Annotated in this window: 55 protein-coding genes, 1 other RNA gene and 1 pseudogene (2 of these 57 only partly in view); 38 read left to right on the forward strand and 19 right to left on the reverse strand. The window is 29.6% G+C overall.

From position 1 onward, the window contains the following. The 4 genes from rny to PG912_RS08605 form a co-directional block, all read right to left on the reverse strand. Positions 1 to 612, reverse strand: the beginning of a protein-coding gene (rny, locus tag PG912_RS08590) for a ribonuclease Y (protein WP_275687209.1). The gene continues 954 nt to the left of window position 1, outside the view; the window shows 612 of its 1,566 coding nt (coding positions 1-612); its start codon is at positions 610 to 612; its stop codon lies off the left edge, out of view. 49 nt (positions 613 to 661) lie between these two features. Then, positions 662 to 770, reverse strand: a non-coding RNA gene (gene ssrS / locus PG912_RS08595) — 6S RNA. Between the two features lie 55 nt (positions 771 to 825). Continuing rightward, positions 826 to 1,113, reverse strand: a complete 288-nt coding sequence (locus tag PG912_RS08600) for a cell division protein ZapA (protein ID WP_260585380.1) — start codon at positions 1,111 to 1,113, stop codon at positions 826 to 828. A gap of 12 nt (positions 1,114 to 1,125) precedes the next feature. After that, positions 1,126 to 1,416: a hypothetical protein gene (locus tag PG912_RS08605; RefSeq protein ID WP_275687210.1), complete on the reverse strand. Its 291-nt coding sequence runs from the start codon at positions 1,414 to 1,416 to the stop codon at positions 1,126 to 1,128. A 340-nt stretch (positions 1,417 to 1,756) separates the two neighbouring features. Here PG912_RS08605 and PG912_RS08610 point away from each other — a divergent pair, with 340 nt between their 5' ends. The 20 genes from PG912_RS08610 to PG912_RS08700 all read left to right on the forward strand — a co-directional run bounded on the left by PG912_RS08610 (position 1,757) and on the right by PG912_RS08700 (position 21,171). Further along, positions 1,757 to 1,975, forward strand: coding sequence for a M23 family metallopeptidase (locus PG912_RS08610; RefSeq protein WP_275689032.1), 219 nt, complete (start codon positions 1,757 to 1,759; stop codon positions 1,973 to 1,975). 350 nt (positions 1,976 to 2,325) lie between these two features. Next, entirely contained in the window at positions 2,326 to 3,264 is a 939-nt protein-coding gene (locus PG912_RS08615) for a hypothetical protein (protein WP_275687211.1), read from the forward strand. Between the two features lie 3 nt (positions 3,265 to 3,267). Continuing rightward, positions 3,268 to 3,651: a carboxypeptidase-like regulatory domain-containing protein gene (locus tag PG912_RS13695; protein WP_333780645.1), complete on the forward strand. Its 384-nt coding sequence runs from the start codon at positions 3,268 to 3,270 to the stop codon at positions 3,649 to 3,651. After that, positions 3,645 to 5,711 carry a TonB-dependent receptor plug domain-containing protein gene (locus tag PG912_RS08620; RefSeq protein WP_333780704.1) on the forward strand — a complete coding sequence of 689 codons (2,067 nt, stop codon included), beginning with the start codon at positions 3,645 to 3,647 and terminating at the stop codon, positions 5,709 to 5,711. Before PG912_RS13695 ends, PG912_RS08620 begins: the two co-directional genes overlap by 7 nt. A 462-nt stretch (positions 5,712 to 6,173) precedes the next feature. After that, a complete protein-coding gene (locus PG912_RS08625; protein ID WP_408648387.1) occupies positions 6,174 to 7,001 on the forward strand; it encodes a tyrosine-type recombinase/integrase in 828 nt (275 codons plus the stop codon). A 168-nt stretch (positions 7,002 to 7,169) separates the two neighbouring features. Further along, entirely contained in the window at positions 7,170 to 7,649 is a 480-nt protein-coding gene (locus PG912_RS08630) for a hypothetical protein (RefSeq protein WP_275687213.1), read from the forward strand. A 12-nt stretch (positions 7,650 to 7,661) separates the two neighbouring features. Continuing rightward, the gene (locus PG912_RS08635) at positions 7,662 to 8,090 is read left to right on the forward strand and encodes an FEKKY domain-containing protein (RefSeq protein ID WP_275687214.1); all 429 of its coding nucleotides are present in this window, start codon (positions 7,662 to 7,664) and stop codon (positions 8,088 to 8,090) included. Between the two features lie 223 nt (positions 8,091 to 8,313). Continuing rightward, complete coding sequence (locus PG912_RS08640; protein WP_275687215.1) at positions 8,314 to 8,742, forward strand: hypothetical protein; 429 nt, start codon at positions 8,314 to 8,316, stop codon at positions 8,740 to 8,742. 1,306 nt (positions 8,743 to 10,048) lie between these two features. Continuing rightward, positions 10,049 to 10,618: a hypothetical protein gene (locus PG912_RS08645; protein ID WP_275687216.1), complete on the forward strand. Its 570-nt coding sequence runs from the start codon at positions 10,049 to 10,051 to the stop codon at positions 10,616 to 10,618. Positions 10,619 to 10,777: 159 nt separating this feature from the next. After that, complete coding sequence (locus PG912_RS08650) at positions 10,778 to 11,317, forward strand: hypothetical protein (protein WP_275687217.1); 540 nt, start codon at positions 10,778 to 10,780, stop codon at positions 11,315 to 11,317. 206 nt (positions 11,318 to 11,523) lie between these two features. Beyond that, the gene (locus PG912_RS08655) at positions 11,524 to 12,528 is read left to right on the forward strand and encodes an IS30 family transposase (RefSeq protein WP_275687218.1); all 1,005 of its coding nucleotides are present in this window, start codon (positions 11,524 to 11,526) and stop codon (positions 12,526 to 12,528) included. A 52-nt stretch (positions 12,529 to 12,580) separates the two neighbouring features. Next, on the forward strand, positions 12,581 to 13,078 hold the full coding sequence (locus PG912_RS08660) for a hypothetical protein (RefSeq protein WP_275687219.1): 498 nt from the start codon (positions 12,581 to 12,583) through the stop codon (positions 13,076 to 13,078). Between the two features lie 252 nt (positions 13,079 to 13,330). Next, entirely contained in the window at positions 13,331 to 14,281 is a 951-nt protein-coding gene (locus tag PG912_RS08665) for an Abi family protein (RefSeq protein WP_275687220.1), read from the forward strand. Positions 14,282 to 14,552: 271 nt separating this feature from the next. Further along, complete coding sequence (locus PG912_RS08670; RefSeq protein WP_275687221.1) at positions 14,553 to 14,945, forward strand: transposase; 393 nt, start codon at positions 14,553 to 14,555, stop codon at positions 14,943 to 14,945. Positions 14,946 to 14,959: 14 nt separating this feature from the next. Continuing rightward, positions 14,960 to 15,808: an IS3 family transposase gene (locus PG912_RS08675; RefSeq protein ID WP_275689033.1), complete on the forward strand. Its 849-nt coding sequence runs from the start codon at positions 14,960 to 14,962 to the stop codon at positions 15,806 to 15,808. A gap of 223 nt (positions 15,809 to 16,031) precedes the next feature. Then, on the forward strand, positions 16,032 to 16,280 hold the full coding sequence (locus PG912_RS08680; RefSeq protein ID WP_275687222.1) for a hypothetical protein: 249 nt from the start codon (positions 16,032 to 16,034) through the stop codon (positions 16,278 to 16,280). A 654-nt stretch (positions 16,281 to 16,934) separates the two neighbouring features. Then, positions 16,935 to 17,582 (forward strand): hypothetical protein, encoded by a 648-nt coding sequence (locus tag PG912_RS08685; protein WP_275687223.1) that lies wholly within the window; start codon positions 16,935 to 16,937, stop codon positions 17,580 to 17,582. 147 nt (positions 17,583 to 17,729) lie between these two features. Further along, the gene (locus PG912_RS08690) at positions 17,730 to 18,548 is read left to right on the forward strand and encodes a GIY-YIG nuclease family protein (RefSeq protein ID WP_275687224.1); all 819 of its coding nucleotides are present in this window, start codon (positions 17,730 to 17,732) and stop codon (positions 18,546 to 18,548) included. Between the two features lie 158 nt (positions 18,549 to 18,706). After that, on the forward strand, positions 18,707 to 19,390 hold the full coding sequence (locus PG912_RS08695; protein WP_275687225.1) for a hypothetical protein: 684 nt from the start codon (positions 18,707 to 18,709) through the stop codon (positions 19,388 to 19,390). 1,064 nt (positions 19,391 to 20,454) lie between these two features. After that, positions 20,455 to 21,171: a GNAT family N-acetyltransferase gene (locus tag PG912_RS08700; protein ID WP_275687226.1), complete on the forward strand. Its 717-nt coding sequence runs from the start codon at positions 20,455 to 20,457 to the stop codon at positions 21,169 to 21,171. A gap of 142 nt (positions 21,172 to 21,313) precedes the next feature. Here the strand turns inward: PG912_RS08700 and PG912_RS08705 are convergent, their stop codons facing one another. Then, positions 21,314 to 21,712: a hypothetical protein gene (locus tag PG912_RS08705; RefSeq protein ID WP_275687227.1), complete on the reverse strand. Its 399-nt coding sequence runs from the start codon at positions 21,710 to 21,712 to the stop codon at positions 21,314 to 21,316. Continuing rightward, positions 21,705 to 22,202 carry a hypothetical protein gene (locus PG912_RS08710; protein WP_275687228.1) on the reverse strand — a complete coding sequence of 166 codons (498 nt, stop codon included), beginning with the start codon at positions 22,200 to 22,202 and terminating at the stop codon, positions 21,705 to 21,707. Before PG912_RS08710 ends, PG912_RS08705 begins: the two co-directional genes overlap by 8 nt. Before the next feature lie 766 nt (positions 22,203 to 22,968). On the opposite strand from PG912_RS08710, the gene PG912_RS08715 reads away from it, so the two are divergent. The 9 genes from PG912_RS08715 to PG912_RS08755 all read left to right on the forward strand — a co-directional run bounded on the left by PG912_RS08715 (position 22,969) and on the right by PG912_RS08755 (position 30,780). Continuing rightward, a complete protein-coding gene (locus PG912_RS08715; protein ID WP_232125688.1) occupies positions 22,969 to 23,976 on the forward strand; it encodes a hypothetical protein in 1,008 nt (335 codons plus the stop codon). Between the two features lie 440 nt (positions 23,977 to 24,416). After that, complete coding sequence (locus tag PG912_RS08720; RefSeq protein WP_275687229.1) at positions 24,417 to 24,923, forward strand: hypothetical protein; 507 nt, start codon at positions 24,417 to 24,419, stop codon at positions 24,921 to 24,923. A 267-nt stretch (positions 24,924 to 25,190) separates the two neighbouring features. Next, the gene (locus PG912_RS08725; RefSeq protein WP_275687230.1) at positions 25,191 to 25,613 is read left to right on the forward strand and encodes a hypothetical protein; all 423 of its coding nucleotides are present in this window, start codon (positions 25,191 to 25,193) and stop codon (positions 25,611 to 25,613) included. 162 nt (positions 25,614 to 25,775) lie between these two features. Next, on the forward strand, positions 25,776 to 26,435 hold the full coding sequence (locus tag PG912_RS08730; RefSeq protein ID WP_275687231.1) for a hypothetical protein: 660 nt from the start codon (positions 25,776 to 25,778) through the stop codon (positions 26,433 to 26,435). A 181-nt stretch (positions 26,436 to 26,616) separates the two neighbouring features. Next, positions 26,617 to 27,027, forward strand: coding sequence for a hypothetical protein (locus PG912_RS08735; protein WP_275687232.1), 411 nt, complete (start codon positions 26,617 to 26,619; stop codon positions 27,025 to 27,027). A 141-nt stretch (positions 27,028 to 27,168) separates the two neighbouring features. Further along, on the forward strand, positions 27,169 to 27,414 hold the full coding sequence (locus PG912_RS08740; RefSeq protein ID WP_275687233.1) for a hypothetical protein: 246 nt from the start codon (positions 27,169 to 27,171) through the stop codon (positions 27,412 to 27,414). 295 nt (positions 27,415 to 27,709) lie between these two features. Beyond that, positions 27,710 to 28,162 (forward strand): hypothetical protein, encoded by a 453-nt coding sequence (locus PG912_RS08745; protein ID WP_275687234.1) that lies wholly within the window; start codon positions 27,710 to 27,712, stop codon positions 28,160 to 28,162. A gap of 629 nt (positions 28,163 to 28,791) precedes the next feature. Next, positions 28,792 to 29,562, forward strand: a complete 771-nt coding sequence (locus PG912_RS08750) for a nucleotidyltransferase domain-containing protein (protein ID WP_275687235.1) — start codon at positions 28,792 to 28,794, stop codon at positions 29,560 to 29,562. Positions 29,563 to 29,811: 249 nt separating this feature from the next. Beyond that, positions 29,812 to 30,780: a ligand-binding sensor domain-containing protein gene (locus tag PG912_RS08755; protein WP_275687236.1), complete on the forward strand. Its 969-nt coding sequence runs from the start codon at positions 29,812 to 29,814 to the stop codon at positions 30,778 to 30,780. Between the two features lie 214 nt (positions 30,781 to 30,994). On the opposite strand, the gene PG912_RS08760 is transcribed toward PG912_RS08755, so the two are convergent. The 12 genes from PG912_RS08760 to PG912_RS08815 all read right to left on the reverse strand — a co-directional run bounded on the left by PG912_RS08760 (position 30,995) and on the right by PG912_RS08815 (position 44,979). Continuing rightward, on the reverse strand, positions 30,995 to 31,636 hold the full coding sequence (locus PG912_RS08760) for a DUF6266 family protein (RefSeq protein ID WP_275687237.1): 642 nt from the start codon (positions 31,634 to 31,636) through the stop codon (positions 30,995 to 30,997). A gap of 137 nt (positions 31,637 to 31,773) precedes the next feature. Continuing rightward, positions 31,774 to 32,319, reverse strand: a complete 546-nt coding sequence (locus PG912_RS08765; RefSeq protein WP_275687238.1) for a DUF6943 family protein — start codon at positions 32,317 to 32,319, stop codon at positions 31,774 to 31,776. Between the two features lie 968 nt (positions 32,320 to 33,287). Beyond that, a complete protein-coding gene (locus PG912_RS08770) occupies positions 33,288 to 33,470 on the reverse strand; it encodes a hypothetical protein (RefSeq protein WP_275687239.1) in 183 nt (60 codons plus the stop codon). Between the two features lie 17 nt (positions 33,471 to 33,487). Next, positions 33,488 to 34,561 (reverse strand): serine/threonine-protein kinase, encoded by a 1,074-nt coding sequence (locus PG912_RS08775; protein ID WP_275687240.1) that lies wholly within the window; start codon positions 34,559 to 34,561, stop codon positions 33,488 to 33,490. Between the two features lie 9 nt (positions 34,562 to 34,570). Further along, positions 34,571 to 35,038 carry a hypothetical protein gene (locus tag PG912_RS08780; RefSeq protein WP_275687241.1) on the reverse strand — a complete coding sequence of 156 codons (468 nt, stop codon included), beginning with the start codon at positions 35,036 to 35,038 and terminating at the stop codon, positions 34,571 to 34,573. Positions 35,039 to 35,094: 56 nt separating this feature from the next. Beyond that, the gene (locus tag PG912_RS08785) at positions 35,095 to 36,378 is read right to left on the reverse strand and encodes a restriction endonuclease subunit S (protein ID WP_275687242.1); all 1,284 of its coding nucleotides are present in this window, start codon (positions 36,376 to 36,378) and stop codon (positions 35,095 to 35,097) included. Beyond that, a complete protein-coding gene (locus PG912_RS08790; protein WP_275687243.1) occupies positions 36,371 to 37,999 on the reverse strand; it encodes an HsdM family class I SAM-dependent methyltransferase in 1,629 nt (542 codons plus the stop codon). Before PG912_RS08790 ends, PG912_RS08785 begins: the two co-directional genes overlap by 8 nt. A 9-nt stretch (positions 38,000 to 38,008) precedes the next feature. Continuing rightward, positions 38,009 to 41,077, reverse strand: coding sequence for a type I restriction endonuclease subunit R (locus tag PG912_RS08795; RefSeq protein ID WP_275687244.1), 3,069 nt, complete (start codon positions 41,075 to 41,077; stop codon positions 38,009 to 38,011). A gap of 117 nt (positions 41,078 to 41,194) precedes the next feature. After that, entirely contained in the window at positions 41,195 to 42,088 is an 894-nt protein-coding gene (locus PG912_RS08800) for a hypothetical protein (protein WP_275687245.1), read from the reverse strand. Between the two features lie 5 nt (positions 42,089 to 42,093). Continuing rightward, positions 42,094 to 42,378, reverse strand: coding sequence for a helix-turn-helix domain-containing protein (locus PG912_RS08805; protein ID WP_275687246.1), 285 nt, complete (start codon positions 42,376 to 42,378; stop codon positions 42,094 to 42,096). A 132-nt stretch (positions 42,379 to 42,510) separates the two neighbouring features. Continuing rightward, positions 42,511 to 43,758 carry a hypothetical protein gene (locus PG912_RS08810; protein WP_275687247.1) on the reverse strand — a complete coding sequence of 416 codons (1,248 nt, stop codon included), beginning with the start codon at positions 43,756 to 43,758 and terminating at the stop codon, positions 42,511 to 42,513. Positions 43,759 to 43,761: 3 nt separating this feature from the next. Beyond that, positions 43,762 to 44,979: a site-specific integrase gene (locus tag PG912_RS08815; RefSeq protein ID WP_275687248.1), complete on the reverse strand. Its 1,218-nt coding sequence runs from the start codon at positions 44,977 to 44,979 to the stop codon at positions 43,762 to 43,764. 1,587 nt (positions 44,980 to 46,566) lie between these two features. On the opposite strand from PG912_RS08815, the gene PG912_RS08820 reads away from it, so the two are divergent. The 8 genes and pseudogenes from PG912_RS08820 (at position 46,567) to PG912_RS08855 (ending at position 53,236) form a co-directional block, all read left to right on the forward strand. After that, positions 46,567 to 47,076, forward strand: coding sequence for an RNA polymerase sigma factor (locus PG912_RS08820; protein WP_275687249.1), 510 nt, complete (start codon positions 46,567 to 46,569; stop codon positions 47,074 to 47,076). Position 47,077: 1 nt separating this feature from the next. Further along, positions 47,078 to 47,710, forward strand: a complete 633-nt coding sequence (locus tag PG912_RS08825; protein WP_275687250.1) for a hypothetical protein — start codon at positions 47,078 to 47,080, stop codon at positions 47,708 to 47,710. Between the two features lie 5 nt (positions 47,711 to 47,715). Beyond that, the gene (locus PG912_RS08830; protein WP_275687251.1) at positions 47,716 to 48,684 is read left to right on the forward strand and encodes a peptidoglycan DD-metalloendopeptidase family protein; all 969 of its coding nucleotides are present in this window, start codon (positions 47,716 to 47,718) and stop codon (positions 48,682 to 48,684) included. Positions 48,685 to 48,860: 176 nt separating this feature from the next. Beyond that, positions 48,861 to 49,232 carry a hypothetical protein gene (locus tag PG912_RS08835; protein ID WP_275687252.1) on the forward strand — a complete coding sequence of 124 codons (372 nt, stop codon included), beginning with the start codon at positions 48,861 to 48,863 and terminating at the stop codon, positions 49,230 to 49,232. A gap of 209 nt (positions 49,233 to 49,441) precedes the next feature. Continuing rightward, a pseudogene (locus PG912_RS08840) lies at positions 49,442 to 50,445 on the forward strand (IS30 family transposase). A gap of 26 nt (positions 50,446 to 50,471) precedes the next feature. Beyond that, entirely contained in the window at positions 50,472 to 51,530 is a 1,059-nt protein-coding gene (locus PG912_RS08845) for a PQQ-binding-like beta-propeller repeat protein (protein WP_275687253.1), read from the forward strand. Between the two features lie 762 nt (positions 51,531 to 52,292). Continuing rightward, positions 52,293 to 52,505: a helix-turn-helix domain-containing protein gene (locus tag PG912_RS08850; RefSeq protein WP_275687254.1), complete on the forward strand. Its 213-nt coding sequence runs from the start codon at positions 52,293 to 52,295 to the stop codon at positions 52,503 to 52,505. Beyond that, positions 52,502 to 53,236, forward strand: coding sequence for a hypothetical protein (locus PG912_RS08855; RefSeq protein ID WP_275687255.1), 735 nt, complete (start codon positions 52,502 to 52,504; stop codon positions 53,234 to 53,236). The genes PG912_RS08850 and PG912_RS08855 overlap by 4 nt, the downstream gene beginning before the upstream one ends. Here PG912_RS08855 and PG912_RS08860 read toward each other — a convergent pair. Next, the gene (locus tag PG912_RS08860) at positions 53,223 to 54,686 is read right to left on the reverse strand and encodes an HsdM family class I SAM-dependent methyltransferase (RefSeq protein WP_275687256.1); all 1,464 of its coding nucleotides are present in this window, start codon (positions 54,684 to 54,686) and stop codon (positions 53,223 to 53,225) included. The two genes, PG912_RS08855 and PG912_RS08860, sit on opposite strands and share 14 nt — an antisense overlap. Before the next feature lie 923 nt (positions 54,687 to 55,609). On the opposite strand from PG912_RS08860, the gene PG912_RS08865 reads away from it, so the two are divergent. Then, positions 55,610 to 57,671, forward strand: the 5' portion of a protein-coding gene (locus tag PG912_RS08865; protein WP_275687257.1) for a TolC family protein. 275 nt of this gene lie beyond the right edge of the window; 2,062 of the gene's 2,337 nt are visible here — the first part of the coding sequence; it begins with the start codon at positions 55,610 to 55,612; its stop codon lies off the right edge, out of view.

The raw sequence follows: 57,671 nt of genomic DNA on the forward strand, positions 1-57,671 counted from the left end.
AACCCCTACTCTTTGTATCGTATTTAATACAATTTTACGAGCATCTTGTTGCGCTGTCATTTTAGCTTCTTCAACAGCGTTTTGTACAAACGACATTGCATCTGCTTTTGCTTCATCTTTTAACGACGAAACTAATTCTGTTTTCGCATCTTCTGCTGATAAGCCAGAAATTTGCTCTAACATATCTACTTGACGTTTGTGTTGTTTTTCTAAATCTGATTCTTTTTTATCTAAAAAATCTAATTTATAATCAAAATCTGCTTCTTTCTTCTCTACAGATTTGTTTAATTTTTTATTTTTATCTAACTCAGAAGAAACCTGGCTCTCTTTATCTCTTATTCTCTTTTCAACATCAGACATCTTTTTTTCTCTCGAAAAAATAACTTTTTCATGCTCAGATTTTAGTTCGATAAACTTTTCTTTCGCTTGTAATATTTTATCTTTTTTTATTGCATCCGCTTCTACTTTCGCTTCTTTTACAATATTTCTGGCTTGCTTTTTTGTTTCTTGTATTAACTTATTTGCATTAGATTTCTCTAATATTTTAGCAATAATAAATCCTATTACTAATCCTATAATTCCTGCTAATACAGGAAATAATATTCCATCCATAATTTTAATTTGATTGTATAAAAAAAGCCTACATTAATATGGGTTTTATAAACTCCGAAAAAACAGGTTTAGGACTAACTGGCTTATCAAGGATCCGATCTAAAATCGGCTTGCTTTACGAACCAAGACTCATCCTTTCTAAATAAATAGTGTTGAGTTTAACAAACAATGTACTAATGTAGGCAGTATATTAATAATTTATTTTAAAGAACGTTATAAATGTTTATCTAACAAGTTAGCTAATTCATTTATTTTATTTATTACTTCAGTATTTTCTTTAGCACTTTCTAAAGATACTATTTCTGATTTCGATGCAAATTGCAATGCACACATTGCTAATACATCTTGTTTATCAGAAACTGCATAACTTTGTTCAAACTTAGCAATTAAATCATTAATATTTTTTGCTGCACTACGCATCCCTTGCTCTTCATTTGTGTCTTTAACACTCAACGGGTACGTTCTTCCTGCAATTACAACATTAACTTTAATATTTGCCATGTAAAGAACTTTTTATGAATTCAAAAGACTAATGCATTTATCAATCTCTCGAACTAAAGTATTTATTTTGAGCTTTGTTTCTCTTGTATTTTCGTTACTGCCTGCTATAGTTTTAGCAATTTTAAGCAATTTATATTCTTCTTGCCTAGTGATTAATTCTTGCGATTTCTCTTGCAATAAATGTTGTAATTTCCCATTATTTTGAAGCAATATCTGGTTTTCTTCTTTTAAAAATTCATACCTCGAAAGTATGTTTTTTAACTTATCTTCCAGTAAATGAATTGCTTCTAAAGGGGTACTCATTTATTTCTTGAGAATAAAACTATATCTACAAAGTTATTAATATAGATTTTAAATAGCAACTCTTTTTTCGTTTTTTACTAAAACTACTGATTTTAAGCCTTCTAACTATTTGGCTTATTTTTAGTATTTTTGTTTAAAACCGCTATGATTTGAAATATTTTTTTCTCTTATTTTTCTATTCTTTTTTTACACCGGAAATGCTCAAAAGCAATATCCTAAAAACTACTTTTCATCACCTTTAAAAATACCGATTATATTATCGGGTACTTTTGGTGAATTACGAAGCAATCATTTTCATTCTGGAATTGATATAAAAACTCAAGGAAAACAAGGTATCCCTATTTACGCACCTGCAAACGGATATGTTTCTCGTATAAAAGTATCGCAATATGGATTCGGAAAAGCCATGTACATTAAACATCCTAACGGATATACAACTGTATATGCACACCTTAAAGAGTTTGAAGCAAGTATTCAGAAATATGTAAAAAAATTCAATACAAAAAAAAGAACTATCATACAGGTAACGTATTTCCTAAGCAAGAAGAGTTTCCTGTAAAAAAAGGACAAATTATTGGTTACACTGGTGATACTGGTGGATCTGGCGGTGCACATTTACATTATGAAATTAGAAATACCAAAACCGAACATATTATAAATCCGCTACTTTTTGGCATAAACCCTAAAGATGCAACCTCGCCTACACTTCAAAAACTAATTGCGTATCCTTTAAATGAACAGTCAAGAATAAATAATTCGAGTTTAAAATCAATTATTTCATTTAAAAAAACAGGTGTAAATAAGTTTGTAAGTGAACGCATTACCGCTAGTGGTGTTATTGGTTTTGGAGTTAGTGTTTTCGATCGACTAGATGAAGCTTTAAATAAAAACGGAATTTACAGTCTTGAAATGAAAGTAAATGGTAGCAGAGTATATTACCACGATGTTGAAACTTTTTCTTTTGCAGAAAGTAAGTACATTAATTTATTAATTGACTATAAACATTATAAAACGTATAAAAGCAGAATACAAAAAACACATAAAGTAGCTGCAAATCGATTAAATTTATACGAAGATTTAGTAAATAACGGTAAAATTAGTATTGAAAATGGTGCTAGTTATAATGTTGAAATTATTGCGAAAGATTTAAAAAACAATACGACGGCTATTAAAATACCTATTAAAGGTGTAGAAAGTAATTTAGTTTTCAAAGAAAAAGACACTACAAATTATAAAATTATTGCCAAAAATTTTCAAAAATACACGCTTAACAATGTAACTGTTGCATTTCCTAAAAACACGTTTTATAAGGATTGCTTCATTGATTTTTCAATTAATGAAGGCATTGTTAAAATACACAAACCTACTGTACCGCTCGATAAAAGGTATACAATAACTTTTGGTACTTCTTTTTTAAATGACAAACAAAAACAGCAAGTATATATTGCAAATGTTACCAATCCTAAATATCCTAGATATACAAGTACAAAAAAGAAAATAGATAAAGTTTATACAACTACTAAATCCTTAGGAAAATACACCTTACGATACGACACTGTTAAGCCTAACATTAAATTATATAATTTTAAAAACGGACAATGGCTTTCGAAAAACAACACTTTAAAAGTAAAGATTAAAGATAACGAATCTGGCATCAAAAATTACAACGCTTCTATTGATGGAACTTGGATTTTAATGGAATACAACCACAAAAAAGGAATACTTACTTATAATTTTACTGATAAAAAATTGATCGGCAGTAAACATATTTTTAAACTTGTTGTTTCTGATAATGTTGGCAATACCAAAACAATAACTACTACGTTTTTTAAAAAGCAAACCACTTAAATTTTGAAAAAAATATTCCTGCTATTATTATTCCCTTCATTAATTTTCGCTCAAAAAAAAGCCATCGTAAAAGGGGTTATTACCAATAAATTTAATGCTCCTATTGAAGGAGTTGCTATTTCTTATTTATCCAAAGGAAGCACAACAGATGCTAATGGAAATTATAGTTTTACCATACCGATGCGTAAAACAGTTACCGTAACTTTTAGCCATGTTTCTTACAAAACCGTCACCAAAAAATTTACTTCACGAGGAAAAAAAGTATATAACTTCTCCCCTACTTTAAATTTTAAAACACAAGAATTAGCAGAAATTGAAATCAAAAATCAAAAAAAGAAGCACGAGGAATTACAAAAATCAACACAAAAAAAGTTCAGAAAATATTAGGCGCCAACGCAGGTGTAGAAAATATTTTAATGACGCTGCCAGGTGTTAGTAACAATAACGAATTAAGTACACAATATAATGTTCGTGGTGGTAATTTTGACGAAAACTTGGTGTATGTAAACGGCATAGAAGTATATCGTCCGTTTTTAATACGTTCGGGGCAACAAGAAGGCCTAAGTTTTATCAATCCGCAAATGGTGCAAAATATTAATTTTTCCGCAGGCGGATTTCAAGCCAAATATGGCGACAAACTTTCTTCTGTTTTAGATATTACGTATCGTAAACCAACTGAATTTGGTGTGCAACTAGACGTTAGTTTATTAGGCGGAAGTTTTACGATAGAAGACACTTTTTTAAATAACAAGTTAAGTGCCATTGTTGGTGTTCGTTATCGTGATAACAGTTTATTTGTAAACAGTAAGCAGGTAGCTGTAAATTTTAAACCAACTTTTACCGACGTACAATCTTTTTTAACCTACAAAGCAACCGATAAAGTTACTTTCAATTTTTTAAGCAACTTCTCTCTAAACAATTATAATTATCAACCCAAAACAAGAAAAACACGTTTTGGTACGTTGGTAAATCCGTTAGAACTAATTGTTTTTTATCAAGGACAAGAAAAAGATCAATTTAAAACACTTTTTGGTGCTTTTTCTACCGATTATCAAGTAAATGATAATTTAAAAATTACAGGAACCATTTCTTCTTTCAATACTCAAGAAGAAGAGTATTTTGATATTGCCGCTTCTTATAACTTAGGAGAAGTGGATAGTAATATTGGTTCTGAAAATTTTGGCGAAGTTGCTTTTTCACAAGGAATCGGATCGCAAATTAACCATGCTCGTAACGATTTAGATGCCTTAATAAGCAACATTCAACTTAAAGCCACTTTAAAAGATGGTAAAAACGAATGGAAAACAGGCGTAAAATATCAAACAGAAAACATAAAAGACCGCATACGCGAATGGGAAGTGATAGATTCTTTAGGCTTTTCTGTACGTCCGCCAAACCATACTGGTAACAATCAACCTTATGAACCTTTTGCAGGACCAATTGAGGCGTTTAATAACGTTAGAGCGGATAATGATGTAGATATTAATCGTATTTCAGGTTTTTTACAATTCAGTAGAAAAAGTAATTGGGAAAATCATCAAATATGGATGAATATTGGTGTACGCGCTCACAACTGGAGTATAAAAACGGCTAATGAAAGCGCTGAAAATCAATTTATATTTAGCCCTAGAGCTCAGTTTGCTATCAAACCAGATTGGGACAAAGATATGTTGTTTAGAATTTCAGGTGGCTGGTATTCTCAGCCTCCGTTTTATAAAGAGTTAAGAGGTTATGACGGTACTATTAATCCGAAGGTAAAAGCCCAAAAATCAATTCATTTAGTTGCAGGTAATGAGTACAGTTTTACCATGTGGCAACGCCCTTTTAAACTAACAACCGAGTTGTATTATAAAGATTTATCTGATGTAAATTCGTATTCGGTAGATAATGTTCGTATTCGTTATAGAGCAGATAATGTAACTGATGCTTATGCCTACGGATTAGATATTCGTTTAAACGGAGAATTTGTGCCCGGTAATGATAGTTGGGTGAGTTTTGGGTATTTAAAAACCGAAGAAAACATCAATAATCAAGGGTATATTGCCAGGCCAACCGATCAGCGCTTAAAATTCGGAGTTTTATTTCAGGATTACGTGCCTAACATACCCGATTTAAAAGCCTATTTAAATATTGTTTATAATACAGGTCTTCCAGGAGGATCTCCTGCTTATTCAGATGTTTATCAGTATCAAAACAGATTAAATGATTATAAGCGTGCCGATGTAGGAATATCCTATGTGTTTACGGATGTCAATAAAAAACGTTCCACTGGTTTTTTACGTAATTTTAAAGAACTGACAGTTGGTTTAGAACTTTTTAATCTATTTGACATCAGAAATTCGATAACCAATACATGGGTTCGTGATGCCTACAGCAAACAACAATACGGAATTCCGAATTACATGACAGGTAGAGTTTTAAACTTTAAAGTTGGGGTGCAATTTTAAAATTAAAATCAGCAACCCACATAAACCAAACAATTGATTTAAAACAACTTAACACATATTAAACGCATATATTATTAATCATTTTGTATATTTGGTAGTATATGAAAATTGAATCAGCACAAAAAAAAGTTATCTCTGTTAAAAAAACATTGCATAGAAAAAAAGTAGTTTTATTACTTACTTTTTAAATATGATGATGTAATAATTAACCATATTAGGAGCTTAAAAAAATTTACTTGGAGTAAAACTTTAAAAGGATGGGTTAGCCCTTTTGCTGATAAAACATTTTCTGACGTACAACGTCTACTAAGTGATACTACTAATTTTAAAGTAGATGAATCGGTTACTAAAAAGTTATATCACAGAGGTGTAAAAACAGAACGTAAACTTACAAGCGAGAACAAAGAAATAATTCGGAATTATGTAAAGTATTTGCGAGGTAAGCGTTACAGTGAAAGTACGGTGCTTACCTATTTTACTTTTATTGCTGATTTTATTGATTTTAGTCAGCCTGCACCTATCGAATCACTCACCAATAAGAATGTTGAGTTATTTATTGAAGCTGTTTTTATTGCTAGAGACTACAGTATAAGTTCGCAACGACAATTTATAAGTGCTTTAAAATTGTTTGTTGTTTATTATCCTACTTGTAATATTGAATCTCTTACTTTACAAAGACCTAAAACCTCGAGAAAACTACCTTCCGTTTTATCACAACAAGAAGTTGTAACATTATTACAAGTTACCAGAAACTTAAAACATCGCGCTATTTTAGCGATGTTATATTCTTCCGGATTGCGAATTGGAGAATTAACGAAACTCGAGTTAAGACATATTGATGTTGCCAGAAGACAATTATTTGTGCAAAACGGAAAAGGAAGAAAAGACAGATATGTAATTTTAGCAGACAGTTTTTTACCTTTATTGCAGAATTATATTAGCACTTATGTACCGAAGCGTTTTTTTGTAGAAAGCCCAACCGGAACAAAATATTCTGAAAGTAGCATTCGTAAATTCTTACACACCTCTACTCGACTTGCCAAAATAAAAAAACATGTTACTCCGCATACACTAAGACACAGTTATGCTACGCATTTATTAGAAAACGGTATTGGTTTACGTCATATTCAGGAATTATTAGGTCATGCAAAACCAGAAACAACGATGATTTATACACATGTAGCTAAAAAAGATTTATTAGAAATAAAAAGTCCGCTAGATACCATATTATTAAGCCTACAAAAAAACACTTCAGAATCAGAACAATTTTTAAACTCTAGAAAAAATTAAGAAAAATAATATCAATTATTTTTATATATTAGTGGCTCTTAAAAAACATTTTATTGCTATGAAATATTTTTTCAAGAACCGATAAACAAGAACAAAAGTTCCTTTTATCTGGAATTATTTAATAAAAAAGAGGAAGTTATTTCTCTATATAACTAGTTGTAACACATTATGAAAAAAAATTTTGCATTCATATTGATATTTACGATTTGTTTTGGATGTTCTGAATCAAATCCAGGATGGAACAAAGAAATGAATGCGACAATATTTTTTGGTGCAGAGCCTAAAAATGAAAAATTTAAACTGACTTTCAATAAAACGGGCAATTCGTTGAGTTATAAATATGTTAATCAAATTGATTCGTCAAAAACGATAACAATAAGAAAATTAATAGATGCCGACACTCTTTTTTTCGGTATAGACAAATTTCTGAAAACGGACAAAATACCTTTAACAAATTACGAATTTCAAGATTTGGAGTTTGAATTTTATGACACAATAGATTATGCGGATGATTCAACTGGACCGATTTTATTTAATTCAAAATATGGACTGCTTGCAATAAACAATATATATGGATCGACAATCATATTTCTGAACGAAAGAAATGACAGTCTAACTGAAATGATAATCAAAAAATTGAACGAATAAAAAACACAGCACTTGAAATTAAAATTAGGGATATTAATAATGTTTTTTTTAGTCTCATCAATAAATTTTGGTCAAAACCGAGAATTAACGGATGAAGAATATAATAACAGCACTGCAGGAAAAATAACTTTTGTAAATCCTGAAACTTGCGAACAAGTTGACAAATGGATAAAAGCTGATTTTAACAACCAAAATGTGTATTTATTTTTACAGAATGGAATTGAATCTGTAGAATATACAACTGACAAAGAATTTGAAAACACATACGGAATATATTTTTTTGATTTTGGTTGCGTTCAGCCAAGTGAAAAATGTGTCATTGAATATAATACACGTGTTTTTGATTATTTAACGGAAGAATATGGGAAAAAATGGAAAAGAGAAATACGTGATGATGTAATCGGATTTAAAGAGTGGAAAAGAAAAAACAGACGGAAATAAAAACGTGTTACAACACCGTATAAAGTTAATGTGGGTTTTTATTTCTTGCTCCAAGTTTTTGGCTTTTTTACTGTGTCACTTATACTTATTTATCTATTTTTAGGTCGACTAAGATAAAAACACAAAATAAGTATAAGCTTAGTGCTAGGCTGATAATCCTTCGATTATCAACTCCCACACTAACCTTATACAAAAACGTTGTAGCACATAAAAAATAACCGAATTGAATAAACTATTCCCTCTTCCAGCATTTTCAATAGCAGGAATCATAATGACTTTTATTTCAATAATGATTACAATTCCTGAATTTGAGAACAAAGAAATACTCGAAAATGGAAAAACGGTTAATGTATTAATCGAGAAAATTCCTGATTATTGCGAAAAGAAAAGCACCCGTGATATTTTGGTCGTTTTCTTCAAGTTTAAAAGTAAAACCTATACAAGAAATGTAAGTGAAAAATGGTGTGAAAAAATAAGAATAGGAGAAATAATTCAAATGAAATCTAATATGGATGAGAGTGAATTTATCTTTACTTGGGAGAGTGAAAAAAAACAGAATTCAGAAATTGGTAGTGGAATTATATTGAGTATTTTCGGACTATTCCTTATATTCAAGGGGTATTATGACAGGGAAAAAAATACTAGCGAATGATAAAAATTAAACTAAAGTTAATCGATTGAAAAATAACTCGGTAATAAACGGAATAATTCAAATACTGCTATCTCTATATTGGATATGGCACTATGCCATTTTACTATATTATTATAATTTCACAGATCTTTTGTTTGCTTTCATGTACCCTACTTGGACATTAATTTTATTTATTTTAATGGGAGTTTTAGGTATATTTATTGGAGTTTCAGTTTTCATTAGTAAGAAGAAGATTAAAACTGGATATTTTCAAATATTTGAACTTTTAATTCTAGGAATAATAATTGACTTGATTGTACTCGGATAAAAACGTGCTACAACACCGTATAAAGTTAATGTGGGTTTTTATAGTTTGCCCAAAGTTCTGTGTCTTTTTACTATGTCACTTCTACTTATTTGAGTATTTTTAGGTCGACTAAGATAAAAACACAAAATAAGTATAAGCTTAGTGCTAGGCTGATAATCCTTCGATTATCAACTCCCACACTAACCTTATACAAAACCGTTGTAAAAAACGGGGGATTTTCAAACGAAAATCTCCACACAGAATTATATTTCAGGAAAAACTAGGCCTACCAAGCAGTATGTGAAAATTATTCTGGAGAGATTTTTTTTCAAAATCACGACTCTACTTTACCGAGAATTTAAAAGAATATTTATACGCTAAAAATTGTGTGATTTAAAGTCTCTTACGGGAATTTCAAATCGGGAGAGTTTTAATTTGAGAATTGATCAAAATTGAGTTTATCAATAAAATTATTATTTTCAAGAAAAATCATACTCAGATTTTTTAGCTCCTTGCGGAATATTTTTTCTCAGCTTTATGAAAAAGTCATTTAAGAAAATTTTTGTGGTTTAAGCAAAAGTCTGTTCTCAGAAAATTTAATTACTCAGAAAAAAATCAACAATTAAGAATATAGATTTGCGATTTTAAGCTACTTACGGCGATTTTAATACGGAGAGAGATTATTTTCATATCAGAGTTCTATTTGAGAAAAACGCTGTGAGAAAATTGCTTTATAGAAATTTAAAATTATCAAAGTCGAGAATTATGTGATTCTTAAAATAATTGAAAAATCAGCTGTGTGTCCGCATTTTACAACACCGTATAAAGTTAATGTGGGTTTTTATTTCCTTCCCAAAGTTTTAGGCTTTTTTACTGTGTCACTTATACTTATTTATCTATTTTTAGGTCGACTAAGATAAAAACATAAAATAAATATAAGCTTAGTGCTAGGCTGATAATCCTTCGATTATCAACTCCCACACTAACCTTATACAAAACCGTTGTAGCACATTAGAGAAAATGAACGTTTTAGAAGAAAATATAGCGGAATTTAAAACTGACTTTCCAAAAAGTTGGTCTTTTCTTTGGTCGCCTGAAGAAGCCGAAAAAATTTCTGAAGAACATAAAGACCAAATTCACTTTCTGAATAAAGAAGGTACTGAAATCGTAAAAAACTATTTGAACTCTTCCAAAATGTTGGGTTACGGAACTGGAACTGATTGGAGTCCATTTACGAAAGGATATTTCAAAACCGAAAGTAAATTTAGAGTTTACCAAGATTGTGATTCGGAAATAAAAAAATGGTTATATAATCTCGGAATTCCATTTGACAAATATGTCTTTGTGGATTCTGACAGTTCTGGACAATCAATTATGCTAACTTGGAAAATGGTTATTAAATATTGGGAAGGAATGTTTTTCGATACGGATTTAATAATATTTGACGGAAGTCTTAATTGGGGATTATTTTACTATCACGAAAGTCAGCTCTTCTTTGGAAAGGACAACGTATTTGACCGAGAAGCGGAATTTGAAAAAAATCTTGAACAGAATAAATTATTAAACGAAATAAAAAATAGAATAAAATAACGTGCTACAACAACGTATAAAATTAATTGCTTGGTACGAGCCTGCTTACGAAAATCCTCGCGGATTTTCTATTTGGTTTGTACTTGCTAAATTAGTTGCTTAAACAACGCAACTAATCTTATACAAGACCGTTGTAAACAAGCTAAAAACCGAACTAAATTGGAAAGAATTTTACACCCGAATAAGAATACACTTATAATTTTTAGCCTTTTATCATTTGTGATTTTGACTCTTTATGTTTGGAACTTTTCTTTTACTTGGGAATTTGTGTTTAGTGTAGTTTTCTACATTATCTTATTATTAGCAATTCTCTTTATTGGAATTTTTATTTCTGCAAAAATTGACAAAAAAAAGAAATCAAAACTTAAATATTATTTTATCATCTCATTCACTCAACTTCTAATTATTTGGTTACTATCAATTCCTATTAGAAATTGGCAAATTGAATATTCCAAAGAAAATGGAATGAATATAGTTGAGCTTGTAGAAGAATATAAAATGAATTACGGAAATTATCCAAAATCACTATCTGAAATTGAGCAGAAAATGAAATCTGAAATTCCGAAATGGACGGCTTTAGGAACAAAATACTCATACGAATTATTTATAAACGGAAATTATAGCATCGGATTTAAATCTTATTATGGATATGATTTACATTATGAAAATCTGAATAAAGAATGGATAGCAACTGATTAAAGCCAGTTTACAACACCGTGTATAATTAATGGCTAGTTCTCGCCTGTTTACGAAAATCCTCGCGGATTTTCTATTCGGTTTTTATTTGCTAAATTAGTTACTTAAACACGCCACTAATCATACACAAACACGTTAGGTGCAAGCTGAAAAAAAATCGCTGCATTCAATAACTTAACGCAACAAATCTAAAATTATAGATTTGTAAAATGACAGTAAAAAAACACAGAAGACTTAGCCTTAAAGAAAGAGTGATTATTCAGACACTTTTAAACGAAAAAAAGACCAAAGCTTATATTGCTAAAACTCTTAGTAGAACACCTTCTACAATTTCTAGAGAAATCAACAAATGGGTACAAAATAAAGAAGATAATTACGATGCAGAATTAGCACATTGGAACGCTAAAGATGATTACGCTAACAAAAGAAATCGTGATAAAATAAGCACATATTCTCTATTAAGATTTTTTGTCTATAAAGGACTTTTATCTAATTGGACTCCTGAACAAATTTCTGGTAGACTTAAAGAATTGCATCCCAATGATCCTATTATGTCCATTTCTCACGAAGCAATATATAGATACATTTACACTAGACCACAGGCCAGTTTAAACAAAAAACTAATCAAGCTGCTTGTTCGCAAAAAAACAAGACGAATACCTTCTAAAAAAAGACGTGGAAAAGGAAGTGTAATAGTTAATCAAGTCAGTATTGACAATAGACCAAAGCATATTGAACTTAGACATGAAGTTGGACATTGGGAAGGCGATTTAGTAATTGGAAAAGACAATAAAAGTGCTATAGGAACCATCGTAGAACGGAAAACAAGGTTCACTTTAATATTAAAATTAAACTCCAAAAAAGCAGATGAAGTTGCTGATGTATTTTCTAAAATGTTAAATCAATTAAACGCTAAATTTAAAAAATCTATGACTTACGACAACGGAATTGAAATGGCTAGACACCAAAAAATTACTGAAAAAACAGGTATGAAAATTTACTTTGCTCACCCATATTCTTCTTGGGAAAGAGGCACTAACGAAAATACGAATGGACTCATTAGAAGATACCTTCCTAAAGGAACAAACTTTAATGAAATAAGCGAAAATCAGCTGCAAATTATTCAGCAAAAACTAAACAATAGACCTCGAAAAATTATTGGTTATAAAACACCCCAAGAAATGATCAATATTGAGCTAAAAAACGTAGCTTAGTAACATCAAAAATTAATAACGATCTGTTGCGTTACAACGTTGAATCCAAGAAATGAAAGCCAAAATAAAATACCTGAAATCATTTCTAAAGTCGGAATGGTATTTTAAAGATTATCCATTGGAAAAGTGGAAAAATCCGAGTGCGGAACAAAAGGATTTGGAATATGGAGCAAAATTCACAAATTGGTGGAGTTTAGTTGCTCACGGAGAGACGGAAAATCAAGCTATTGAAAACTTAAAAACTCATCTTACGGATTTTAAAAAGAATAATTCTAAAATACCAAGACCAGGAGCAAATGTTCCTTTAGAATATACCGAAAGTGACCGAATTGAAAAAAATGAACATATTGCAATCGAATTTTTTGACAAAATAATTAAAATTAATTTCTACGATTGTTTTATTTCCGACTTGAGTTCATTACACGATTTCGATTTAGCAGATGAAGAAACTTTAAAGAAAATTGAATCGGAATTTGGAATAATACCAAAAGACAAAGATTATTTCTTATCTGACATTTTTGAACAAATAAACGAAAAAGCCAGTGGCTAACACCGTGCATAATTAATTGCTTAATAAGTTTTTCCTTCGGAAAAACCTCGCAGACTTCAAAGGCTTGTAATTATTAACTATTTATTCGCTAAATTCACGCAAACAAATCATGCACAAACACGTTGTAGCTAATAATAAACTCGAATAAATTTTCTTAAATGTAATATATTTATTACTTTTGCAGTAACATACTTACCCCGCTTCTCGTTAGATCAGCGCGCTTAGGGTAAGTTTTTTTTTACCTTATATTTAATGAGACGAACTCCTTACGACAAACCTTCTCTTTCATATCAACAACAAATTGATTTATTGCGTCAAAGAGGAATGGAGATTAATAATCCTGAAAAAACGCTACATCTTTTATCTCATCTTAGCTACTATAGACTTTCTGGTTACTGGCACACACTACTAAAAGAGCCTAAATCTGAACACAAATTCAAAGAATCAACTACATTTGAACAAGCTTTTAAATTATATTGTTTTGATAGAGAATTAAGGTTACTCTTAACTAATCAAATTGAAAAAATTGAAGTTTCTATTAGAGCTATTTTAACTTATCAATCCTCTATAGAATTTGGCACATTTTGGCTTAGTGATTCAAATAATTTTAATTCCAGTGTAAATAGACGAACAGGAAATAAAAGATATAATGAAACTATTGATAGAATAAGAGGAGAAATTAATCGAAGTAAAGAAAATTTCGTTACAGATTACAAAGAAAAATATATAGAGACTTTACCACCGAGTTGGATTACTCTAGAAGTTTGTTCTTTTGGTAATCTATCAACAATATATAGTTTACTTAAGAATGGACATATAAAAAGGAAAATTGCACAAGAGTTTAAACTCCCTGATAGTGTTTTTCAAACATGGCTTCATTCTTTAGTGTATGTTAGAAATATTTGCGCGCATCATAGTAGATTATGGAATAAAAGTTTAAAGATTCAACCTATATCTCCTAGAAGACCTAGAGAACCCTGGATTCAGAATTTTAACACTATTGACACTAGAACAGGAGATAAAGTAGATGTAAAAGATAAAGTTTATTATACTATTTCTATGATTCAATATTTATTGAATACCATAAACCCAAATAATACATTTAAAGAAAAATTAAGTGCACTATTTGAAAAGTATCCTACAATAGACAAAAAAGCCATGGGATATACAGATACTTGGAATGAAGAACCTTTGTGGAAATAAAAATTACTAGCTACAACACCGTATAAAGTTAATGTGGGTTTTTATTTCTTTCCCAAAGTTTTAGGCTTATTTACTGTGTCACTTATACTTATTTAAGTATTTTTAGGTCGACAAGATAAAAACATAAAATAAGTATAAGCTTAGTGCTAGGCTGATAATTCTTCGATTATCAACTCCCACACTAACCTTATACAAAACCGTTGGCAACAAACAGAAAAAATGTAAAATCCTGAAATAGGTTGACTAAAAATTAAACACTTTTAGTTAAACTATGGACACACAACAAAAACAACCCTGCCGAAAAAAGAACTACAATAAAGTAGGTTTCGAACTCAAACTTTTCATCATTGATCAAATTCATAATGGTAGAATATCCGTCAATTATGCTGCTAAGAAATACGATATTTCTAGACCAACTATTCAGTACTGGATTAAAAAATATAGTACTTTAGAACAAAAGAAATTAGGCATGAGTAAACAAGATGAAATCAAAAGACTTAAAGAAAAAATTGAGGAACTAGAATTTGTTAAAGACTTCCAACAAGATGTGATTGCAGACATGGAACTTATTACAGGAGTCGATATGTCAAAAAATGTATTGCCCAAAACATTAGCAGACGAGATTCAGAAAAAGAAGACAGACCGTTTAAAAGAAAATGGTTAATACAATGTTTTGGGATTAGTAAACAAGCTTTCTATAAACGCTTGAAATCTCATCAAATAAAACAAAATAACGAGCTTATTTTAATTCAAATGGTAAAGCAATGTCGTAACCAGATTGGACAGCGGTTAGGCGCTAAAAAACTATATCATCAACTTAAAAAAGATATCAAAAAACAAGGCATTAAAATGGGAAGAGATAAATTCTATGCATTCCTTAAAGTCAATAGATTACTGATTCCCAGAACAAAAAGGTTCCATATAACAACCAATTCTAATCATCATTTTTATAAATACAAAAACCTGGTAACCAATAAAGTTCCAACAAGAGCTGAACAACTTTGGGTAACAGATATTACTTATATAAAAACTCAAAAAGGACATAGTTATTTAGCTTTAGTTACAGATGCATATTCTAAACAAATAATGGGCTACAAATTGGATTCACATATGAGAACATCACTTTGTATAGATGCCTTAGACGTGGCGCTAAAAAACCGTAAATACCCGAATCAAAAACTGATTCATCATTCAGATAGAGGCATACAATATTGCAATCCAACCTATACCCTATTTGCCGAATCAAACGGTTTAACAATAAGTATGACCGAGAAATATGACCCTTATGAAAATGCAATTGCTGAGAGAATTAATAGAACTTTAAAATATGAATACGGTTTAAAACTTACAATTAAAAACACTAAATTAGCACAGAAGATTACAAAAAGAGCTATTAATATCTATAACAATATCAGACCACATTTGAGTCTCGATTTACATACTCCTAAACAGGTGCATCTAAATCAAAATATAGAATACAAATCGTATCGAAAAAATAAAAACAAACTGGAATTATTAACCTTATAAAAATCAAAAAAAAGGTCAACCTATTTCAGGACAATACAAAATGAATAGAATAATCCTTGAAAGCACTTTTACTTTTATTCAAAAATTCATGATAATATTTATTCCTAGTTTTATTATCCTTAGTTTTCTCGAAAAAAGAAACTTCCAAATAGACTTAATTTTGGACGGACTGAATTTAATATTTTTATTGCTAACGGTAATTTTTAGTCGCTTTAAAACTGGATTGAATATAGAAAAAGGAATTATCTATAAAGGATTTTACTTTGCTCAAAAATTGATAATTAACACAACGAAATTTAATGCGAGTAATTTGACTGTTAATATTTCTAAACGACTGAATATTCAGCGAATATCATTCTCAGTTTTAGACGGAGTAAAAACTGGACTAAAATCAGAAATTTATGTTGTAAAGCTGAATAATAAATTCTTATTATCTCTTAAATCTAAAAAAATGACGAACGAGCTGAGGTAATTTTTACAGTCTAATATGAATATTAAACTTAGTTCCAAAATTTAAAAAAATGTATAAAAAGAAAACATTGGATCTCGAAATGTGTTCAAAATATTTCGAATTCCTAAATGAGGAATGTGATAAATATCTTTCTAACGGTTCAATATCCGAGGATGAATTATTGAGAATACAAAGTGAACTAAAAAGAATTAAATCATTAGTTCAATTATCAAATCTTAGACCTGAGATAAAAGGTCAAATAGAAAAAATTAGCTTAAAATATAAAATCTCAACTAAATCAAAATTTATTAAAATAATTAACATGATAATTACAAGTCGACTAGAGTCAGATTATCATTCTAAAAAAATGAAAGAAAGTATCATTGATTTTAAGTCTCAAATACTAGAAACTATCTTCAATTTAAAAATGAGAGATTAATAATAAAAAACAGAACTAGATTAATGTCAGTTGCCAACACCGTATAAAGTTAATGTGGGTTTTTATTTCTTTCCCAAAGTTTTAGGCTTATTTACTGTGTCACTTATACTTATTTAAGTATTTTTAGGTCGACTAAGATAAAAACACAAAATAAGTATAAGCTTAATGCTAGGCTGATAATCATTCGATTATCAACTCCCACACTAACCTTATACAAAACCGTTACCACACATTAGATGAAAACCGAGAGAAATTGGAATAAAGCGAAATGGATTTTTAAACCTGATGGTAGTTTAAAAGATATTTATGTACAAGATGTTGACTCTTCGGATTGGAAAAAACTGATTGAATTTCTGAATACGGAATACAATTTAATATTTGGAATTGACGAAAAGAACGGAACAAACCGAATTGATTTTGATTACGTCCAAAAAATGTGGAATGACGAAACTGGAAAATTAGAAACGAAATCTCTGACAATCGATTTGAACGGAGTCATAGTCAAAAGTTATTTCTTTTGTCCAGAACAAATTGAATTTGATATAAAACCAGCTGAAATAAAATCGGAATCGGAACTGAATTCGATTTTGGATTTTATGCAATCAATAAGTAAATCACTAAAAAAACAATCAACTTTAACAGATGAAAATAATGCTGAATTTCCGCTGATAAAAGTTGATTATGAAAACGGAATTGAAAAGGTATTGACCGAAAATGAAATGATGGCGATTTCGAAAAAAGCAGGAATTTATAAAAATTGGATTTCGAGAATTAAAGATTCGATTTTCTCAAAACCAATTACGAATGAAGAATTGGAATATATGGCAATGGAAAGTGCTTGCAAGCCATTTGAACCTGTTTCGAAAGAACAAAACGTGTGGTAACACCGTGTATAATTAATGGCTGGTTCTCGCCTACTTACGAAAATCCTTGCGGATTTTCTATTCGGTTTTTATTTGCTAAATTAGTTGCTTAAACACGCCACTAATCATACACAAACACGTTAGCCACAACCTAAAAAAAAAATCCGTTTGAAAGAAAATACAGCAGAATATTACGTTTATGTTTACATTGACCCAAGAAATTTTGAGGAATTTTATTACGGAAAAGGAAAAGCGAATAGAAAAGATGCACATCTAAAAGACAACTCAGATTCTGAAAAATCTAAAAGAATTAAAGCTATTCAAAAAGCAGGTTTAAGTCCAATAATTAAAGTAATTGCAAAAGAACTGACCGAAAGACAAGCATTTTTAATAGAAAAAACTTTAATCTGGAAATTAGGGAAAAATTTGACAAATCAATCTTCGGGGCATTTTGCAGAAAAATTTAGACCTCATGATACAATGCATCTTGACTTAGCTCATTTCGACTTTAAAAATGGACTTTATTATGTTAATGTTGGAGAGTGTGAATTTAGAAATTGGGACGATTGTAAGAAATATGGTTTTTTATCAGCTGGACAACATAAAAAATATAGTGACCCTATTAGGTCATTAGTAAAAGGAGATATAGTTGTAGCTTATCTCAAAGGAAATGGTTATGTTGGGATTGGTCGAGTAAAAGAACAAGCAGTAAGAGTTAATGATTTTAAAATTAAAGGTAAGTTATTAAATACACATGATTTAAAAGAAATTGGGATTTATAATAATTGTGACAATGACAGCTCTGAATTTCCAATAAGAATTGAATGGCTAAAAAGTGTTAATAGAGAAAATGCAAAATGGAAATCTAAAGATGGGATTTTTTCTTCTCAATTAATTAAAGCTTCTTTACAAGCACAGCCGAGAACTATTAAATTTTTAGAAGAAGAATTTGACATAAATTTTAACGAAATAATGTTAGCGGAATAAGAAAAAGGCAGTTGCTAACACTGTATATAATTTATTACTAGTGCTAGCCTACTTACGAAAATCCTTAGCGGATTTTCTATTCCGTTTTTATTTACTAAATTAATTGCTCAAAATACGCAACAAATCATATACAAAAACGTTGGCTACAATAAAATTGAATGAAAAAAATAATAATTAAAACAATCCTTTTGACTGTTGGATTAATAATAATTTCTTTGTTGTTAATCTACATTCTGACACTACCTGCTATTTGGAAAGTATTTGATTTAACTAATACTTCAAGTATAGGAGACACTATTGGAGGAATTACTTCGCCTCTCTTAGGAATTATAAGTGTAATATTTTTGTATTTAACACTAAACAGACAAATAGATAATGTTAATGACCAAAAAATAAAAAATGAAAGCGATATAATTTTTATGCTTTTTAATCAACTTGATAATGAATATAATCAGATTTACTTATACTCGACAAATAAAGGTGAGAGAGTTAGAAAATTTGGACACGAAGCCCTAGTAGATTATAGTAATTCAGTTTTTAAATTTTATTCTGGAAATAAGAAATTCAGTCAATATTATATGGCTGACAGTATAATTTTAGTAATTAGGTCTTTTGAATTAATAAAAAAACGAATTCATATATCACCGTTGAATTCTGAAATGAAAGAATTGTTTTTAAAAAAACTGGAAACTTTTTATTTGTGTAAACTTAAAGACCCTTTATACAAATTAACTGATTTATTTGAAAGAGAGAAATCATTATTAGATGAATATACATTGGAAATAAATGAATTTTATAAATCAATGGAAAAAAATACTGTAGCCAACACCGTACAAAATTAATTGCTTGCTTTTTGCTTACTTACGAAAATCCTCGCGGATTTTCTTTGTCAGTAATTATTTACTAACTTTATAGCTAAACCACGCAACTAACCTTGTACAAACACGTTGCCATCAACCCGATATCACCACGCGGAAAAAGTATTTAAGACAATTCAACTGTCAGCTATCGCTAATTTTTTATTTAGTTGTTTAAGAAAGAATTATTGAACATTCCCAAATTAAAAGAACCTCTCTCCTAGCCGATTATTCACTTGTTTTGAAAAGCTGAATCAAAAGTAGCTAAGCATAGATTTTAATATTGTTGCGCCGAATTGAAAATTTACTAATCCGAAAAACTCTGTCTCAAGCCGATAATTTACTTGTTTTGAACAACTTGAATCGAAAATAGCAAAGCGGAGGTTTTAATATTGTTACGCCGAATTGAAAATTTACTAATCCGAAAAAACTATATCTCAAGCCGATAATTTACTTGTTTTAAACAACTTGAATCAAAAGTAGCAAAGCGGAGGTTTTAATATTGTTACGCCGAATTGAAAATTTACTAATCCGAAAAACTCTGTCTCAAGCCGATAATTTACTTGTTTTGAAAAGGCTAAATCAAAAGTAGCAAAGCGGAGATTTTAATATTGTTGCGCCGAATTGAGAATTTACTAATTCTAATAAACTATATCTCAAGCCGATTATTCAATTGTCTTTAAAAGCTTGAATCGAAAGTAGAAAAGCGGAAGTTTTAATATTGTTATGCCGAATTGAAAATTTACTAATCTGAAAAACTATATCTCAAGCCGATTATTCAATTGATTTTAAAAGCCTGAATCGAAAGTAGGAATGAAAAGGCAGAATGGCAACAACGCATAAAGAAAATGTGGGTTTTGTGGCTAACTCCAAAGTTCTGTTCCTTTTTACTATGTACGTTCATACTTATTTACTATTTTTAGTCAATAAGAAACAAAACTATAAATAAGTATAAACTCAGTGCTGTCGTCGATAAATCCCGATTTATCTACTCCCACACTTCCTTTATACAAACCGTTGTGGGTAATGCGAAAAAATCACGAAAACCAATGAAATTAGACTTTCAATTAAACTTTTCACCTACTCAATCTGACTTGAAAGAAATTGAAAAGTGGTTAATTGAGGAAGATAAAACATCTGGAGAAGGTTTTTATTGCAATTGGACAATTATAGAAAAAGCATTTAGAAATAAGGAGTTTATAACCTTAAATCATAATAGTTTCGCAATCGGATTTTTAGTTTGGAGCAAAGGAGAAATTTATGCCGAAATTGATATAATGGAAATTAAACCTGAAAATCGAAATAACGGAATTGGAAAACATTTCTTTAACCAAATTGCTGATTATTTTAAAGAAAAAGGTTTTTTAGCGATTAAATTATTTTGCTCGCCAACTGAATCAGAAAAGTTTTGGAAAAAGATGGATTTTATCAAATTTCCTGACAGAGGATATTCTGAATCTGATTTAACTTACTATAAACCATTAATTGAAATTCAACAAACGACAAAAAGCAATTCAGATAACATAATCGAATTATGGAACGTTGAACCTTATCAAGTGAAAAATCACGAACCAAAATGGACTTGGGATATTAATACAAATTTAGATAAGTTATTATTGCCAATAATTCAACCTTGTAACTGCGATTGGAATTTAAGATGGACTAAAAATGGAAAAATAATAAAAGAAGATAAAGTAAAATACTTTTCAGAAAATAATAGAGTTGAATACAGCCCATTTTTATTTATAACTGAACTGAATGAATAAAAAAGAAAGCACGTACCCACAACACCGTATAAAAATAATTGCGGTTTAGTGCTTAATCAAAGGTCGTTGCGTGTTTGTAACGTCTGATTTTCCTTCGGAAAATCCTCGCATACAAACCCGCAACTATTCTTATACATAAACGTTAGGCTTCATTATTCCCAACGATAGACCTTAATTTATCCAAATAAGATTTAGCTACATTAGCTTTCTTAGGACTGACGTGATAATTTCTATATCTACAAGTGCGACATAAATCATGTAAGTTACGATAAAGATTACCTGCACCTTGAATTCTTTGCTCAACAAGTTTTATCGTTGATTGATGTTTAGATATTCTAATACCTTCGTCTCTAGATTTCGAATAATATTGCTCAAAACTAGAGTACTCAAATCCTTCATTATCTCTAAAAGGAAAAATTTCCTCTTGAACTAAATGCAAAGCAGAATAAAAAGCAGTTGTAACAACCCAATCTAAATAATTTCCGTCATTTAATAAAAATTCACAAGCATTATAATTATGCTCCGAATGGGTGTTAGACATTATCAGCAGTCATTTTGTAATTCATAAAAAAACCGTCAGAAACTAATAAGTTTTTATTAAAATCAACTTCTTCTCTGTCAGAAAACATAAACATTACATTATAATACTTGTCTTCAGTAACTTCTTCTTCAATAGTAGATGCGAAATCATAACTTACTAAAAAATCTTCCGAAATAAATTCATCTTCAGATAATGTTATGAGTATAATAAAGTCATTGAATGAATTTATTTTCAAATGTGCCGAGATAGGATTTAACTTTCTCTTGTTTAAAAAAGAAATCATCTTCTGAGTATAATTAGCTGACTTACTTATGTTTTCATTCAACTTATCAACAAATATTTGATTACTCTCCTTTAAGCCTACTTCTTTTCCTTTAAGATAAGCATCAATAACATCATCATTAGTGTAAATAGAGTTCTTATCGACAGAAATCTCCCAAGGTAAAGACATATCTAAGTCTTTATCTGTATTTTGTGTAGTTATTTTCATATTTAAAACGTGTGCAAAAATATATAATTATTGTTAATAACTTGTGTTAAAAATAGTTTATTTTCACAAACAAACAAACAAATAGTCGATAAAATTAACGCAGCCTAACACCGTATAAAAAAAATTGCTTGTTTCTGTTACTAATTCTTAGTTTCATTTTTATTAATTTAATATATTTATAACCTGAAAGTTTTGGCTTTTTTAACCGCAACTTTCATTATACAAAACCGTTGTAAGTAATTCGCAAAAATATCGCAATTAGAACCTGATTTTTAAGTAAATACAGAATTTAAAAATATCGCTAGAAAAATATTACGAATAAAATTTAGAATCTATAAATACTTAAATTTACTCTAAATCTGAAAATAAAATTGACCGAATTATTACGTGAAATTTGAATTTATAACGTTTGTAGAATTGAGAAAAATACAGAATTGAAATCGCAAAATTTACGCAAAATCTGAAAATAAAATTGACTGAATTATTATGTGAAATCTGAATTTATAACGCTTTTAGAATTGAAAAAAACACAGAATAGAAATTGCATAATTTACAGAAAATCAGAATTATAAATCACAAACTGAAAAAAAACAAACTACTTACAACAAAGTATATAAAAAATGCTTAATTTAGTCATAATACAAAAGTCAGTGCCGTTTTGCTACATCTGATTTTCCTGCGGAAAATCCTCGTACACAAAACAGCACTTTTCATATACAAAGCGTTGTAGGTAATACACCAAACGAACTAAAAACACATTTTTAAAATGGAAGATTTATCTAGTAATGAAATATTTCTTGACATATTAGATAATTTCATAATAGAAGCCGAGAAATCTATTGAAACAGAAAAGCTTGCTAAAGAATTTAAAAAAATAGGCAAAATAGATTTTAAGAATTTTTATAATGTTGAAAAACGAGCAAAATTATTTTTAAAGATATCCGAATCATTATACCTATCTTCTAAAATATCAATAAATGAGTTTTTCTATTACCAAAACCACGCTATTGAAGGTCTAATGTTTGAATCAAAGGTTTCTGAAGGACATTACAAATCTGAATTACAACCAATAGAAGATGAAATAGAAAAAGTAAAAGAAAAACACAATCTTAAACCTGATGAATATTGGTTAATAGACGAAGTACCACCTGAATATCAAACCCTAAATGAACAATACGAAAAAGTATTAGATAATAAAATTGAAGATTTATTCAGAGAATTTGCTTCGGCAAAACCATTAGCATCTTTTTTAAATGAAAAAGAAATATTCGAAAAAATTGTTGAAATCGGTCGAAAATCAGTTTTTGTAAAAGATGAAACTGATAGACTTACTGAATTAAATATAATATATAAAAAAGAAGCTGATTTAAGTGAAAGTGCAAAAGCATTTTTATCAGCTAGTATATTGCTTGGTTCTATAATTGAGACAAAAATGATAATAAAGTGTCTAGAAAACCCTGATAAAGTTAAAGCTGTTGTCCGAGAAATTAAATCTAATAAAGGAAAAATAAATATAAAGTCTAATAAACCGACTGATTGGAATTTAAACGCTTTAATAGAAGTATCTAAAAAATGCAATTGGCTACCAAATATTGAGACGGAAAAGTTTGTTTTTTCAACTGAAAACATATGCCATTTTATACGAAATATTAGGAACCTAGTTCATCCAGGTAATCATATAAAGAAAGCGTCTAGCTTAACATTAAGTGAGAATAATTTTAAAAAAATTAAAAATTCTTATGAATTAATTTGCTTGACATTAAACGAAACATAAAAGAAAGTACTACCTACAACACCGTATATAATTTATTGCTGGCTTCTTGCCTACTTACGAAAGTCCTCGCGGACTTTCTTGGTCGGTAATTATTTACTAAATTAGTTGCTTGAAACACGCAACAAATCATATACAAATCCGTTACCTGCAAGCTAAAAATAAAACTTTGAAAAAAATATTATACATAATCGGACTATGTTTTTCGTTTTTTGGAATACCTCTTTTTTATTTTATGTCTATAAATACAAGAGTCAGTCTGAAATACGAAACGGAAACGGGAGAATGTGTATCTCAAATTTCTGGTGTAAATTTATGTAAACAACAAGATTTATTCCTTGGACTAACCTATACAAGCGGAATTGTATTTATGATTTTAATTAGTCTGTTAGTTTACAAAACAATAAAATGGAAAGTATAAATGAATTTTGATACAGAAAAAAATGAAAATTTTAAAACTTATAATATTATTAATCGCAACAACGCAATTGATTAAAGCTCAATCCGTAGACTTTGAATTAATAAAATATAACGGGCTGAATTTCCATTCGACTAAATCTGATATAATCGGGAAATTTGGAAAACCCCACAAGAAATACGACCCAAATTATGAATGTGGTTTTTTATCAACTGATTCCCAAGATGATGAATATTTGACTCTTGATTATGGAAAAATCAAATTCACTGGAAACAAACAGGAGCTATATGTTTTGGAACAAGTTGATTTAGAAAATGACAGTACAATTAAAATAAAATATGGAAATGAAAACCTGACTTGTGAAACTGACTTAGCAAAATTGATTGAAATATTTGGCGATGGATTAGCTAAACATTTTGGAAATGAATTAAACGGAGCTATTGTCATTTTCCACGAAAGAGCTGATGATGGAATACGATTAAGTATAAAAAATGGAAAATTAATACGATTTGAATATTGGTCACCCTGTTAAAAAGCCAGCAGGTAACAATGGCTATAGTTAATACGGGTTTTGGTGCTTAACCCCAAATTAAGAGCTTTAAACCAAGTCCGCCAAATCTTTTGATTTGGCTTTAAAATAAAAAAGATAAAACAAAATAAAAAGTTTTGGCTAAGTGCTTAATCGGAAATTAATTGCTTTTTAATTCCCGTACTAACCATAGCCGAGACGTTGGCAGTCATTATGAAAGTCGCGCTTAAAATAACAATCATCTTCATTTTACTGACTTCAGGTCAATTAATGGCTCAATCAGATAATTATTCCGATTCGGTAAATGAACTAATTGAACTAATCAACAAAAAATTAAATTCAACAGATAGTTTATCTATTAAAATTGAGTTCACCAATAGACATAGAAGAGAATATAAAATAAACTCAATTGTTACGCTCAAAAAAGAAAATGTTACACTCAAAAGTCACATAAATAATATGCTTGATGAAGATTCTCATGTCGTTTTCAATTATGCGAAGGCTGAATTTGAAACGGAACTGAAAAATCAAATAAAAATATTATCTGACTATAAAAAACAACTTATTTTGGGTGGAAATCATCAAGAAATAAATCTGACTTACAACAACTTGACCAAAACTTACAGGACTCAAAAAGCATTAGCTTTAATGAATCTATTTGATAGTGGCGGACTGAAATATGAAAAGAAATAAAAAACACCTGCCAACAATGTATAACCGCAATTACGGCGGATTCGACTAAGTCCGAATCCACTCGGAATTGCTAAAGTTTGTGCTAAACCGAAAATAATCGCTAATTTACCCCATAACTGACGGTTATACGAAGCCGTTGTAAAACATTTGACAAAAACCGAAATGCGACAGAATAGAAAAGAAACAGCTTGGAAAAAAAGTCGAAAATTCGGAGACGTAAAAGGCGGAAGAAAAAGACCGAAACTTGCTGATAATATTTTCAGTCGACAACATAATTTTTTGGCACCAACTGAAAATGAAGAAACGCCAATTTTTATAGTGGATAATTCCTCAAGAGATTTATATTTTCCAGTAACAGTTGACGAAATAAAAGAGTTTTTAAAGAAATTACCATCTGAACATACCGAAAATCTGACTCATATATGGTTGAGAAAAATGACCAATAAAGAATATGAAAAAGAAGGAAGTTTTCAAGGTTGTTTCATTTGTGGTAGCGGAGTGAATTTAATTGTCCTTTATCCATTTCCGACTGACTTAAAAATGGAATTTGGAAATAAAAAGCCATCTAACAAAACATTGAAATGGTATTCTGCTTACGAGCCTGAATTGATTCACTCAAACGGAAATTGGACTTTAAAATGGACTGAAGAAAAAATTAAGAGATATTATTTAGAAGGTTTACTTCTTCACGAAATTGGACATCAAATAGATAGTATCTATCGGAGATATTGGAGTCCGAATTACAAAAAGCAACGAGCGGAAAATTATGCTGACAATTTTGCTTATTATTGGGGAAATGAAGTCAGAAATGAAATTGAATAAATAAAAAACGTTTTACAACACCGTGTATAATTAATTGCTTTGGCAAGTGCTTATTTGGAAAATTCCTTCGGAATTTTCTTTGGTTCGTTTTTGTTTACTAAATTAGTTGCTTAACCACGCAACTAACCATACACAACAACGTTGTAGGTAATTAGAGCAACTTAAACCAAAAATAATAATTATGAAGAATAATGAAACATTTAGAATTGAAATAACAGAAGAAGGAAAGGCAAATATTTTTCAAGGAGATTTTAACTGGGGAGAAGTAAATATTCCTCAAGATTCTTGGAATGATTTAATTACTGGATTAAAAGGTATTGCAACTATTCCTGAAACAGAAATTAACATTAATTCAGGTGGTGGTACTATTGGACCTGGAGTTCCACCTCCACCACCACCACCAATTCCAAAACCAAAATGTAAAGGACCTTTATGCCCTGGAGGTTCAACTTTCTCAACTTTAAACGACTTAAGAGAACACATTACTGCACCCTTAATAAATCCCGGGAATCCAGATTTTATTGAATTCAACCTTAAAAATAAAAACGTAATTCTAATCAAAACTGAAATAACTAATAAAATATTAAAGTAAGTTAAAAAACCAAATAATGGAATTATCAGCGATAGTCAAAATATTAGATTTATTTCCTAATTTTTATGAATCTTTTAAGAAAGGGAGAACAGAAAAAAAGAAGAATTTAAAAACGCCTTGAAAGTTTTAAGCAAAGCTATATTGGAAACAAAATCATATTTGAAAAATGGTTTAGAAATAAGAAATCAAGAAAAAGAAGATAAAATAAGAGATTACTGGAATGAGGCACATTTAGAATTAAGAGCAATTGATTCAGAACTTGCTACTAGATGTTTTTCAAAAGCTGAATATTGGACTAATCCTAAATCTTGGAATGATGAAAAGATTAATAAATATAATATTACTCTAGATTCATTAAGTGATTCATTAAAACAATTGGAAATATAACTACCTACAACACCGTATAAAAATAATGCGGTATTAAGTGCTTAATCAAAGGTTAGTGCTCTTTTGTTACGTCTGATTTTCCTGCGGAAAATCCTCGCGTACAAAACCGCACTATTCTTATACAAACCGTTGGGTGTAATTCCCCACGAAACAGAAATTTTACTAAATTCTTCTGCTAACAACCAGAAGGAAATGGAATAAAAAAAGTAAAAATGAAAGAATTTTTAAAAATTATAATCAATAACTAAATTTGACGTTAGTCAGAATTAACACAAAAAACTAAAAAATAAACATTATGAAAAAACACCAGTATATAATTCTATTTTCGATAATTTCCTTCTTTACTTCTTGCGCATTAAAACCCATAACTTCTGAATATACATTTATAAAAACTGATTTAGAAAAAGTTGAAATGGACAAATTAGGAAATGGAACGATTTTAATTTATAATGGAGCTGATATTTTGCATAAAATTGACAATACTGCCAGATTAAATATTTGGATTGGGAATAAAGCTTTAGGGCAAATTAGACCTAGAGAATATGTTATAATTAATCTCAAAGATGGAAATTATGAGTTTAAAGCTTTACATATTGACGTAGTTAAGATGAGAAGTACACACGATGTGAAAATTGACTCAAATACAAAAGTGATTAAAATTAAACCAAATCTGACTTCAAACAGATTGACTGTGACAAACGAATTTCCAAAGAAATTTGAAAAATATAAATATGCTGAAAAAAGATAGTTTGAAAAAAAACTACACCCAACACCGTATAAATTTTATTGCTTTTTCTAGGTTTACTTACGAAAGTCCTTGCGGACTTTCTTTGTCCGTAATTATTTAGTAAATTTACTGCTAAACCAACGCAACAAAGCTTATACAACAACGTTGTAAATAATGGCGGAAAATTACTCAGACAGAAACAATTCTGAGTAAAAAAACAAGAAATTTATTGTAGAATAATTCGAATTTAAGTTACGCTTTTCTGTCAACACTGGAAAAATAACAATCCCAAGTTTAGAGCAATTTTACGGAATTTTTACTCAATCGGAATTTTAAAAATTGACAAATACGGAACTGAACGCAGAAAATCACTCTTGCGGAATTTAGCAACTTTGCGGACTTGAAATCTTTGCGAAATTGTTTACTCAAACGCGGAATTTTGAAAATACCGGAAAACTTAAAACGGAATTATAAATCGAAAAAAACCACAATTTACAACAATGTACATAATTTATTGCTAAACAGTTTTTCCTGCGGAAAAACCTCGCAAGCGTAAAAGTCTGTGTTTTATTTATTATTTTTTCGCTAAATTTACGCAACAAACTATAAGCACAAAGCCGTTGTGCGTCATACCCAAAAAACCGAGAAAATTGACTGAAAAAATAAGAACAGAATTAAAACGAATTGAAAAAGAAAATGACATTCAAATTCTCTATGCTGTTGAGTCAGGAAGTAGAGCTTGGGGATTTGCATCAACTGATAGTGATTGGGATGTGAGATTTTTATATATTCAAAATACGAATTGGTATTTATCAATTGATGACAAAAAAGACAATATGGAAGTTATGCTTCCGAATGATTTAGATTTTGCAGGTTGGGAATTACGAAAAACTCTAAAATTATTTAGAAAATTAAATCCACCATTATTAGAATGGTTGAGAAGTCCGTTAATTTATTTAGAACAATATTCCACAGCGGAAAAAATGCGTGAACTGACTAAATATTATTTTAACCCAAAATCTTGTACTTATCACTATTTGCATATGGCAAAAGGGAATTATCGAGATTACTTACAAACTGATTTAGTAAGAGTGAAAAAATACTTTTATGTTTTGAGACCAATATTAGCTTGTAAATGGATTGAATCTATGGGAACAATGGCACCAATGGAATTTGAAAAGCTTGTTAATACACAAGTTGAGAATCCTGAATTGAAAAAAGAAATCGAGAAGTTGTTGGAACGAAAAAAATCAGGCGAGGAACTTGACAAAGAACCACGAATTGAAATAATTAATAAATTTGTCGAAAAAGAAATTGAATATTTTGAAAAGAAAGTAGAAGATTATAATAAAAACCTCAAACCAGAAACTGAAAAATTAGACAATCTATTTAGAGAAACATTAAATGAAGTTTGGAAATAAAAAGTACGAACGCACAACACCGTATATAATTTATTGCTGGCTTCTTTCCTACTTACGAAAGTCCTCGCGGACTTTCTTGGTCGGTAATTATTTACTAAATTAGTTGCTTAAAACACGCAACAAACCATATACAAACACGTTGTGCGTCATATAAAAACAGACCCGAAAATGAAATACGTCTTACTAACATTATTGACAATTTTATCAGTTTCTTGTAATTCCCAAGGCAAGAAAGTGAATACTTCCGAATTGGAAAATCCAGTTTTAGAAAAATCTGATTCGCAAATTGGAGAATATGTTGTAGAAACGTTTCAAGACTCTAAAGGAAATATTTGGTTTGGAACTTTAGAAAAAGGAGTTGCAAAATTTGATGGAAACAATCTGAAATATTTGACAACAAAGGACGGATTACCGAGTAATCGAATAACAAAAGTTATTGAAGATAATTTGGAAAATTTATGGTTTGGAACAGGTGCAGGATTATCGAAATTTGACGGAAAAACATTTACAAATTATTCAGAAAAAGATGGACTTTGTAGCGATATGGTGAGCAATTTATTTATCGATAGTAAAGGTGTCTTTTGGATTGGAACTTGGAGCGGAGTTTGCAAGTTTGACGGAACTCGATTTGAAAAATTCCAAATTCCTTATCCTAAAGTAGAAACTAAAATCAACCCAGACACAAAAAATTGGATAACTTCAATCGCAGAAGATTCAAAAGGGAATATTTGGTTCGGAAGAGACGGCTACGGAGCAAGTAAGTTTGACGGTAATTCGTTTGTTCATTTCACCACAAAAGAAGGTTTGAACTCAAATAATGTTCAGTCAATTGCTGAAGACAAAGAAGGAAATATTTGGATTGGAACAAGAGTAACAGAAAAAGACAATGCCGACATAAACAAACGATTTGGAAAAGGTGGTTTAAATAAGTATGACGGAGACAAATTCGTTCAATTTCCAAAAATTGAAGGGCTTAATGAACGTGATGTTTACACAATTTATAAAGACAATTCTAACGATTTATGGATTAGCACGACAAGTAATGGAGTTTACTATTATACAAACAATGAATTCGTAAATTATAATGTTCCAACTTCGACAATGAGTTTTTTAAAAGACAAAAAAGGGAATGTTTGGTTAGGGTGTGCAGGTGGATTATACAAAATTAACAAAGATGGGGAAACAAAAAATGTAACGACAAATGGACCTTGGAAATAGAAAATACGAACGCACAACACCGTGTTGTGCAGTTAATATCCTGAAAGCATTGTGTTTACTAGATTAAATAATAATTATTTAAAAAAGGTACAACATAGGTACAACTTTTTAAACTATAAAATTAAGAAGTAAAAATAGTGATCTAAAAGCATAGAAAAACCGTTACAAATATACTGTAACGGTTTCTTTTTGTATGTATTTACGCTTAAAGTTATTAAGCCGCCGTACCAGAGCCTAAATACAAACTATTTGATACTTGCTTTCCATCTTCTGAGATAAAAGCAATAAACATTTCTACTGTATCACCTGCATAAGTAGCTGGTATGTTTACTACTTCCGAACCTACAATCCTTACTCTTCCATCCAAAATATACATTGATTCTTTTTTACTTGGATTGTATACTAAAACCATTGATTTATCTGTTGCATTCGCATTTCCTTCTGCTGAATTATCATCCCAAGCAAATGATACTTGCCCTGGTGTTGTTAAATCTACTACTGCATTTAACGCTGTAGATAATGAACCTCTACTCAATAAAGCATTTGAATAATCTACTGTAAAATTTGGAGCAACTCCACCTACTGCATTATTTAGTACGTAAGACATCGCAGCATTAAACTCTGTTTTCTTTACCGCAAACGACTTATAACCTAATCTTATAAATTCTATATTCGGTTGCAAATATTCTAATGTAGCACTAAACTTATTACGTTGATTAACTTGTCCCTCTGTTCGAGGATTTGCCACGCTTGATGGTTTAATTCTGATGTAGTCAATACCTTTCCAACTACCACCAATTACGTTACCTACCTTACCAGATAAGCCTCCTAAAATTCCTTGAGATATTTTTCCCATTTTTATAACTATTTTTAATTAATACTCGTTCGGGTTTGGTACGGACTTTATATTGCTTTTAAACCTTATTATTAAGATTAATATAATTAAATTTACTTCATTTTACTACTATTATAAGCCATTATGATGCCTTTGCATTAGGCTTCTTTCGTTTGCATTAGATTGAAGCAATTACGTATATATGCAACCTTTAAAACTGCCATTTTATCAATGACATTTTGTAGTTCTTTTTCTTTTTTACTGATAACTTCAACCGTTTTAATATGTTTTTGCATTATATCGCCTGCATTACAATTTGATTCTATACTGCTTTTAAGCGTTTTTCTGCAATCATCTATTGAGATAAATGGAATAACACTCCCTTTTAAATAGTAAGCATAAAAACCGCCTATTTGTAGCATCATAGACAAATGAAAAAGCGTGTTTTTTTCTTTTTCCGTTGAAGATGTTACTACAAAACAATTAGGACAAGGATTTGATAGCGGTTTTCCGCTATTTAGACCTTTGTTTAGTATAAAAAAATGAGGGTTTGAGTAAGTTCTTCCGCTTCGGTGTGTTTTCAGTTCAAAAGTTGACATAGCTATCCAATTAAAAATTTGTTTTGCTACGCTTCGCGCCATTATTTTTTGGAAAAGAAAGAAAAAAGATGTGCTACCGAAAAGTGCCTTGGATAAGACTGTCAAGGTTTTTGGATAAAAGTTTTTGGAGTTAAAATATTTAATGAAAAAGAAGAAATACTATAAAAAAAGTTTTATTCAAAACCCGTAGGGCTTGACCTTTACAGGCTTTTAGCGTTGGCTGTAGCAAGGCACTTATATTTGCTACCTTTTTTATTTTTTTATAGTTCTAAATATCCTTGTTAAACGGTTTTTATTTTTTAGTGAAATGAAACAAGCAAATACTTGAGGTAAGGAATACTTGGACTTAACGATGGTTTTGTGAAGCTTGAATGAGATAAGAAATAAAATACTAATTAAAGTACGTAGTGCGCTGGCAGTAGCGAAGATAAGTGTGTGCTTATTTATCTGCTGTAACTATTTTTTAATACACTCCTTTAATTTTGTGTAAAAACTTATTCTAATAGGCTTATATGCAGCTATAAATAAGCATACTCTTATTGGCTTTCTTTTTAATTTTATAGGTGTTTTACCTAATGCTTTTTTACAATAACTAAATTATTATAAACTAAAAAAATTGTTGAAATGAAACGAATAAACACTTATAAAAATAATGCAACAGGTTGAAAATATGGTTTAATACCTCAACTATTATTGATTGTTAGGGTGTGCGCGTTGGATGAGCGGATATTTTACATAATACCTGTTATAACTACAAAATAAATTAAAGCTGCGTAAGCAAACCCTTGAAAAGCATTTTGCTATTATAACTTCTATTATGTAACTTAGCTTTGGGTTGGTTTTGTGGCGGAATAGTTGTTTTGAGCGTTGGCAATAGTTCTTTGCTTTTTTATTGTACCAATTTATTAAAATAGATACTTTTAAATAAAAGAAGCAATGTGCTATTATAGCGTTGGCTACAACTATTGTGACATAAAACCAACTATGCGGTGGCGCGCGGAATAAAATAAAAGACAGAGGATTATTGCCTAAGCAATAAACTGGATTTTATTTTGTGGGGAATTTTAAAACTACTACTTTATAGAATCAACAAAACTATGGTAACCGTTACCAAGATCTACAGATTTTAAAATTGTTTTAGAATTGTATTTTTTAGTTAGACCAACTTTTGCAGCATAAGAAGAACCACTAATCAAGGATGAATTTTCTTCTCTTGATTTTAACGAATTTGGTTTATATTTTAATTGCCCTTTCATTATAATTATAACGTAAACTAAAGCGAATTATTATTTAAAGCCTTTTTCAAAAGTGAATAAGCGTCATCAAATGTAGTGTTTTTTTTGCAATAATCTTTTATTTGACGTTCGTTAGCACCTGTTAACACTCTCTTAGTTGATTTAATTTCTGCTATATTTTCAGCCTTTTGCTGTACAGAAACCAAATATTCTTTATCATCTTTTATACAACTCCAAGAGCTTCCATTTATAATAGAATCCATTTGCCAATCGTGAGTTATTTCAATTTTAGATAAATCGTTTAAAAATTCTAAAACAGATTGATAGCGTTTTGAAGGATCAGGATTCAATGCTTTTCTTATATAATTTCTCAATGTTTGAGGAATATGGTGTAAATAAGAACTTCTATTAGGAAAACTACCATTAAAAATAGACTTCAAGAATTTATCATTATCAAATGACTTATCTTTTTTTACAAATTTGTTAAGTTGATTTTTAAAAAAAGCATTACCATTACATAATCTATAAATTGTCAAACCTGCTTGAAAAATATCACTATGATGAGATATAGTATTAGATTGCAATGTTTCAGGTGCTCTATGAAAACCATAAAACATATCAATTGTAGTCAAACCATCGTCGTTTAAATAGCGAGCTAAACCAAAATCAGTAAGAATAGCATCATCACTATCGGTTAATAAAATATTAGTTGGCTTAATATCACAATGTAATAACTTTTTTGTGTGAATATGATGTAATCCACTTAAAAAATCAATACTGTATTTAATTATTTCACTAACCCTTAATGGTCTTTTATCTATCAAACTATTCAATGACCCTTTTTGAAAAAGAGGCATTGTTATATAAATATATTCATCATCCTGACAAGAATATTGGATTGGTGCTATGTTCGGATGATTTGAATTATATAGTTTTTTAGCTTCATCAAAAAAGTCTGAATCACGTTTGAAATCTGATTTTCTAATTGATTTTACGACAATCTCAGTATCTAATTGATAATCGTGTGCAATATGCACCGTAGAATTTTTCCCTTCTTGACCTATTTCTTTTAGTACTTTAAAATGTAAACTTGTTTGTGTATAATCTTGCATAAAAAGGAATTAAATATTTGATGAAGCAAAGCCAACTAAGACACATTCTCTATGTTCAATAGAAAAATCTTTCCAATCTGTAATGTCGTTAAAAATAGAACCTCCTTCAATTAGTTTTGTTATTTCTCCATCATTTGCAATACCTAATTTAGCTCTTATCGACCCTTTTAAGCCTGTGAAATAAGACTCTACATAACTACTAGCGATAAGTTCCTGAATAACCGCTTCTAGCATCAGCCTAAAACGATCTGGTGATTGCGCATTGTTTTCTATAATACGAATACCTGCTATTTTAACATTGTATTCTTTAAAAATATCAAGTATAGTTTTACGTATATATTTTAATTTATCAGGAATATTAAATGACTTAGGCACTATTAATACTTGATTGACTATAGAAAAAGAACTATCATCATTAAATTGAATAATACTATAAAACACTTTTTGAGGTGTACATCTGATACCTGTTATAGTCATATGTTTATTATTTAAAAACCTTTACTAACGATTGAATATTTTTTACGAGTATATATTTAACTATAATTCTCTTGTGGTTCTGCTGCTTGATTAATATGTTCTTGTGCTTCTTTAACCGTTACTTGACCATTCATTAGCATTGGTAATAACCAATCTCTTAAATCTGCTAATCTTTGGTTTTCTTTTGAATTAATAATTATCTGATTATGTAAGCTTGCCGTTTTAGAATAATAAATGTCTAAAATATCTTTATCTGGAATTAAAATAATTGATTCCTCAACTGTTCCTTTATTAATGTGAGGTTGTTGTGCCCCTGTCCTTAAACTCATTAATCTAGGCAATTCATTTATCAAGTAAGGATAAATATATGATGATTTCAATTTGTTAGACTCCAACAAACCAACAACAGACTGGTTTGCACAACTATCAATAGCTAAAATTGAAGCTCTTAAATGTCGTGTAATAGAAAGTACGCAAGAGCCTTTTGGCATTAGGACTGTTGCCGAATTATCTATTCCTTCTTGAGTTACTTTTTCTTCCGAATCTAAAATGGGAAAATTGGCAATCTCACCAGAATTTAGCCAAGGTATAGTTCCACTCCAATATTCACTTTGTTTTGTGGATGGTGTCCCTCCTAAAACAACATCTAACACGTTACCTACAGTATTGGTTTCCCAGCACTCTGGTATCTCTCGTTTTAAAGCTTCATTATACACCATTTTACCACCTGATGTTTTATATGGCTTATTGTTAGCATCTGGAAAATCAAATTGTACAAACCAATAGTCATAAATAGTTTTAGCGAGTGCTTCTAACTCTTCATTTATTTTGTTATTGATTTCTATTTTAGTATCTGAATTTGATAAAACTTTAGCGATTTGTTTTTGGACTTTTAATTCTGGAAGCCAAATTTTAATTGATTTAACTATATCAAATGTAATTTGCGGAAATGAGCCAATTCTGTTTTCAGCTCTTTTTTGCAAGTAATTTATTGTTCCTTCAAATGTTAAAAAATGATATAAGTAATCTGTGTCTAAATTTTCCGAAAAATTACGTAAAACCATTAGTTTAGTTGACACTACATAATCTTCAGTATTTCTTACATTTTTGACATAAGCATACCTTTTGTTTTTTGGTCTAATCTCACTATAAAGAATATCACCATTTTTAATAGTTTTTTTTGCCTGACCTTTTAATTCAGAAACAGATGTATAATTACTTATTAATATTTCACCTTTTAAAACATCAGATGTATTAAGAAATATAAGTTCATCTTTGTCAAACTTATGTGTAATCGAAATCGACTTAATTAAGTCGCCTAAAGCAACATAATTATTCATATTTCAATGCTTTTAAATTATTTTTAATTTCTTTTTCCAAAGTAGCACTTCTATTAAACAAGTCATTTAAACTGATTTTGAAGTCTTCCAATTTATTATCAAATTCTTGTGCAGATATATCTATATATTCAATTTTTACTTCAAAATATTGCCCTGCACTTAAGCTGTAGTTTTTAGCTTTTATATCATCATACGACAGTTTAACAGATAAATCTTCAACAATTTTCCTATTATTAAAAATGTCAACTATTTGCTGTTCTTCAGTTTCAGATAAAACTGTTTTTTGATTTTTACCATCTTTTATTTTAGTACCTAAATTAGATGCGTCAATTAATATTACATCTTCAGTATTATTCTTGTCTAAAAAAACAATTGACACATTAGTCCCTGTAGTAGCAAAAATATTAGAGGGCATACTTACAACACCTGCCAACATTTTACTTTCTACCATTTTTTTTCTAATTTTTTTATCAATACCTGATTGAGTAGTAATAAAACCTGTTGGTACAACAATAGCTGCCTTACCTGTTTTAGTTAAACTGTGCATAATATGCTGCAAAAACAAACTGTAAACTGCCATTGATTTTTTGTTTTTTGCGGGGATTTTAGGTATTCCTGCAAAAAAGCGTTCGTTATTTTCTTTACTATCTAAATCGTCTCTATACTCGCTAAAATCTAATTTAAACGGTGGGTTTGATACTATATAATCAAACTTCTGTAACTCGTTATTATCATCTTTATGATAAGGTGCTAAAATGGTATTACCACGTACTACATTTTGTAATGAATGTACTAAATTATTTAAGATTAGATTTAAACGTAATAATTTGGATGACTTTTTAGAAACATCTTGAGAGTAGATAGTACATTTATCTTCACCAATAGCGTGTGCTAAATTCATTAAAAGCGTTCCAGAACCTGCACTTGGGTCATAACAGGTAACATCTTGAATATTATCTTCGGTTACCATAATAGAAGCCATAATTTTAGCAACTGCGTGAGGTGTATAATACTCTGCATACGTACCACCACTATCGTTGTTATAGTCTTTTATTAAGTACTCAAAAATAGTAGCATAGAAATCATATTTTTCATTAAAGATATGCTCGAAACTAAAATCTACTAATTGGTTTACAATTGCCTTACAAAACGCATTACGTTCTGCTGTTTCTACAATTTCACTAATACGCTCAAATAAAGGTTCTTTAGAACCTCCTGTTGTTTTTACAGAGAAGATGTCATTATTTTGAATGGCAATATCCATCAAGGTATCGTCAAAGGTTTTAGCAAAATCTGGTGTGTTTTGTATATCGAATAAATGCGAAATAAAATGCTGTGTTTGTAATACTGCTGTATCTGCATTTAACTGTAAGGTTAGCATTTCATACTCTTCATCAGGTAATGCTTCAATAGCCTTTTGCCATTTTTCAGCTTTCGCTAATTCAGGATTTAATTGTTTTACCTCGTAAGCAAATTTGTCGTTTAAAAACTTATATAAAAATACTTGTGTTATGATTTTATATTCGTCACCATCATTACCTAAACCATAATTAGAACAAATTCCTTTAAGGCTGTCTATTAGGTCTTTTACTTGTGTTTGAAATTGTACTGTTGTTGTCATTTATTATATCTAAGCTGTTCGCCCGTGAAATTCGTTAGTATATTCTTGCACTACTAAATTATTAATGAATTTAGAAGTCTCTGGATTTAGTTTAATATTATTTTGTTTTACAAATTGATTAATAACCAATTTTATCATCATCTTATCTAAATAGCCTTCATTTTGTAATAACCTACTATTCTGTATTACTTGCAGGTCTGCTTCACTTTTAACCGATTGCAAAGCTTCAAATAATTGGCTTTCTCTTTTTGTTAAACCACCTTTTTCTACTAATCGTTTATGAATACGACAGTATTTAGGATCGTTATCATATTTAGCTTGTAGTAATTTATTTTGTCTATTTAACTCTAATATTTTTGCGTGAATTTCTTTTAACGCTCCAATATTAGCTTTCATATCGTCTTGCGTTACTTCGTTTAGTTTTTTCTTTTTAAAGAGACGCTCTAATTCATCGTACAAACTTACAAATTCAGGGTCTTTTTTGTCAAAATTACTTGCTAATTCTTCTCTTGTTTTACGAAGCGTATCTTTTAGTTGGTCTGCTAAGATTAGTTCTTCTTCTCCAACCTTATTAAACATAAACACTACATCTTCTAAGGCTACATTTAATAGATTGGTAGTATCTATATTATTTTCTAACGCTTCCTTTTGATTTAGTAACTGTAAGTGATTATTAGCTTCTCTATACAATACTGAAAGCTTTTTAAAATCTACTTTTTCTAACAACTCATAATGCCCAAATAAACGAATTAGATTGTACAGACTTTTAGCATTACCTAAAGCCTTTACTAAACCTAACATTTTTTTACGGTCTGATATTTGAGAAATTTGCTGTGAGAAGTTTTCAGCGTTTAAAGTATCATAATGAAATAATATCTCTTTTATATCTGCTATTTCTTCTTGAATTTCTTCTTTAGATTTAAAGATGTTAGAGTAATGCTCCATTTCATCACCTAAAACCTCTTGAAGCTCTTCAAAATAGTCTTTATTGGTTTTATCAAACTCTGCTTTAATATCTGCAAAATCAACTACAAAACCATATTTATAATCTTTATAAGTTCTGTTTACTCTGGTTAAAGTTTGTAATAAATTATGTTTTTTAATTAAACGACCTATATATAATTTCTTTAGCCTTTTAGCATCGAAACCAGTTAATAACATATTGTAAACAAAAAGAAAATCTATTTTACCATCTTTAAAATCTTCTACTTCTTGTTTACGTTCTTCTTTAGTACCTATGTCGTGAAGAATTAAAGCTGCTTTTTTTACTTTATAACTTTCTCTTTTTTTATCTCCGTAAGATTCTCTTTCCTCTGCTACTTTATCTAAAACAACAGCATCACTATCTCTATATTTATTATTAAATATTTCAAATAACATTTTAGCTTGATCTGAACTATCACATACTACCATTGCACCAACGGAAGCATCATTATTCATTAACCTAAAACTTTCAAAATCTTCAACAATGTAATCTAACATTGGTTCTGCAAAACGTACATCTGCATAAATTTTCTTTTTAGGAACATCACCTTGTAATACTTTAATTTCTTTTAAGGCTTGTTCTAAAACCATTTTATAATTAGATGCTATTTCCTCTCTAATTAGTTTTAGTGTATAACCATCTGCAATAGATGCATTGTAGTAGTACTTATGAATATAATCGCCAAACAAGGTTTTAGAATTATATTCTGTACCCAATAAAGGTGTACCGGTTAATCCAATTTTAATAGCGTTTTTATCTGACTGCTCTAAATTTGCTAAGAAACTACCTTCTGGATTATAACTACGATGTACTTCATCTAAGAAATACACACGTTGAATATTTATATCATAATCTTGTTCTGTTACTATTTTAGCATCATCTGAAAATTTTTGAATATTAACTACTGTAATTTCTGCGTTTCCTCTTTCGTTATGTAATGCTGCTTTAGATTTAATGTCTGCTACAAACTCAGTACGAGAATTAACAATATGAACCGTTAAACCTCTGCTTGTAAACTCTCTTTTGGCTTGAATTAACAGGTCTAATCTATCTACTATAAAATAGAATTTTGGTATTACATTTTGTTTTTGATAATAGTCTGTTAGAAACTTAACATTGTAATACGTCAATGCTGTTTTACCACTTCCTTGTGTATGCCAAATGATTCCTTTTCTTATACCCTCATTTAATTTATTCTCTATTGCTTTTGTTGCAAATAATTGCGGATAACGCATTATATGTTTTTGTAAGCCTGAACTTTCATTTACATAAGCTATTGCATACTGTAGCACAAAAGACAATCTATCTTTAGAGAATAAAGAAGTAGAGACTCTATTTGTTGGTGTATTGGAATCTTTATTGGTTAAAAACTCTGGCGAATGTTTAATAATAACTAAGTTGTTATCTTTTAAAACTTCGTTTTCTGTAGCATCATTTTCAGGTAACAAAAGACTTTCTAAATCAAACGTTTCTTCTTCTCTGAAATAATTAAATATTGGTTTGTGATATGATGGTGAAGCATAAAATACACCTTGAACTGTATCTACATCATCACTATCGTATTCCATATTATTAGAGAATACCATTAACTGTGTAATGTTTACAAAACGTCTAAACTTTTTATTTTGGAATCTCTTGTTTATTCTATTTCGTTCTGCAATAATACCTTCTCTGTTATTAGGCTTTTTAACTTCTATAAAAACTAAAGGCAACCCATTAACTAAAAGAATTATATCTGGTCTAAACTCTTCATCACCATTTTTATAAGTTAGTTCTGTAACAACATTAAATGTATTGTTTTCAAAGTTTTCAAAATCAATAATCTTATGTCCAGTTTTTTGACTTAATCTCTCATAGAATGCTTTTCCTAAATCTTCATTATCTAAAAGCAATGAAACATCACTTAATAGTCTTTTAGCTTCGTCTTTATCTAAATCGTGATTGATTTTCTGGATGCTATCAATGAATATATCTGTAAATATGTTTGTTTCTTCATTCCAAACCGCTCCCTTTAATGATAAATATTTATACCCTAATCGAGTAAGATGTAATATTGATGGTATTTTTACTCTTGAATCTTCGTTGAATTTCATTTAGTTTTTTGATTGATTAAGCTCTAAGGGAACTATAAAAATATAAATATATATTGGTTTTATTATGAGGATTCCCACATTTACTTTTTACCCCTGTTTTATGTTATATTACAAGTGCTAAAATAACACCTCTTTTAAACTATTTTTTATTTGCTCATTTATGTGAGCTAATTGCTTATTATTGGATAGATTTTTTAGTTTATTATACACTTTACGTCTGTTATCATAAGTTTCAGAATGATCTATTTTGTACTGTTTTAATATCTCTTGATTTTGAAATAATGCTAAAACCTCTTTTTCTTTATTAGTAAGCTTTGATAATGGAATACTTTGTTGTTTTTCTATTTTATCGTATTTACTTAATAACTCATCTGCTAACATTTTATATTTCTTTTTATCTATTAAATCTTTAACGGTATAAATACCAATAGCATTTTTACGATTGTTTAGATTACGTGTGTAAATTTCTAACTCGAACCGAAATAATGATTTGCCTATTGTATTACGGTCGTGTGTTTTTACTTCAAAAGTTTTATCATAGCCTTTAACATTATAATCTGTTAGATAGAATTTTTTACCGTATTGTTTATTAGCACCTAACATTGGTATCGGTGTTTTACCATTTAGACTTAACCAAGGATTTAGAATTGGTTGTGCTTCTTCTTCTATAACTGTGCCTACCGCTACATAATGAATATTAGCATCATACACATTGAAAGGTAAAACACTATCTAATTTCTGAAATGCCTTAACGACCTGTGAATATGAAAACAACTCGTAATTATTACCCATATACCATTTTTGCAATGAGTTATTACAAGAGATTATATTTCCTTTTAATTCAAGTTTTAAGTTATTTACTGTGGTTTCATAAGCTTTAACTTGATTTGTTTTCTTATTGAAAATAGGTATCCATTTTAAGCCTTTCCAAAAAAATGGGCTTTCTTGTTGTTCTATAACTTCTTTAGGTAATTGTATTACTTGATGCTTTATTTTAAGTGTGTCGTACAAAACGACTACCTTTTATTTTTAAAGGCTTTATTATAGTTTTTATCCAGTAAGACTTCTACATCTTTCATCTTGTAGTAAATTTTACTACCTATTTGAGAAAATGATATTTTTCCTTCGTCTCTCCACGTTTGCGCTGTACGCTTACTAATATGCATTAGCTGGATAAACTCTTGATTGTCGAGAAAAGTTTCTTTTGATGGTTTTTGATTAGATTCTAAAGTAGTGTTTAATTTGTCTAATCTTGATACTAATTCGTTGTACTGCTCTGATGTTAAAATTACTGCTTCCATTTACTTCTTTTTTAAATGTTAATTATTTAATTATAAAGCAAATATGAGTTAACAAAGGAAGCAAAAACAGTTACATATGGTTATATAACCCTACGCAAAACCCTTATAAATATTGACCTGAATGGAAATAAATTATTTTAATTTTCTTAATTCTGATAGCATTGTATGTAGATGTTTTTCCCAAAATTCGATAGCTTTTAAATCTGGACTATTACATTCGTTTCTTAATTTCTGTGTACTTATTCCTTTTTCTGTAGATTTTTTAGTTTGGAAATTAGCAGATATGAAACGGAATAATTCGGCATCTGATTTTGTATTAAATATTTTAGGCTTTAAGTCATTTATCATTTTAAATAATAATGCTAATTGAGGAACGGAAAGGTCTGTTTTAAGTTTTGGTGTGCTTTTAACTTGTGGATTTATTAGGTCTTCCTTTTCTTGAATTTTAGATAATTCGGCATTAATTAAACCTTGTAATTGGTAAATAGGAAAAAACTCTAAAGGAAAGAATAATTTCTCTTTATTGATATAAGTATAATCTAAAGTTAAATCGTTTGTCTTAATATCTAAAGCCTTACCTTTTTTAATGTAACCTAACATTATTAAATCGTCCTCTGTATTACCTTTGGCTTTTAAATCTTCAATTGCTTGTTCGGTTTCATCTTCGGAATAATTACATTCAAAATCATCTTTTGCACCAAACAAATACACTTCTATATCTTTATACAAGTACTGTAAAGCATCTTTATTTAATTGCGTGCGTTCTTTTACTATATTATATAATTGTAAGTCTGTATGGTCTTTACTTCTAATAGTATCAAGTAAATCGTAAATCTCGTTAGTATCTTCTGATTCGGTTTCTGACTCTTCTAAACGATACTCTAATAAGCTCTTAAAAGTGATTAATCTTTCTGCAATTGCCATATATTTTATGAAATGAGTCATAAATTTATTATCAATACCGTATTCGCCATCTTCAATTACTTCTTCCCAAAATGACTCGTAAACTTCTTCTATAGATTTTAATGTTTTAAACTTTGACTTTAAAACCTCTAACACATCATTAATTTCACTAGATAGAAAATTCCTTACTAAGCGTTTTCTATAATCGTATATTGAGTCTCCATCTAAATCAAGTGTTGAAGGATTAATATAACAAGTCAAATATCCTGCAATATCTGGGCTACATTTTGCAAGTTTCTTTTGCATTTTTTTGATTTCACTTTTTGTGAAGTCGTGTTTTTCATCCTCATTTACACAAGATACAAACATCATTTTGTCTTTATCCGTTTCACTATAAGTTTTTAATTCTATGAAAGTATCAATAGCTTCTGTAAACTTTTCTAATAATGCTAATTCTATTTTTGAATATTCTCCCATTTTTTAATTTATGTATTTATCTACTGCATTATCTAATTCACTACTTATAATTTTTGCATAAACCTGTGTTATTCCAATATCAGAATGATCCATTAATTTAGATACGTGTTCTATTCTCATACCATTGTTTAATGCTCTTGTAGCAAATGTATGTCTGCTAATATGAAAGGTTAAAGAAAATGGTAATTCCAAAGTTTCACCCATTTTAGTTAGATACATATTGCTTAACGCTATTGCTTGTCTTACTACTTTTGCTCTTTGTTCTCTGTCTGTAAAATAATCGTTATCAATATTTGCGAAAGGAAATATTATATCGTCTTGATTTACATTTTCAGTTTTATATTTTTCTAAAATATCTATTGCAACTTGCCCAATTCTAAGACTATGCTGTCTGTTTGTTTTGCGTATTGTCTTAGTTATTTTATGCGTTTTAGGATTGTAATTATTCCACTTTAACTCTATTATATCTCCAAACCTTAAACCACCTGAAAAGACAGAAAACAAAAACATATCTTTTATGATTTGCGCCTTTGCTTTATCTGAAACCTCTAATTTAATAAAAGCTTCTAACTGTTCGGCAGTTAAAAAACGTTTTGTACTTTTTGCTTTCTTGACTTTAAATTTACTAAAAGGAAAATGATTTAACGGTATTAAATCCTCTCTCTGCGCTTCTTTAAACATTAAGCCTAGAATCTTTAAAGAAAAATTTATCGTTGTATTATTGTTACCTAAAGTGGTGCTACAGTAACCAGCATAGTCTTTTAATGTCGTTACCGTAATATCATCAAACACTAACTCTTTATGGCCTATAAACTTTTCAAACTTTTTAAGGTAATTTTTATAGTTGTTATATGTTGATAGCGCTAAAGTGTCTTTTTGTTTTTCGCATCGATTGTATGCATACTCAAAGAAATTAACTAACGGTTTTCCCTTTATAGCTTCTTTTAGTTTTCTTGCTGATGTGGATTGATTTTTAGTTTCTAAATCTGCTATTTGTCCTTGTGCATCTGCAACCTTTTGAGAAATGTAACTATTTAGTCGTGTAGAGTTACTATGATTTTTTCTAACCTTTTGTTTATCCTCATCCCATTCGTTAGGCTCTAATTTTAAGCTTAAAGAAATGAATTTAGTTTTTCGGTCTTTTATCACTCTTAAATATAAAGGTGCTTTTCCAGACTTATCTACTTTTGATTTTTTTAAAATTAGTTTTATTGAAGCCATAACTTATTGGTTTAGAATAGGTGCAACAGAGTGCAATCTAATACTAAGGTACAACAATAGGTACAACAAACAATGCTTTTTATTGTATTTTATTACATTATTTTGCATCACCTAAAACAACAAAACCCTTTATTTATAAGGGTTTAAGTGAAATTAAAAGAAATTAGATATAATAGTTAGACAACACCGTGTATAATTAATTGCTTGGTTCTCGCCTACTTACGAAAATCCTCACGGATTTTCTATTCGGTTTTTATTTACTAAATTCCGTGCTTAATCACGCAACTAATCATACACAAACACGTTGCCCACAATAGCGGAAATCACTCAGACGGAAACAATTCTGAGTTAAAAAGCAAGAAATTAATTGTAGAATAACTCTAATTTAAGTTACGTTTTTCTGTCAACACTGGAAAAATAACAATCCCAACTTTAGAGCAATTTTATGGAATTATTACTCAAACGGAATTTTAAAAATTGACAAAAACAGAACTGAACGTAGAAAATCACTCTTGCGGAATTTAGCAATTTTGCGGAATTGAAAATCTTTGCGGAATTGTTTACTCAAACGCTGAATTTTGAAAATATTAGAAAGCAAAAAATGGAATTATTAACCGAAAAAAACTACTGTGGGCAACAATGTGCATAATTTATTGCTAAACAGTTTTTCCTGCGGAAAAACCTCGCAAGCGTAAAAGTCTGTGTTTTATTTATTATTTTTTCGCTAAATTTACGCAACAAACTATAAGCACAAAGCCGTTGCCCACAATAGCGGAAATCACTCAGACGGAAACAATTCTGAGTTAAAAAGCAAGAAATTAATTGTAGAATAACTCTAATTTAAGTTACGTTTTTCTGTCAACACTGGAAAAATAACAATCCCAACTTTAGAGCAATTTTATGGAATTATTACTCAAACGGAATTTTAAAAATTGACAAAAACAGAACTGAACGTAGAAAATCACTCTTGCGGAATTTAGCAATTTTGCGGAATTGAAAATCTTTGCGGAATTGTTTACTCAAACGCTGAATTTTGAAAATATTAGAAAGCAAAAAATGGAATTATTAACCGAAAAAAACTACTGTGGGCAACAATGTGCATAATTTATTGCTAAACAGTTTTTCCTGCGGAAAAACCTCGCAAGCGTAAAAGTCTGTGTTTTATTTATTATTTTTTCGCTAAATTTACGCAACAAACTATAAGCACAAAGCCGTTGGCAGTAATTAAAAAAAAACTCTCCGAAACAAAAAATTACTATTTTCTGTCATATTTTCTTAAAGCCTGTCACTAACTATAATAGAGACATTAAAAATCTATAATTTAAATTTTAAGAAAATGAAAAACACAAAAGAATTAATTCAAGTTCTAACAAAAATTCAAATAATAAGCAGCATAGTTTGGGCTATTTTGCTCATAGTTTGCTACCAAGTATTAGGTGAATCAAATAAGGAGATTAGCCTTATCTTAATCTGCGGTTTCTTTATTGAATTTTTACTTATAAATTCATCTAAAAACAATTTGAAAAAAGAAAAAAACTAGAAATATAATTAAATGAAAGTATTGATATTCTGAAACATCTAAATATAATGGGAAAAAATAAAGATGATGAATTTTTTGAAGAAATTCTTGAAAGGAATAAGTATAAAATATACAGGATTTGTAATATTTATGCTGTTTCTCCAATAGAACCACAAGACCTATTTCAAGAAGTTATTTTTGAAATTTGGAAATCTCTTAAAAACTTCAAAGGTAAATCATCTATTGATACGTGGATATATAAGATTACTGTTAATGTTTGCTTGCGTAAAAAAATGAAATTTGATAAAAGCAATAGGAAAACAGACCGATTTGAATCTATTCATTTTATACCCATAGAAAAAGAAATTGACACTTCTAAACAAGAAAAATTTCAATATTTAAAAGAATGTATTTCAGCATTAAATGAAACGGACACTTCTCTTATTGTCCTTTATTTAGATGATTTATCCTATAAAGAAATTGCAAAAATCACAGGATTATCAGAAAATCATATCGCTGTTAAAATGAAGCGAATCAGAAAAAAATTATTTGAATGTATCACTCCAAAAATCAATTAAAATGCTAGAACAAGAATTAAAAGATATTTGGAATAATTCTTCTCAACCTGAACAAATATCAATTGAAACAAAACAACTGACTGAAGAATTGAATACTAAAATAAATAGTATCCAGAAAAAGATCAGAAATAGAGATGTTAGAGAGATTTCTGCGTCAATATTTGGAATACTTCTTTTTGCCTATTTATTATTCGAAATCCCATTTCCTATTACAAAAGTAGCTTGTGGGTTGGCAATAGCTTGGTTTGGATTTGTTATTTTAAAATTTAGAAAATCAAAAATACAGAATAATAAAACTGATTTTTCATTATCATTATCGGAACAACTTAATCATCAGAAATATATGATGGTACAGCAAGCAAAACTATTAGATTCTGCTTTATATTGGTATGCTATCCCACCTTTTATTATGAATTTTATATTCATTCTAGGGTTAGAAAACCCAACTGATTATAATTGGAATAATAGTATAGCAGAAAGCTTATTACCACTTACTTCTAATTTAAAAACAATAACAATAATAGGTTTAGCATTGTTTTATGCATTTACTTTTTGGGTAAATAAAAGAGCCTTAAACAGGGATGTAAACCCTATGATAAAGAGCATTGAAAAAATGCAAGAACAAATAAAATAAAAACAATGAAACATATCCTATTTATACTAATGTCTTTTTTAGTAACCAATAACACTTTTGCTCAAGAGGAAAGTGAAGTTTCAAAAACTGTTGCAAGCAAGTTTCAACAAAAGTACAATACCAATGATTATGAAGGTATTTATACAATGTTTGCCAACGAAATGAAAAACTTTATGCCACACGATAAAACGCTTGCTTTTTTAAGCGGTTTAAAATCGGAAGCTGGTTATATCAAAACAAAATCCTTTGTAAAATATGAACAACCAAAAGTTGCTTTATACAAAACAAACTTTGAACGTGTTGTAGTCGCTCTTTATATTTCTGTGGATGAAAATTCTAACATTAACGGATTAATGGTAAAACCATTTAAGGAAGAAAAATTACCAGAACTTACCCGTAATTTTTCTTCATTAAAACTCCCTTTTAATGAAGAGTGGATCGTACTTTGGGGAGGTGACACAAAAGAACTGAACTATCATGTAATTGACAAAGCACAAAAAAATGCTTTTGATTTTGTGATTACGAATTCACAAGGCAAGAGCTATGAAAATGATGGAAAAACCAATGAAAATTTTTATGCCTTCGGAAAACAACTTATTGCACCAACAGACGGAGAAATTTTGTTAGTTGTTGATGGCATTAAAGATAACAAACCAGGAATACCAAATCCATTATATGTTCCGGGAAATACAGTTATTATAAAAACCAAAAACAATGAATATTTTTTCTTCGCACATTTTAAACAACATTCCATTGTTGTAAAGCAAGGCCAAATGGTAAAACAAGGAGATTTATTAGGTCTATGTGGAAATTCTGGAAATTCTACAGAACCACACATACATTTTCACATTCAAAATGTTGAAGATATTAATAAGGCTACTGGAACTAAATCCTACTTTGAGAACATTTTAGTTGACGGAGAGGTGAAAAAAGATTATTCCCCAGTTAAAATGGAAAAAGTAAAAAATAAATAAAAACTACTGCCAACACCGTGTATAATTCATTGCTAGTTCTAGCCTACTTGGAAATTCCTTCGGAATTTCCTCTGGTTCGTTTTTGTTTACTAATTTAGTTGCTGAAACACGCAACGAAATCATACACAAACACGTTGTAGTGCATTTGAGAAAACCGAAAAACTGATTTAATAATTGTGATTGTAATTGAGATTTTAGGGGAAATTATTGGTCGAATATTCGTTGAATTTATATTTCACGGAATCATACTCGGAATTTATAGATTATTCAAAAAAGGTATTGAATTTATTCGTGTTAAAATTTTCGGACTTAAAGCAAAACCAATTAAACCGAAAAAAGCACTTGAGAAAAAATTACTCTATAAAAATATTGAGCTGACTGAAAATCTGAATTCGGAACTGAAAGTTGGACAAAAAGGAGTGATTTTAGAAGTAATAGATAAGAACAAAGTTTTCGCGGAATTTTATGACCGTAATGGAAAACAAATTGAATTAAATAATGAGTTGGTTTTTGAAATCGGAATTAAGCAATTCAAACTGAAAAAATAAAAACGCACTACAACACCGTATAAAAATAATTGCGGTGTTTGTGCTTAAACAAAGGTAGTTGCGTGTTTGCTACATCTGATTTTCCTGCGGAAAATCCTCGCACGCAAACCCGCAACTATTCTTATACATAAACGTTAGCCACAAGCACGAAAAAACAGGGCTGCATTCAATAACTTAACGCAACAAATCTAAAATTATAGATTTGTAAAATGACAGTAAAAAAACACAGAAGACTTAGCCTTAAAGAAAGAGTGATTATTCAGACACTTTTAAACGAAAAAAAGACCAAAGCTTATATTGCTAAAACTCTTAGTAGAACACCTTCTACAATTTCTAGAGAAATCAACAAATGGGTACAAAATAAAGAAGATAATTACGATGCAGAATTAGCACATTGGAACGCTAAAGATGATTACGCTAACAAAAGAAATCGTGATAAAATAAGCACATATTCTCTATTAAGATTTTTTGTCTATAAAGGACTTTTATCTAATTGGACTCCTGAACAAATTTCTGGTAGACTTAAAGAATTGCATCCCAATGATCCTATTATGTCCATTTCTCACGAAGCAATATATAGATACATTTACACTAGACCACAGGCCAGTTTAAACAAAAAACTAATCAAGCTGCTTGTTCGCAAAAAAACAAGACGAATACCTTCTAAAAAAAGACGTGGAAAAGGAAGTGTAATAGTTAATCAAGTCAGTATTGACAATAGACCAAAGCATATTGAACTTAGACATGAAGTTGGACATTGGGAAGGCGATTTAGTAATTGGAAAAGACAATAAAAGTGCTATAGGAACCATCGTAGAACGGAAAACAAGGTTCACTTTAATATTAAAATTAAACTCCAAAAAGCAGATGAAGTTGCTGATGTATTTTCTAAAATGTTAAATCAATTAAACGCTAAATTTAAAAAATCTATGACTTACGACAACGGAATTGAAATGGCTAGACACCAAAAAATTACTGAAAAAACAGGTATGAAAATTTACTTTGCTCACCCATATTCTTCTTGGGAAAGAGGCACTAACGAAAATACGAATGGACTCATTAGAAGATACCTTCCTAAAGGAACAAACTTTAATGAAATAAGCGAAAATCAGCTGCAAATTATTCAGCAAAAACTAAACAATAGACCTCGAAAAATTATTGGTTATAAAACACCCCAAGAAATGATCAATATTGAGCTAAAAAACGTAGCTTAGTAACATCAAAAATTAATAACGATCTGTTGCGTTACAACGTTGAATCCAAGAAACAAATAATAATATTTACACTAACTTTATCTATTGTTTGTTCTTGTAATCAAGATTCTAAACAAAACGATAATGAATCTTATAGCGAATTCAAATACAAACCTTCTGAGCCTTATCACGAATTTAAAATAGACGAATATTGGATTAATAAGTTTGATCAGAGAGGTTTACAAAATGCTTTTACATCTGATGATAAATTATATGTCAATACAATTAATATTTCTAAGGGTGATAATTTCCTTTATTGCTTAAGCCTTAAAAATGGAAAGGTTGTATGGAAACATAAGGTCGATACCTATGCTTCTCAACCTATTTCTATTAATAAAAATAGAATCTATTTTAGTACTTATGTAGGTGATATTTATGCTTTCACAAAAGATGGTCAACTAGTGTGGACGAATAAACTAAATTCTTCATATGCCGGACATGTAATTAATCAAATTAATAATAACTTAATAGTTAGCTCAATCTCAAATGGTATATATGAATTTGACGCGTCATCAGGAGAATTAGTCAAACATTATGAAAAAGGAAAAGGAAACACAATACCTGTTTTTTCAGGAGATAGAATGATTTATTCAACACACGAGTACAATAGTAATCCTAATATATTAAAATGTTTAGATTATAAAACAGGCAAAATAGAGTGGGAAGTATCGACTGATATGCAACTTGAAAAAGTACTATCCACTAAAAATGAAATTATCGCGCATGATATGTTTTCTGTTATATACTGTTTTGATTTGGAAACTGGAAAGGCCAAATGGTCTCAGAATTTTGATAATAGAGATATTGTAGATTTTAACATAGTTAGTGATGACATAATTTGGTATCGGGCTTATAATGAACAAGGATTTATAGAAATAGATTCTGGTAAAAAAGTAGAATTCAATTTTGAAGAGTTAAAGCAAAATTATCATGTAACAATTCGAAATGAAAGCTATCGAGTAGAAGTAAAACATTTACTGAATACAAATGGAGAAAATGAAATAAACATTAAAAAAACTACTGGCAACAACATATATAGCAAATAGGGTTTCAGTGGTTCATCAAAATCCTGAGTTATATGTGAGTACGCCAAATATAAAATTTGGCTTTAGTAAATAAAAAATTTAAAAACAAAATGTTTAAATTTGGCTTAGTGCAAGCTTGAGAGTTTTTCGCTTTTAACTACCCTACTTGCCATATATTAAACGTTGCAAGTAATGGCGGAAATCACTCGGACGGAAACAATTATGAATTAAAAAATAAGAAATTTATTGTAGAATAATACTAATTTAAGTTACATTTTTCTGTCAACACTGGAAAAATAACAATCCCAAATTTAGAGTAATTTTACGGAATTCTTACTCAAACGGAATTTTAAAAAATTGACAAAAACAGAACTGAACGCAGGAAATCACTCTTGCGGAATTTAGCAACTTTGCGGAGTTGAAAATCTTTGCGGAATTATTTACTCAAACGCTGAATTTCGAAAATATTAGAAAGCAAAAAATGGAATTATTAACCGAAAAACCACAACTTGCAACAATGTGCATAATTTATTGCGGTTACAGTTTTTCCTGCGGAAAAACCTCGCAAGCGTAAAAGTCTGTGTTTTATCTATTATTTTTTCGCTAAATTTACGCAACAAACTATAAGCACAAAGCCGTTACCCACAAGCTGAAAACCAGCCGCACAAAAGTAAAGAGTGCTATCGCACACATTACTTTTCTCCTACCTCTGACTAATAATGCTAATTATAGTCTGTTGTTTAAGCTGAATACTAAAGTTAGCTTTGCATACTTTGATTAGCAATGAAAACAAAAAAAGACATACTTATAAATTTTGGAGAAAAAGTTCGAGAAATCCGAAAGGAAAAAGGACTTTCTCAAGAGGAATTGGCTCATAAGGCTGATTTACATAGAACTTACATAGGTATGATTGAAAGAGCGGAAAAAAATATAACTCTTTTAAATATTGAAAAAATTGCTAATGCACTTGAAGTAAATATTAAAGAGTTGATATGACAGCAGAACAAATAGAAGTACTACGTGTAGGTTTACAAGAAAGCTTTGATTTATTAGTAGCTAAGATTAATAAAATCCAAATTGGTACAAAAGAACAATTCCCTTTTGGCTGGAGAAATGCAGCTAAAGGAAGAACCGTTTGGAGGATTTTAGAAGAGATAATAACCCAAAATTTAGAACAAGACCATAATGATTTTAAGTTACAAAGTGTAACTCCTTCTGACTCTGAAGTCTCTGTCTTTGATTTTGAATGTAAAATAACTGGTAATAATACTCCTATATATATAAATATTAAATCAGCTGTATTAGGAGGAAGAAAAAATAAAGATGATATTTCAAAAGGTATAGGTTTAAAAGAATTCTATGCTGAAGACATCAATAAAACATTTTTTGTTGGTACTTTTTTCATAAAATTTAATGATGATATGTCAATAGAAATTGACCACGCAACTGTATTTCCCATTGCTTGGATTAAAGATATTTATGTAAACCCAAGTAATAATGGGAATCTTCAATCTGCATATTATAAAGATATAAATGATGCTGTAAAAAGGTCAAATACAGAATTTCACAAATTATTTATTGATGCATTAGATTTTGCACAAATGAAAAAAGATGCAAAAGCAGGAGATATAATTCGAGAACCAGCAGGTAAATACTTAAAAAAAAGTAAAGGAAGGTGGAAAGAAGTTCAAGAAAATGGAGACGAATTAGACCCTACACTCTTTTAGATAAATTAAGAGCAAAATCGTCTATCTTTTCAATAATACTTTCATTCAATTTTAGATTATTATAAACTATTGCATTTATTTTATTTATTGCAATATTAATCTTCATTTCAGAATTTAAAACTTTTTTGGAAATTTTAGTTAATTTGTCTTTCTCCTTATCATTGAAAGGAATAATTGGTAATTGTGAAATATAACCAGAAGTAACCATATTAGACCTTATAAGAACACCTCTTACCAAATAAGTAATTAAATGACTATTCAGGTACGCTAACACCCAAAAGAGGTCTTCTTTGGGTGTGAAGATATTTGGATTAACTCCAAATGTTGAGTTTTCAGGTAAATAACAAGCACTAAATGGTAATCCCATTGATGAACAAGTGATGCCTTCATTAAAAACAAATTTCTTATTTCTAACCATAAAATCCTTAACAATTAAGGATTCATCCATAAAATGGTCTATTAAATAAGCATCTTCTGTTGTTACGAATTTTTTAGAACCAGGATTTTTATAAAATGGAATTTCAAAGCCTTGCTTTTTTTCTTTTGATAAATATTTTTTGTCATTCCCTGTTGAGATTCCTGTTATACAATTGAAGACTTCTCCTATTCTTGGATTTTGAAATAATGACAAGATATCTTTATCAATATCAATAATAAATTGATTTGCTGTTTTCTTTTTACTTAAAACTATCTCCTCTACTTCTACTTCTAAAAAATCTTTAGTTTCAAGAATTCTCTCTAAATCTTTTGCGTTTTTTGGTCTATTTGAAACTTTAACTTTATCTTGAAATTGTTTCCCTTTTTGTAAAACCATTATACAAGTTCTAACATCAGCTTTTTGAGACCAAAACAAATCATTTGGACATAATATCAATTGATGAATTGAACAACTATCAAGTAGTTGCTGTCTTAATCCAGAGTGCATAGTAGCAGTCAAAAAAGAATCTGATACAATCACACCAATTAACGCTCCTTCTTTAGCACAGTCAACAATTGCGGATAAAAACATTGAGTACATATTATGAACACCAACATTACCGAATAATTTCTTTAACTCGCTTTTATTATCTTTGATATAATCTAACTCGTGACAATTATAAGGTGGATTTGCAATGTAATAGTCATAATCTAAATTAATGCCGTTAGAAAAAAATAAGGACTCCTTTTGCTCTTTATAAAAAGCTATAAAATCTTGTTTTAAAAAATTAGAATACTGAATATTTCCGTGCTCAATGACATCAAAACTATCAATTTCTTTTCCGTGAATAAAAAAAGACTTAAGCAACTCTTCATCTCCAACTGCTGGGTCTAAAACTTTTTTCCCATTTGGATTTAATTCGAGCAATTCGTTACTAATATAATCAGACACAAAATCTGGGGTAGAATAATAACCAGAATCTCTTTTATCGATTCCATTATCATTAACTAATACTTTCTCAAATCTACCCATTTTATATTTTGCTAATTATAGTATGCAAATCTAATCACAATTTTTGAATTAAACAAATGTATGAAAAAAAATACCTGCCGATTTTCAAGCACATTTGCTTTTTTCGTACCTCAAAAATCAAAAGAGCTTTCAAGCCAACGCTGAAAACCAATCTGAACGGAATAAAGCCAGTGGGTAACAACGTATATAAAAAATAGCGGCTTTAGTGCTTAATCAAAGTGAATTTCATATTTTTAAAGTCAGTAATAAACGGAAAAGTTAGTACTTAAAAATCCGCTACTTTTCATATACAAGACCGTTGGCAAAAACTTTAGAAATCACTCAGACGGAAACAATTCTGAGTTAAAAACAAGTAATTAATTGTAGAGTAATTCGAATTTAAGTTACGTTTTTCTGTCAACACTGGAAAAATAACAATCCCAACTTTAGAGCAACTTTGCGGAATTCTTACTCAAACAGAATTTTAAAAACTGACAAAAACAGAACTGAATGCAAAAAATCACTCTTGCGGAATTTAGCAACTTTGCGGAATTGAAAATCTTTGCGGAATTGTTTACTCAAACTCTGAATTTTGAAAATATTGAAAAACTAAAATGGAATTATTAATCGTAAAAACGCATTTGCCAACAATGTGCATAATTTATTGCTAAATAGTTTTTCCTGCGGAAAAACCTCGCAAGCGTAAAAGTCTGTGTTTTATTTATTATTTTTTCGCTAAATTTACGCAACAAACTATAAGCACAAAGCCGTTGTGTTTCATACCGAACCAGCCGCACAAACAGCACATTTGGTTTTTGCCGACACGAAAGCCAACGCTAAAAAACCAAAAGAGCTGTTTTTTTGCCAAAAGCTCATATAATATTAACTTGCACTAATTTCGTCAAGACAATTGAAAAATAGACAACATTTTAACCATTAAACAAATGAAAAAGTATTTTTTATTATTTATTTTGACACTTACTTTTGCTTTTTCACAAGCACAAAAAAAAGTGTCTATTGGTATTCTCACAGATAAATCTTCTGAGCAAACAAAGCCGCTTTTAGAGCAATTAAAAAGCGAAATTACAGCGGTTGTAGGTCAAGAAACTACTATTATATTTAAAGAGGTACTCGAAAATAATTTCAATAAAGAAACTGCGAAATCAAATTATCAAGCACACATTAATAATAATACTGACATCATTTTATCTTTTGGTGTTATCAATAATATAATGTTGTACCAAGAAAAGGAATATCCAAAACCTACTATTGTTTTTGGTTCTGTAAATAGTGATTTTATCAATTTACCAAAGAACCAAAAAACATCCAATATTAATAATATTACCTATCTCATTGCCCCTTTTTCATATACGTCAGATTTAGATGTTTTTAAATCGCTTTATAACTACAAAAAGGTTGGAATTATCGTCGATGATTTTTTACCAAAAGCACTACCACTAAAAAGCATATTTGACACTTATTTTTCAAAAAATGAATCAGACTACAAACTTATTCCAATTTCAAAAGGAGCAGACATCAGCAATTCACTAAATGATGTTGATGCTGTGTATCTTACTACAGGATTGCATTTGGGTGAATCTGAATTAAAAACCTTGATAACTACAATAAATCAGAAAAAACTATCCTCATTTTCCGCCTTTGGAAAACGTGATGTTGAAAACGGAATACTAGCAACCAATCAGCCAGACACAAACATTGATCAATTTTTTAGACGTATTGCCTTAAATGTTGAAGCTATTGTTTCTGGCACAAACGCTTCTCAATTACCTTTATTTATAGATTATAAAAACAAATTAACCATTAATCATAATACAGCTGTTCAAATAGATTATCCCTTACGATATAGTTTGTTGGCTGTTGCCGATTTCATTGGTGGAACTAATGAAGTGAAATCAGAGTATTCATTATCTATTATCGATATTATGAATGATGTGGTTGGGAAAAACTTATCTCTTAAAGCTGAAAAGAAGAATATTGATTTAAGCTCTCAAGACGTAAAAATTGCAAAAAGTAGTTACTTACCAGATGCAAAAGCAAGTGTTGACGGTATATATATTGACCCAAAAGTTGCCGAAATTTCTGGAGGACAAAACCCAGAATTTTCAACTTCAGGAAACGTGGTACTAAATCAGCTTATTTATTCAGAAAGTGCATCTGCAAACATAGATATTCAAAACGAACTAAATAAAGCACAGAAGGAGACTTATAATTCAGCAGAATTAGATGCGCTGTTAAATGCTTCTGTATCATACTTTAATGCACTCATTTTAAAGACAAACGCGAGCATACAAAATCAAAATCTACAAGTCACTAAAAGGAATTTAGAGTTGGCAGAACAAAATTTTGAAGCAGGAGCGTCAGGTAAATCTGATGTGCTTCGTTTTCGTAGCCAATTGGCACAGAATACGCAAAGCTTGATTGAAGCAGGTAATCAATTAAGACAGTCCTTTAATGTTATTAATCAATTAATGAATACGAGCATTTCAAAGAAAATTGATATTGAAGATGCCGAACTTTCAGAAGGCGTATTTAAAAATTACAAGTACGAAGATTTATTAAGCCTTTTTGATAATCCAAAATTACAGCCAATATTAATAGATTTTTTAGTTGAGGAAGCGAAAAGTAATGCACCAGAATTAAAAAATTTAGCCTTTAATCTTAATGCAATTAAGCGTAATTATAAATTGAATGATACAGGGCGTTTCATCCCTACTGTAGCTCTACAAGGTCAATATAATTTAGCAATTTCAGAATCTGGAAAAGGTTCTACATTACCAGTTGGTTCGCCTACTATTCCTGACGGAACTTATAATGTGGGATTAAATATTTCATTGCCAATTTTTCAGCAAAATCAAAGAAATATAAATAGGCAAACAGCAAAAATTCAAGAAGACCAATTATCAATTCAAAAAGAGAATACAGAATTAAATATTGAAAAGAATATAAATGATATAATTCTTGATATTGTAAACCAAATTGCAAACA

Origin of the sequence: Tenacibaculum retecalamus (assembly GCF_027941755.1) — a bacterium.
Classification (GTDB): Bacteria; Bacteroidota; Bacteroidia; order Flavobacteriales; family Flavobacteriaceae; genus Polaribacter; species Polaribacter haliotis_B.

Coding starts and splice junctions, on each gene's coding strand:
- PG912_RS08600 (WP_260585380.1), bottom strand. CDS start 1,113: ATGGCAAATATTAAAGTTAATGTTGTAATTGCAGGAAGAACGTACCCG.
- PG912_RS08605 (WP_275687210.1), bottom strand. CDS start 1,416: ATGAGTACCCCTTTAGAAGCAATTCATTTACTGGAAGATAAGTTAAAA.
- PG912_RS08615 (WP_275687211.1), top strand. CDS start 2,326: ATGAAAGTAAATGGTAGCAGAGTATATTACCACGATGTTGAAACTTTT.
- PG912_RS08630 (WP_275687213.1), top strand. CDS start 7,170: ATGAAAAAAAATTTTGCATTCATATTGATATTTACGATTTGTTTTGGA.
- PG912_RS08645 (WP_275687216.1), top strand. CDS start 10,049: ATGAACGTTTTAGAAGAAAATATAGCGGAATTTAAAACTGACTTTCCA.
- PG912_RS08655 (WP_275687218.1), top strand. CDS start 11,524: ATGACAGTAAAAAAACACAGAAGACTTAGCCTTAAAGAAAGAGTGATT.
- PG912_RS08660 (WP_275687219.1), top strand. CDS start 12,581: ATGAAAGCCAAAATAAAATACCTGAAATCATTTCTAAAGTCGGAATGG.
- PG912_RS08665 (WP_275687220.1), top strand. CDS start 13,331: ATGAGACGAACTCCTTACGACAAACCTTCTCTTTCATATCAACAACAA.
- PG912_RS08670 (WP_275687221.1), top strand. CDS start 14,553: ATGGACACACAACAAAAACAACCCTGCCGAAAAAAGAACTACAATAAA.
- PG912_RS08685 (WP_275687223.1), top strand. CDS start 16,935: ATGAAAACCGAGAGAAATTGGAATAAAGCGAAATGGATTTTTAAACCT.
- PG912_RS08695 (WP_275687225.1), top strand. CDS start 18,707: ATGAAAAAAATAATAATTAAAACAATCCTTTTGACTGTTGGATTAATA.
- PG912_RS08700 (WP_275687226.1), top strand. CDS start 20,455: ATGAAATTAGACTTTCAATTAAACTTTTCACCTACTCAATCTGACTTG.
- PG912_RS08705 (WP_275687227.1), bottom strand. CDS start 21,712: ATGTCTAACACCCATTCGGAGCATAATTATAATGCTTGTGAATTTTTA.
- PG912_RS08710 (WP_275687228.1), bottom strand. CDS start 22,202: ATGAAAATAACTACACAAAATACAGATAAAGACTTAGATATGTCTTTA.
- PG912_RS08715 (WP_232125688.1), top strand. CDS start 22,969: ATGGAAGATTTATCTAGTAATGAAATATTTCTTGACATATTAGATAAT.
- PG912_RS08720 (WP_275687229.1), top strand. CDS start 24,417: ATGAAAATTTTAAAACTTATAATATTATTAATCGCAACAACGCAATTG.
- PG912_RS08725 (WP_275687230.1), top strand. CDS start 25,191: ATGGCTCAATCAGATAATTATTCCGATTCGGTAAATGAACTAATTGAA.
- PG912_RS08730 (WP_275687231.1), top strand. CDS start 25,776: ATGCGACAGAATAGAAAAGAAACAGCTTGGAAAAAAAGTCGAAAATTC.
- PG912_RS08735 (WP_275687232.1), top strand. CDS start 26,617: ATGAAGAATAATGAAACATTTAGAATTGAAATAACAGAAGAAGGAAAG.
- PG912_RS08745 (WP_275687234.1), top strand. CDS start 27,710: ATGAAAAAACACCAGTATATAATTCTATTTTCGATAATTTCCTTCTTT.
- PG912_RS08760 (WP_275687237.1), bottom strand. CDS start 31,636: ATGGGAAAAATATCTCAAGGAATTTTAGGAGGCTTATCTGGTAAGGTA.
- PG912_RS08770 (WP_275687239.1), bottom strand. CDS start 33,470: ATGAAAGGGCAATTAAAATATAAACCAAATTCGTTAAAATCAAGAGAA.
- PG912_RS08775 (WP_275687240.1), bottom strand. CDS start 34,561: ATGCAAGATTATACACAAACAAGTTTACATTTTAAAGTACTAAAAGAA.
- PG912_RS08780 (WP_275687241.1), bottom strand. CDS start 35,038: ATGACTATAACAGGTATCAGATGTACACCTCAAAAAGTGTTTTATAGT.
- PG912_RS08785 (WP_275687242.1), bottom strand. CDS start 36,378: ATGAATAATTATGTTGCTTTAGGCGACTTAATTAAGTCGATTTCGATT.
- PG912_RS08790 (WP_275687243.1), bottom strand. CDS start 37,999: ATGACAACAACAGTACAATTTCAAACACAAGTAAAAGACCTAATAGAC.
- PG912_RS08795 (WP_275687244.1), bottom strand. CDS start 41,077: ATGAAATTCAACGAAGATTCAAGAGTAAAAATACCATCAATATTACAT.
- PG912_RS08805 (WP_275687246.1), bottom strand. CDS start 42,378: ATGGAAGCAGTAATTTTAACATCAGAGCAGTACAACGAATTAGTATCA.
- PG912_RS08810 (WP_275687247.1), bottom strand. CDS start 43,758: ATGGGAGAATATTCAAAAATAGAATTAGCATTATTAGAAAAGTTTACA.
- PG912_RS08815 (WP_275687248.1), bottom strand. CDS start 44,979: ATGGCTTCAATAAAACTAATTTTAAAAAAATCAAAAGTAGATAAGTCT.
- PG912_RS08820 (WP_275687249.1), top strand. CDS start 46,567: ATGGGAAAAAATAAAGATGATGAATTTTTTGAAGAAATTCTTGAAAGG.
- PG912_RS08825 (WP_275687250.1), top strand. CDS start 47,078: ATGCTAGAACAAGAATTAAAAGATATTTGGAATAATTCTTCTCAACCT.
- PG912_RS08830 (WP_275687251.1), top strand. CDS start 47,716: ATGAAACATATCCTATTTATACTAATGTCTTTTTTAGTAACCAATAAC.
- PG912_RS08850 (WP_275687254.1), top strand. CDS start 52,293: ATGAAAACAAAAAAAGACATACTTATAAATTTTGGAGAAAAAGTTCGA.
- PG912_RS08855 (WP_275687255.1), top strand. CDS start 52,502: ATGACAGCAGAACAAATAGAAGTACTACGTGTAGGTTTACAAGAAAGC.
- PG912_RS08860 (WP_275687256.1), bottom strand. CDS start 54,686: ATGGGTAGATTTGAGAAAGTATTAGTTAATGATAATGGAATCGATAAA.